General features: G+C 30.9%; 58 protein-coding genes and 1 pseudogene (1 of these 59 running past the window's edge). 45 read left to right on the top strand and 14 right to left on the bottom strand.

Annotated elements, in window-relative coordinates; translation table 11 throughout:
• The 3 genes from E0K96_RS02635 to carB all read left to right on the top strand — a co-directional run.
• Positions 1-314: the 3' portion of a P-II family nitrogen regulator gene (locus E0K96_RS02635; RefSeq protein WP_168080975.1), read on the top strand. The gene continues 37 nt to the left of window position 1, outside the view; the window shows 314 of its 351 coding nt (coding positions 38-351); the start codon falls outside the window, past its left edge; it ends in the stop codon at positions 312-314.
• A gap of 222 nt (positions 315-536) precedes the next feature.
• Positions 537-1,616 (top strand): carbamoyl phosphate synthase small subunit, encoded by a 1,080-nt coding sequence (locus E0K96_RS02630; protein WP_168080973.1) that lies wholly within the window; start codon positions 537-539, stop codon positions 1,614-1,616.
• Entirely contained in the window at positions 1,609-4,803 is a 3,195-nt protein-coding gene (gene carB, locus E0K96_RS02625; RefSeq protein WP_168080971.1) for a carbamoyl-phosphate synthase large subunit, read from the top strand. Before E0K96_RS02630 ends, carB begins: the two co-directional genes overlap by 8 nt.
• Before the next feature lie 80 nt (positions 4,804-4,883).
• Here the strand turns inward: carB and E0K96_RS02620 are convergent, their stop codons facing one another.
• The 3 genes from E0K96_RS02620 to bilS form a co-directional block, all read right to left on the bottom strand.
• Positions 4,884-6,119 (bottom strand): MFS transporter, encoded by a 1,236-nt coding sequence (locus tag E0K96_RS02620; RefSeq protein ID WP_168080969.1) that lies wholly within the window; start codon positions 6,117-6,119, stop codon positions 4,884-4,886.
• Positions 6,109-6,963, bottom strand: a complete 855-nt coding sequence (locus tag E0K96_RS02615) for a zinc dependent phospholipase C family protein (protein WP_087244749.1) — start codon at positions 6,961-6,963, stop codon at positions 6,109-6,111. The genes E0K96_RS02620 and E0K96_RS02615 overlap by 11 nt, the downstream gene beginning before the upstream one ends.
• Before the next feature lie 136 nt (positions 6,964-7,099).
• Positions 7,100-7,591 carry a flavodoxin family protein BilS gene (gene bilS, locus E0K96_RS02610; RefSeq protein WP_087304536.1) on the bottom strand — a complete coding sequence of 164 codons (492 nt, stop codon included), beginning with the start codon at positions 7,589-7,591 and terminating at the stop codon, positions 7,100-7,102.
• Positions 7,592-7,753: 162 nt separating this feature from the next.
• On the opposite strand from bilS, the gene E0K96_RS02605 reads away from it, so the two are divergent.
• The 13 genes from E0K96_RS02605 (at position 7,754) to E0K96_RS02545 (ending at position 18,140) form a co-directional block, all read left to right on the top strand.
• On the top strand, positions 7,754-8,650 hold the full coding sequence (locus E0K96_RS02605) for a D-alanyl-D-alanine carboxypeptidase family protein (RefSeq protein WP_168080967.1): 897 nt from the start codon (positions 7,754-7,756) through the stop codon (positions 8,648-8,650).
• Positions 8,651-8,660: 10 nt separating this feature from the next.
• Positions 8,661-9,170, top strand: coding sequence for a dCTP deaminase/dUTPase family protein (locus E0K96_RS02600; RefSeq protein WP_087297395.1), 510 nt, complete (start codon positions 8,661-8,663; stop codon positions 9,168-9,170).
• A complete protein-coding gene (locus E0K96_RS02595) occupies positions 9,171-10,301 on the top strand; it encodes a CapA family protein (RefSeq protein WP_168080965.1) in 1,131 nt (376 codons plus the stop codon). It abuts the gene before it with no gap.
• 113 nt (positions 10,302-10,414) lie between these two features.
• Entirely contained in the window at positions 10,415-11,002 is a 588-nt protein-coding gene (locus tag E0K96_RS02590; protein ID WP_168080963.1) for a hypothetical protein, read from the top strand.
• Between the two features lie 51 nt (positions 11,003-11,053).
• Positions 11,054-11,194, top strand: a complete 141-nt coding sequence (locus E0K96_RS02585) for a hypothetical protein (protein ID WP_168080961.1) — start codon at positions 11,054-11,056, stop codon at positions 11,192-11,194.
• A gap of 26 nt (positions 11,195-11,220) precedes the next feature.
• Positions 11,221-11,784 (top strand): sugar O-acetyltransferase, encoded by a 564-nt coding sequence (locus tag E0K96_RS02580; RefSeq protein ID WP_168080959.1) that lies wholly within the window; start codon positions 11,221-11,223, stop codon positions 11,782-11,784.
• Positions 11,785-11,820: 36 nt separating this feature from the next.
• On the top strand, positions 11,821-12,375 hold the full coding sequence (locus E0K96_RS02575; protein WP_240924411.1) for a Rossmann-fold NAD(P)-binding domain-containing protein: 555 nt from the start codon (positions 11,821-11,823) through the stop codon (positions 12,373-12,375).
• A gap of 255 nt (positions 12,376-12,630) precedes the next feature.
• Positions 12,631-14,184: an alpha-glucoside-specific PTS transporter subunit IIBC gene (locus tag E0K96_RS02570; protein ID WP_168080957.1), complete on the top strand. Its 1,554-nt coding sequence runs from the start codon at positions 12,631-12,633 to the stop codon at positions 14,182-14,184.
• 16 nt (positions 14,185-14,200) lie between these two features.
• The gene (locus E0K96_RS02565) at positions 14,201-14,695 is read left to right on the top strand and encodes a hypothetical protein (protein ID WP_168080955.1); all 495 of its coding nucleotides are present in this window, start codon (positions 14,201-14,203) and stop codon (positions 14,693-14,695) included.
• A 15-nt stretch (positions 14,696-14,710) separates the two neighbouring features.
• Complete coding sequence (locus E0K96_RS02560) at positions 14,711-16,042, top strand: 6-phospho-alpha-glucosidase (protein ID WP_168080953.1); 1,332 nt, start codon at positions 14,711-14,713, stop codon at positions 16,040-16,042.
• Position 16,043: 1 nt separating this feature from the next.
• The gene (locus tag E0K96_RS02555) at positions 16,044-16,523 is read left to right on the top strand and encodes a PTS sugar transporter subunit IIA (protein ID WP_168080951.1); all 480 of its coding nucleotides are present in this window, start codon (positions 16,044-16,046) and stop codon (positions 16,521-16,523) included.
• Between the two features lie 88 nt (positions 16,524-16,611).
• Entirely contained in the window at positions 16,612-17,370 is a 759-nt protein-coding gene (locus E0K96_RS02550) for a MurR/RpiR family transcriptional regulator (RefSeq protein ID WP_168080949.1), read from the top strand.
• Entirely contained in the window at positions 17,370-18,140 is a 771-nt protein-coding gene (locus E0K96_RS02545; protein ID WP_168080947.1) for a MurR/RpiR family transcriptional regulator, read from the top strand. Before E0K96_RS02550 ends, E0K96_RS02545 begins: the two co-directional genes overlap by 1 nt.
• A gap of 241 nt (positions 18,141-18,381) precedes the next feature.
• Here E0K96_RS02545 and E0K96_RS02540 read toward each other — a convergent pair whose 3' ends face one another.
• Entirely contained in the window at positions 18,382-18,660 is a 279-nt protein-coding gene (locus E0K96_RS02540) for a hypothetical protein (RefSeq protein ID WP_240924410.1), read from the bottom strand.
• A gap of 55 nt (positions 18,661-18,715) precedes the next feature.
• Here E0K96_RS02540 and argH point away from each other — a divergent pair, with 55 nt between their 5' ends.
• From argH to E0K96_RS02505, 7 genes are all read left to right on the top strand, one after another.
• Positions 18,716-20,098: an argininosuccinate lyase gene (gene argH / locus E0K96_RS02535; protein ID WP_206080547.1), complete on the top strand. Its 1,383-nt coding sequence runs from the start codon at positions 18,716-18,718 to the stop codon at positions 20,096-20,098.
• A 17-nt stretch (positions 20,099-20,115) separates the two neighbouring features.
• Positions 20,116-20,547: an HIT family protein gene (locus E0K96_RS02530; RefSeq protein ID WP_240924409.1), complete on the top strand. Its 432-nt coding sequence runs from the start codon at positions 20,116-20,118 to the stop codon at positions 20,545-20,547.
• Between the two features lie 210 nt (positions 20,548-20,757).
• Positions 20,758-21,201 (top strand): Hsp20/alpha crystallin family protein, encoded by a 444-nt coding sequence (locus tag E0K96_RS02525; protein WP_087246041.1) that lies wholly within the window; start codon positions 20,758-20,760, stop codon positions 21,199-21,201.
• A gap of 137 nt (positions 21,202-21,338) precedes the next feature.
• Positions 21,339-21,971: a CDP-alcohol phosphatidyltransferase family protein gene (locus tag E0K96_RS02520; protein ID WP_087246039.1), complete on the top strand. Its 633-nt coding sequence runs from the start codon at positions 21,339-21,341 to the stop codon at positions 21,969-21,971.
• Positions 21,968-22,828, top strand: a complete 861-nt coding sequence (locus E0K96_RS02515; RefSeq protein WP_168080943.1) for a phosphatidylserine decarboxylase — start codon at positions 21,968-21,970, stop codon at positions 22,826-22,828. Before E0K96_RS02520 ends, E0K96_RS02515 begins: the two co-directional genes overlap by 4 nt.
• 12 nt (positions 22,829-22,840) lie before the next feature.
• Positions 22,841-23,614, top strand: a complete 774-nt coding sequence (locus E0K96_RS02510) for a ParA family protein (protein WP_168080941.1) — start codon at positions 22,841-22,843, stop codon at positions 23,612-23,614.
• Positions 23,601-24,485 carry a ParB/RepB/Spo0J family partition protein gene (locus tag E0K96_RS02505; RefSeq protein WP_087246033.1) on the top strand — a complete coding sequence of 295 codons (885 nt, stop codon included), beginning with the start codon at positions 23,601-23,603 and terminating at the stop codon, positions 24,483-24,485. The genes E0K96_RS02510 and E0K96_RS02505 overlap by 14 nt, the downstream gene beginning before the upstream one ends.
• A gap of 685 nt (positions 24,486-25,170) precedes the next feature.
• Here E0K96_RS02505 and E0K96_RS02500 read toward each other — a convergent pair.
• Together E0K96_RS02500 and E0K96_RS02495 are read right to left on the bottom strand one after the other, a co-directional pair.
• Positions 25,171-26,457 carry an ABC transporter ATP-binding protein gene (locus tag E0K96_RS02500; protein WP_168080939.1) on the bottom strand — a complete coding sequence of 429 codons (1,287 nt, stop codon included), beginning with the start codon at positions 26,455-26,457 and terminating at the stop codon, positions 25,171-25,173.
• Positions 26,429-27,757, bottom strand: a complete 1,329-nt coding sequence (locus E0K96_RS02495; RefSeq protein WP_168080937.1) for an FtsX-like permease family protein — start codon at positions 27,755-27,757, stop codon at positions 26,429-26,431. The genes E0K96_RS02500 and E0K96_RS02495 overlap by 29 nt, the downstream gene beginning before the upstream one ends.
• Positions 27,758-28,014: 257 nt before the next feature.
• Between E0K96_RS02495 and E0K96_RS02490 the strand changes: the two genes are divergently transcribed.
• The 3 genes from E0K96_RS02490 to E0K96_RS02480 all read left to right on the top strand — a co-directional run bounded on the left by E0K96_RS02490 (position 28,015) and on the right by E0K96_RS02480 (position 33,120).
• Positions 28,015-28,848 carry a DegV family protein gene (locus tag E0K96_RS02490; RefSeq protein WP_168080935.1) on the top strand — a complete coding sequence of 278 codons (834 nt, stop codon included), beginning with the start codon at positions 28,015-28,017 and terminating at the stop codon, positions 28,846-28,848.
• Positions 28,849-28,914: 66 nt separating this feature from the next.
• Positions 28,915-31,572, top strand: coding sequence for a DEAD/DEAH box helicase family protein (locus E0K96_RS02485; RefSeq protein WP_370519859.1), 2,658 nt, complete (start codon positions 28,915-28,917; stop codon positions 31,570-31,572).
• Positions 31,573-31,680: 108 nt separating this feature from the next.
• Positions 31,681-33,120 carry a glycoside hydrolase family 1 protein gene (locus E0K96_RS02480; protein ID WP_129736240.1) on the top strand — a complete coding sequence of 480 codons (1,440 nt, stop codon included), beginning with the start codon at positions 31,681-31,683 and terminating at the stop codon, positions 33,118-33,120.
• Between the two features lie 9 nt (positions 33,121-33,129).
• Here the strand turns inward: E0K96_RS02480 and E0K96_RS02475 are convergent, their stop codons facing one another.
• Complete coding sequence (locus E0K96_RS02475) at positions 33,130-34,293, bottom strand: CapA family protein (protein ID WP_168080931.1); 1,164 nt, start codon at positions 34,291-34,293, stop codon at positions 33,130-33,132.
• A gap of 84 nt (positions 34,294-34,377) precedes the next feature.
• Between E0K96_RS02475 and E0K96_RS02470 the strand changes: the two genes are divergently transcribed.
• The 4 genes from E0K96_RS02470 (at position 34,378) to E0K96_RS02455 (ending at position 36,762) form a co-directional block, all read left to right on the top strand.
• Positions 34,378-34,797 (top strand): GNAT family N-acetyltransferase, encoded by a 420-nt coding sequence (locus E0K96_RS02470; protein WP_168080929.1) that lies wholly within the window; start codon positions 34,378-34,380, stop codon positions 34,795-34,797.
• Positions 34,798-34,892: 95 nt separating this feature from the next.
• The gene (locus tag E0K96_RS02465) at positions 34,893-35,264 is read left to right on the top strand and encodes a GntR family transcriptional regulator (protein WP_087358280.1); all 372 of its coding nucleotides are present in this window, start codon (positions 34,893-34,895) and stop codon (positions 35,262-35,264) included.
• 2 nt (positions 35,265-35,266) lie between these two features.
• Positions 35,267-36,112: an ABC transporter ATP-binding protein gene (locus tag E0K96_RS02460; RefSeq protein WP_168080927.1), complete on the top strand. Its 846-nt coding sequence runs from the start codon at positions 35,267-35,269 to the stop codon at positions 36,110-36,112.
• Positions 36,109-36,762: an ABC-2 transporter permease gene (locus E0K96_RS02455; RefSeq protein ID WP_168080925.1), complete on the top strand. Its 654-nt coding sequence runs from the start codon at positions 36,109-36,111 to the stop codon at positions 36,760-36,762. The genes E0K96_RS02460 and E0K96_RS02455 overlap by 4 nt, the downstream gene beginning before the upstream one ends.
• A gap of 171 nt (positions 36,763-36,933) precedes the next feature.
• Here the strand turns inward: E0K96_RS02455 and E0K96_RS02450 are convergent, their stop codons facing one another.
• The gene (locus tag E0K96_RS02450) at positions 36,934-37,584 is read right to left on the bottom strand and encodes an HAD family hydrolase (RefSeq protein WP_168080923.1); all 651 of its coding nucleotides are present in this window, start codon (positions 37,582-37,584) and stop codon (positions 36,934-36,936) included.
• A gap of 135 nt (positions 37,585-37,719) precedes the next feature.
• Between E0K96_RS02450 and prfA the strand changes: the two genes are divergently transcribed.
• From prfA to E0K96_RS02425, 5 genes are all read left to right on the top strand, one after another.
• On the top strand, positions 37,720-38,796 hold the full coding sequence (gene prfA, locus E0K96_RS02445; RefSeq protein WP_168080921.1) for a peptide chain release factor 1: 1,077 nt from the start codon (positions 37,720-37,722) through the stop codon (positions 38,794-38,796).
• Entirely contained in the window at positions 38,793-39,647 is an 855-nt protein-coding gene (gene prmC / locus E0K96_RS02440) for a peptide chain release factor N(5)-glutamine methyltransferase (protein ID WP_087243916.1), read from the top strand. The genes prfA and prmC overlap by 4 nt, the downstream gene beginning before the upstream one ends.
• Positions 39,648-39,651: 4 nt before the next feature.
• Complete coding sequence (locus E0K96_RS02435; RefSeq protein WP_168080919.1) at positions 39,652-40,152, top strand: GNAT family N-acetyltransferase; 501 nt, start codon at positions 39,652-39,654, stop codon at positions 40,150-40,152.
• A 152-nt stretch (positions 40,153-40,304) separates the two neighbouring features.
• Positions 40,305-40,970 (top strand): response regulator transcription factor, encoded by a 666-nt coding sequence (locus tag E0K96_RS02430; RefSeq protein ID WP_087243914.1) that lies wholly within the window; start codon positions 40,305-40,307, stop codon positions 40,968-40,970.
• Between the two features lie 3 nt (positions 40,971-40,973).
• The gene (locus tag E0K96_RS02425) at positions 40,974-42,869 is read left to right on the top strand and encodes a sensor histidine kinase (RefSeq protein ID WP_168080917.1); all 1,896 of its coding nucleotides are present in this window, start codon (positions 40,974-40,976) and stop codon (positions 42,867-42,869) included.
• Between the two features lie 21 nt (positions 42,870-42,890).
• On the opposite strand, the gene E0K96_RS02420 is transcribed toward E0K96_RS02425, so the two are convergent.
• Positions 42,891-43,352: a YbaK/EbsC family protein gene (locus E0K96_RS02420; RefSeq protein WP_168080915.1), complete on the bottom strand. Its 462-nt coding sequence runs from the start codon at positions 43,350-43,352 to the stop codon at positions 42,891-42,893.
• A gap of 162 nt (positions 43,353-43,514) precedes the next feature.
• Here E0K96_RS02420 and E0K96_RS02415 point away from each other — a divergent pair, with 162 nt between their 5' ends.
• The 8 genes from E0K96_RS02415 (at position 43,515) to E0K96_RS02385 (ending at position 52,250) form a co-directional block, all read left to right on the top strand.
• Positions 43,515-45,701, top strand: a complete 2,187-nt coding sequence (locus E0K96_RS02415; RefSeq protein WP_168080913.1) for a SpoIIE family protein phosphatase — start codon at positions 43,515-43,517, stop codon at positions 45,699-45,701.
• A gap of 70 nt (positions 45,702-45,771) precedes the next feature.
• Positions 45,772-47,007, top strand: coding sequence for a tRNA lysidine(34) synthetase TilS (gene tilS / locus E0K96_RS02410; protein WP_240924408.1), 1,236 nt, complete (start codon positions 45,772-45,774; stop codon positions 47,005-47,007).
• Positions 47,008-47,034: 27 nt separating this feature from the next.
• Complete coding sequence (hpt, locus tag E0K96_RS12150; protein ID WP_087297786.1) at positions 47,035-47,565, top strand: hypoxanthine phosphoribosyltransferase; 531 nt, start codon at positions 47,035-47,037, stop codon at positions 47,563-47,565.
• A 15-nt stretch (positions 47,566-47,580) separates the two neighbouring features.
• Positions 47,581-49,539: an ATP-dependent zinc metalloprotease FtsH gene (gene ftsH, locus E0K96_RS02405; protein WP_168080911.1), complete on the top strand. Its 1,959-nt coding sequence runs from the start codon at positions 47,581-47,583 to the stop codon at positions 49,537-49,539.
• A gap of 132 nt (positions 49,540-49,671) precedes the next feature.
• Positions 49,672-50,544 (top strand): Hsp33 family molecular chaperone HslO, encoded by an 873-nt coding sequence (gene hslO, locus E0K96_RS02400; RefSeq protein ID WP_168080909.1) that lies wholly within the window; start codon positions 49,672-49,674, stop codon positions 50,542-50,544.
• Between the two features lie 185 nt (positions 50,545-50,729).
• Positions 50,730-51,254, top strand: coding sequence for a flavodoxin domain-containing protein (locus tag E0K96_RS02395; protein WP_087243908.1), 525 nt, complete (start codon positions 50,730-50,732; stop codon positions 51,252-51,254).
• Positions 51,255-51,283: 29 nt separating this feature from the next.
• Complete coding sequence (locus tag E0K96_RS02390) at positions 51,284-51,682, top strand: SRPBCC family protein (protein WP_087936704.1); 399 nt, start codon at positions 51,284-51,286, stop codon at positions 51,680-51,682.
• Positions 51,683-51,710: 28 nt separating this feature from the next.
• Positions 51,711-52,250, top strand: a complete 540-nt coding sequence (locus E0K96_RS02385) for a DUF1697 domain-containing protein (RefSeq protein ID WP_168080907.1) — start codon at positions 51,711-51,713, stop codon at positions 52,248-52,250.
• 181 nt (positions 52,251-52,431) lie between these two features.
• Here E0K96_RS02385 and E0K96_RS02380 read toward each other — a convergent pair whose 3' ends face one another.
• Positions 52,432-52,878 (bottom strand): nucleotide triphosphate diphosphatase NUDT15, encoded by a 447-nt coding sequence (locus tag E0K96_RS02380; protein ID WP_087243905.1) that lies wholly within the window; start codon positions 52,876-52,878, stop codon positions 52,432-52,434.
• A gap of 217 nt (positions 52,879-53,095) precedes the next feature.
• Between E0K96_RS02380 and dusB the strand changes: the two genes are divergently transcribed.
• Together dusB and E0K96_RS02370 are read left to right on the top strand one after the other, a co-directional pair.
• Positions 53,096-54,094 carry a tRNA dihydrouridine synthase DusB gene (gene dusB, locus E0K96_RS02375; RefSeq protein WP_168080905.1) on the top strand — a complete coding sequence of 333 codons (999 nt, stop codon included), beginning with the start codon at positions 53,096-53,098 and terminating at the stop codon, positions 54,092-54,094.
• A 266-nt stretch (positions 54,095-54,360) separates the two neighbouring features.
• Positions 54,361-55,077, top strand: coding sequence for an Ig-like domain-containing protein (locus tag E0K96_RS02370; protein ID WP_168080903.1), 717 nt, complete (start codon positions 54,361-54,363; stop codon positions 55,075-55,077).
• A gap of 233 nt (positions 55,078-55,310) precedes the next feature.
• Here the strand turns inward: E0K96_RS02370 and E0K96_RS02365 are convergent, their stop codons facing one another.
• The 4 genes and pseudogenes from E0K96_RS02365 to E0K96_RS02350 all read right to left on the bottom strand — a co-directional run.
• Positions 55,311-55,631, bottom strand: a complete 321-nt coding sequence (locus E0K96_RS02365; RefSeq protein WP_168080901.1) for a hypothetical protein — start codon at positions 55,629-55,631, stop codon at positions 55,311-55,313.
• Positions 55,621-56,079: a hypothetical protein gene (locus E0K96_RS02360; protein WP_087305081.1), complete on the bottom strand. Its 459-nt coding sequence runs from the start codon at positions 56,077-56,079 to the stop codon at positions 55,621-55,623. Before E0K96_RS02360 ends, E0K96_RS02365 begins: the two co-directional genes overlap by 11 nt.
• Positions 56,080-56,275: 196 nt before the next feature.
• Entirely contained in the window at positions 56,276-56,860 is a 585-nt protein-coding gene (locus E0K96_RS02355; protein ID WP_087243901.1) for a histidine phosphatase family protein, read from the bottom strand.
• 483 nt (positions 56,861-57,343) lie between these two features.
• Positions 57,344-57,499, bottom strand: a pseudogene (locus tag E0K96_RS02350) (amino acid--tRNA ligase-related protein); the annotation flags it as partial.
• Positions 57,500-57,671: the final 172 nt, after the last annotated feature.

The raw sequence follows: 57,671 nt of genomic DNA, 5'->3' as shown, positions 1-57,671 counted from the left end.
ATGAAGAAGTGAAAGAAGCACTTGCTCGTATTCATGTGAATGGTATGACAGTTTCTCAGGTAATGGGATGTGGCACACAGCATGGCTATACAGAGTATGTTCGTGGACAGGAAGTTGAAGTCAATATGTTGCCAAAGATTAAATTTGAAATTGTTGTCAGCAGTGAAGAATGGGCTGAAAAAACAATTGAAGCCATTTGCCAGGCGGCTTATACTGGAGAAGTTGGAGATGGAAAAATCTTTACATATAGATTGAAAGATGCTATCAAGATTCGTACGCGAGAAAAGGATGAAAAAGCAATTAATGAGTTGTGATTAATAAATTAAAATTATGATAATAAAAAATTATAAAAAATATCTTGATAATTTATTAAAATTTGACTATACTATACAAGAACTAAGGAAAGGAATGAGAAATATGATGACGACACTAACGATGAAAACAATTCAATGTAAGACTTCTCTTTTCTCATTTTTTTATATTTCTTAAAAACATATCATGATTGATATGTTTTTTTATGATACAAGGAGGTAACGATGAAAGCATATTTGATATTAGAAGATGGTCATGTCTTTGAAGGTGAGCACTTTGGAGGACATAAAGAAGTTATAAGTGAATTTGTTTTTAATACATCTATGACGGGATATTTAGAAGTTTTAACAGATCCTTCTTATGCTGGACAAAGTGTAGTCATGACATATCCATTGATAGGAAACTATGGAGTTTGTTTAGATGATCAGGAGTCAAATCAACCTTATGTAGAAGGTTTTGTTGTCAATGAACTGGCAAGATTAGGTAGTCATTTTAGAAAAAATATGGATTTAGAAGATTATTTGAAGAAACATGATATTGTGGGAATTCAAGGTGTTGATACACGATATATTACAAAATTAATCAGAAATAAGGGTTGTATGAATGGTTTGATTACAACACATCATTATGATGATATCAGTGAAGTGTTAAAACGTATTCATGATTATAAAGTGACAGGGGTTGTGGAGAAAACAACATGTTCAAAGCCTTATGTTTTAGGACAAGGACAATATAAAGTGGCTTTATATGATTTTGGTGCGAAGAAAAATATTGCAAGAGAGTTGGTAAATAGAAATTGTGAAGTAACTGTTTTTCCAGCCAATACAACTGCTCAAATTATTCTTGATGGAAATTTTGATGGGATTATGCTTTCAAATGGCCCTGGGGATCCAGCAGAATGTCATGAAATCATTGAAAATGTGAAGATATTAAGTCAAAGTGGCATTCCTATTTTTGCAATCTGTTTAGGGCATCAGTTGATGGCTTTGGCGCACGGATTTGAAACAGAAAAGATGACTTATGGTCATCATGGCGCCAATCATCCAGTTAAAGACTTAAACACAAATCGTGTGTATATTTCTACACAAAATCATAATTATGTAGTGAAAGATGAATCTTTAGATCCACAGGTTGCAAAAATGTGGTTCCAAAATGTCAATGATGGAACATTGGAAGGTATTGAATATTTACAAAAACCTATTAAAACAGTGCAGTTTCATCCAGAAGCATGTGCTGGACCATTAGATACATCATATTTATTTGACGAATTTATCAAAATGATGGGAGGAAATCAAAATGCCTAGAAATCATGATATTCAAAAAGTCTTGGTTATTGGGTCTGGACCAATTATTATTGGACAAGCTGCTGAATTTGATTATGCAGGAACACAAGCTTGTCGTGCTTTAAAAGAAGAAGGAATAGAAGTTGTTTTAATTAATTCCAATCCAGCTACAATTATGACGGATAAAGATATTGCGGATAAGGTTTATATTGAGCCATTGACTGTTCCTGTTGTCAAACATTTAATTGAAGTGGAAAAGCCAGATAGTATTTTACCTACACTTGGTGGACAGAATGCTTTAAACATAGCGATGGCTTTGGCTGATGAAGGATTCTTAGAAAAACATCATGTCCGTACGATTGGAACTTCAACAGATACAATCAAACTGGCTGAAGATAGATTAGAGTTTAAAACATTAATGGAAAAGATTGGCGAACCATGTGCTGCTTCAATTGTCGTGAATCATGTAGATGAAGCCATTGAGTTTGCGAATAAAATTGGTTATCCAGTTGTTGTTAGACCAGCATATACATTGGGTGGAACTGGTGGCGGAATTGCTCATAATGAAGAAGAATTACATCATATTTGCTCTAATGGATTGCGTTTATCACGTGTGAGTCAGTGCCTCATTGAAAAAAGTATTGCTGGATGGAAAGAAATTGAATATGAAGTGATGCGTGATGGACATGGTAACTGTATTACAGTATGTAATATGGAAAACCTTGATCCAGTTGGTGTACATACGGGAGATAGTATTGTTGTGGCACCAAGTCAAACTTTATCTGATAAAGAATATCAGATGTTAAGAAGTTCAGCTTTAAATATTATTACAGCGCTTAATATTCAAGGTGGATGTAATGTGCAGTATGCTTTAAATCCAGATAGTTTTGAATATTGCGTTATTGAAGTTAATCCACGTGTTTCGCGTTCTTCAGCTTTAGCTTCAAAAGCAACAGGTTATCCAATCGCCAAACTGGCAGCGAAAATTGCTTTAGGTTATACATTGGATGAAATTAAAAATGCAGTTACTGGAAAAACATATGCTTCTTATGAACCGACGTTAGATTATATTGTTTGTAAGATTCCAAAATGGCCATTCGATAAATTTGTTGGGGCATCTAGAAAACTAGGAACGCAGATGAAAGCCACTGGAGAAGTCATGAGTATTGCTCATAACTTTGAAGGAGCTTTTATGAAAGCTTTACGTTCTTTAGAACAGAACATTTATGATTTACATATTCCTGAAGTCGATGGACTTTCATTAGATGAATTAAAAGTCAAATTAAAAGATGTTGATGATCATCGTATCTTTGTAGTAGCACAGGCTTTAAGACAAGGAATGAGTGAAGCAGAAATTCATGATATAACACGTATTGATTGCTGGTTTATTGATAAAATCAAACATCTTGTTGAAGTAGAAAATCAATTAAAAACACAGCCATTAACTGTTGAATTATTAAAACTTACTAAAAGATTAGAATTCCCAGATCACATTATTGCTAAGTACACAAATCATACAACTCAAGATATTCATCAAATGAGATTAGATCATCATATCGAAGCTGTTTATAAAACAGTAGATACATGTGCTGCTGAATTTGATGCAACAACACCTTATTATTATTCTGTATATGGAGAACATAATGAAGTTGATCCTCGTGATGATAAAAAGAAAATTATGGTTTTAGGTTCAGGACCAATCCGTATTGGACAAGGGATAGAGTTTGATTATTGTTCTGTTCATTGTGTCTGGGCTTTAAAAGAAGCAGGATATGATACAATCATCGTCAACAATAACCCAGAAACAGTATCGACAGACTTTGATATTGCTGATCGTTTATATTTTGAACCATTGACACCAGAAGATGTAGAAAGTATTGTGCGTTTAGAAAAACCAGATGGTGCCATTGTACAATTTGGTGGACAAACAGCCATCAAGCTTACAAAAGCTTTAATGGAAATGGGAGTTCCTATTTTAGGAACATCAGCTGATAACGTTGATGCAGCAGAAGACCGTGAAAGATTTGATGAAATCTTACAGCGTTGTGATATAGATCGTCCAAGAGGTTCAACAGTTTTCACAACAGAAGAAGCTTTAGAGGTTGCTAATCGTTTAGGATATCCAGTGCTTGTCAGACCATCTTATGTCTTAGGTGGAGCAGGTATGGAAATAGCGTTAAATGATGGTGACATCAAGAAATTTATGGAAATCATCAATCGTCAATATCAGGAACATCCTATCTTGATTGATAAATATTTATCTGGTAAAGAAGTTGAAGTCGATGCTATCTGTGATGAACATGGTGTATTGATTCCAGGTATCATGGAACACGTCGAACGTGCAGGAGTGCATAGTGGAGATAGTATCTCAGTATATCCACCACAAAAGATTAAACAGGAAATTAAAGATGTGATTGTGGATTATACACAAAGACTAGCAAAAGCGTTACATGTCATTGGATTGATTAACATTCAATTTATTGTTTATGAAGATCAGGTATATGTCATTGAAGTCAATCCACGTTCTTCACGTACTATTCCTTATATTTCTAAGGTTACTGATATCCCTGTGGTAGATGTCGCAACACATGTCATTATGGGAAAAACAATCAAGGAACAAGGATATGAATATGGATTGGCTAAAGAAAAAGAAACAGTGGCTATTAAGATGCCAGTCTTCTCATTTGAAAAGATTACTGGTGCAGAAATCAGCTTAGGCCCTGAAATGAAATCTACAGGAGAAGTTTTAGGTGTGTCTAAAGACTTTGATGAAGCCATTTATAAAGCATTTATTGCGACAGGTATTGATTTACCAAAGAAAAAGAATATTATCTGTACGATTAAAGATAGTGCCAAAGAAGAATTCTTACCAATTGCAAAACAATATCATAAGTTTGGTTATGATATTTATGCAACAATTGGAACATTTACGTATCTTATTGAACATGGAATTCCTGCTCATCTTGTCAATTACATTGCTGATAAGAAAAATACAATCTTTGATTTAATGTTAACTGATACAGTTGATTTAATCATTGATATACCAACAAGAAACAATAATTTAAAAGATGGATTTATGATTCGTCGCTTTGCGGTAGAAGCAGGTATTCCAATTTATACATCATTGGATACAGCCCAAGCATTAATCAATTGTCTTGAAAAAAGACATCAAGGAAATACATCACTTATTGATATTACAAAAATTTAATAAAAGAAAAATGGGTGTCATATTTTGGTGACATCCATTTTTATCTGTAATAAAAAAGACTCCATATAAAGAGTCTAAAATTATTGATGCAGTTTTTCTGTTTTTTTGAAGAATACAAAACCAATGAAGAACATGATAGCTAATGAACCTACACCTATATTCATCATACCTGTAACTTGAGAAATAAGGGAAACAAGAGTTGTTCCCATGAATGATGCCCCTTTACCACAAATATCATACAAACCAAAATATTCACCAGAACGATTGGCTGGAATGATTTTAGCATAGTAAGAACGTGATAACGATTGAATGGCTCCTTGAAAGATTCCAACACCAACAGCTAAAATCCAGAATTGATATTGTTGTTGAAGAGTGATTCCATATAATGCAATAAGGAAATAAGCAAAGATACATATTTTGATGAGTTTTGTATTTTCAATAGAAGAACTTAATTTTCCAAAGATTAAAGCAGCTGGGAAAGCAACAATTTGAGTCAATAATAAAGCAAGTAATAAACCTGTTGTATCTAAACCTAAAGCTGTTCCATAAGCTGTTGCCATATCAATGATGGTATAAACACCATCTATGTAGAAAAAGAAAGCAATCAAAAAGAATAAGACTTTAGGATTCTTTTTTAAATCTACAAAGATATTTTTTAAACGTAGAAAACTCGCTTTAACATAATGGTTTTCTTTTTCTAAATAATATGTTTGATGATATCCTAGAATTAAAGGAACTGACAATAATAACCACCATAAGGCAATCAAAAGAAAACAAATGCTCATGGCTGTTTCCATTGTTAATGAAAGTTTTTCATAGAATAATACAAGGGCTAAGCTGGCTATAAAAGGTATACAGCTCCCAATGTATCCCCAGGCATATCCTTTAGCAGAAACATTATCCATACGTTCTGGAGTTGTAATATCTATAAGCATAGAATCATAAAAAACAAGACTTAATGAATAAGCAGATTTTGCAATCACAAATAAACATAAAAACCATAACCACGATGAAGTAAATCCAAGTAAAATACAACCCAATGCGCCAATGAGTAAAGCAACCATGAACAGCTTCTTTTTCCATCCTTTAAAATCAGAAGCAGTTCCTAATATAGGACCAAGAATAGCTGTAATGATTGTAGCTATAGATGTTGCATACCCCCAAAAAGCTAAATAGTTTGTTTCAGAGATATGTGCACTGTCAGCTAAGAAATTAAAATAAATAGGCATGATTGTAGATACAAGTAATGTAAAAGCAGAGTTTCCAATATCATACATAATCCACTTCTTTTCTAAAGATGTTGTTTTAGATGTCATATTCTTTCTCCTTTTCATACGATAATACTGGAATATTTTCCCAACCTTCTTGAGCACTGTAATGTGCTAAAAAATCATGACTGAGTGGTTCGTTTTTTGTTAAGTATGTATAATAATTTTCACTGAGTTCAAGACAGTGTGGAATGGCTTTTTTCATTAATTTTTCTAAACGTAGATTACTATCTTTACATGCTTCGTGGTCTTTTTGATCCATCAACAATCCACGATAACCTTTATATTTACCTGAAATCAATAAAAAGACTTTCACTAATGTTCTGATGAATGGATTATGACTTGCTAGAAAACGATTATATGTTTTCATGGATTTTAATGTTGATAAAATCTGTTGAACACTAAATTGATTAAAAAAAGTTTGAATCACTTTGGCATTTTCCATAGTGGGATGTAAATGCTGAGTTAAATCTGTATATAACGGTTTTTGATGATTCTTGATCAATAAATATTTATCCATTTCACATTCAATTAAGGAATGTGAAACGTGTGAAGCTTGCATTTTCTTTTCAATATAACTATGACATTCATAGTCCAATGCAAAATGAGCAATAAAACCTAACATATAGGCTATTTTGGCTTCTTTATGACTTTTTTCTAAAATAACATGACGAGAATTTTCAAATAAGTCATAAGCTTTTTGTTTATGCATGGCACTTCCCCAACGATTTAAATCATTATGATGATAAATCTGATAATAGAAAAAAATATCAGGACCATGTAAACCTATTTCATAAAGTTCAATATTGTCTTGAATGATTTTTTGAAGATGGGGTGAATAAACTTTTTTCATTTCTTCCCCAAAACAATAATGTGTATATATGGCTGGCATATATTCCCCTCCTAACGTGTATATATTACCACAAAAATATTAAAAGAATGTAAAAAATACTTAAAAAAATTGTAATATTCATATGATTAAAGAGATAAAAAGATCATCATAAGTATGAATCCTATGATGATCTCGATTATTGAATGACTGAAAGTTGTTGGATAAATGATTGTAAATCCTCTAGGCTAGGATGTGATAATGCCTGATCAAAATTTTCAATCATAGGAATAAATTTTTCCGGCTGTTTTTGTGCCATTTGTTCATAACGTTGTCTGACACTCATAGGCATTTTTCCTTGACACATAAATTGTCCCACAATTTGATTATCATCAGGAATATGAGTTTGGACACGTTTTAAAATACCATCAAAATATTCTTGACTACCACCAAAACCAGCAGTTCCAAATAAAAAGATTTTTTGATGATGGAGTTGTTTTAAATAATCCTGAATTGATTCATCACATGTTCCTTTATCTGTCCAGAAACCAACAAAAATATAATCAGCCATCAATGGTGCCAAGTCAGCCTTTCCATAATAACAACATTCTCCTTTTATATGATTTTTAATAGTTTCAGCCAACATTTGTGTATTTCCTGTTGGACTTGAAAAAATAATAGCATATTGCATAGAAATATCCTCCTTTTTTATGACGATATTATATGAATTCGTGTGAATGTTGTCAAATGAAATAAATTAAGTAAATATTAAGGAATTTTTCGTAGAATTGGTTTATAATGGTAGCTAAGTAAGGGTATAGTTTTAATAAGTCGTTATGTTATGGAGGTAGTCATGAAAAAAATTGTCATAGGGATACTCTCTTTTATGTTTATGTTAACAGGATGTCAATCACAAGACAAGGAAGCTCCTGTTTTAACATTAACAAAATCAAGAGTTCAAATAGCATTAAATGATACATTTGATTATAGTCTTTATATTGAAAAGGCCAGCGATTCACAAGATGGTGATTTAATGGATCAGGTGAGCTACAGTGATATAGATACATCTTCAGTAGGGAAGAAAACTGTCCATTATTCTGTCGAAGATCAGGCTGGAAATAAAGCTCAAAAGGATTTGATTGTAGATGTTGTGGAATATGTGGGAGATTTGATTAATCCTATCACAGCACAGGCGGATATTGTTGAAAATCCTGATGATGTGACTGTTCTTGTCAATAAGTTACATGAAATACCTGAGGGATGGAAGCCTGATGATTTAGAAAAAGTGATTGATTGTAGCCAAAAGTTGCGTCATGAAGCGAATCAGGCATACACGCAATTTTATCAGGCAGCCAAAGAAAAAGGCATTGAAATTTATACTATCTCAGGCTATCGTGAACCAGAAACACAACAGCTTTACTGGGATAACTCAGTGAAAGTTTTTGGCGAGGAACATGCGATTCAATATAATGCCTATCCTCGTCGTAGTGAACATGAACTAGGCTTATGTGTAGATATATCCTATACTATGGATGGAGATCGTTTAAGTGAAAAAGTGGCTGATAGTCCACTGGGAAAATTCATTGAAAGTGATGCTTATAAATATGGCTTTATTTTGCGTTATCCTCAAGATAAAGTGCGTATTACAGGTTATGGGTATGAACCATGGCATATTCGTTATGTAGGTGTAGATTTAGCTACACAATTACATCAGGAAAACAAAACGTTAGAAGAATATTATGAAGGTTAAGGAGAAAAATATGACAACAGCAAAATTTTATAAAGTATCTTATCAACAATTTGAGGAAGCTTATTTAGATTATGATGCACATGCTTCCAAACAACAGATTCAATCTGTTTATGATTCTATTCAATTACCTAAACGTGCGACTAAAGGCTCAGCGGGATATGATTTTTATACACCTATTCATATATGCTTAAAGCCACAGGAAACAATCAAGATTCCAACTGGTATTCGTTGTGAAATGAATGAAAGATGGGTTTTAATGATTTATCCTAGAAGTGGACTAGGATTTAAGTATCGTCTACAATTAAACAATACAGTGGGAGTTATTGATAGTGATTATTTTTATTCAGATAATGAGGGGCATATCTTTATTAAGATGACAAATGATACAAATGAAAATAAAACTGTTGAAGTCTTACCTGGACAAGGAATTGCTCAAGGAATCTTTATGCAATATGGTCTTGTTGAAGATGATGATGCAAATGAGATTCGTAATGGTGGATTTGGGAGTACAACCAAATAAATGAAAAAGATTATCCAATTATTGATATCTGTTTTATTGATTTCTGGTTGTCAAAATACACCAAAAAAAGAAAAAGTTCAGGAACCAAAAAAAGATGATACAGTTTCGTTTGTCGCCGTTGGGGATAATTTAATGCATCAAAGATTATTGGATGAAGCAAAAACGGATGATGGTTATGATTTTTCATCCTACTATACAAACATAAAGCCATATATTGAACAGGCTGATTTGGCTTTTGTCAATCAGGAAACAATATTAGGTGGGGGCAAAGCATCTGGCTATCCTTATTTTAATACTCCTGATGCTATGGCAAAGAATTTACATGATGTTGGGTTTGATATTGTCAATGGTTCTACTAACCATGCTTTAGATCAAGGATATGAAGGAATCCAGCATTCTATCCAGGTTTTTAAAAATTATCAGGATATGCATTATATTGGGTTATATCAGTCTCAAGAAGAACGTGATCAGATCCAGGTTGTTGAAAAAGATGGTTTACGTATAGCTTTTTTGGCATATAATCAGATGTTAAATTATACAGAAGATTATCCATCTTATTGTATTAATGATTTTGATGAAGAAAAAATGAAAAACGATGTAGAAAATGCAAAGGAAATCAGTGATATTGTGATTGTATCTTGTCATTGGGGTATTGAAAATGATATGGAGCCACAACCATTTCAAAAGAAAAATGCGAAGTTTTTAGCTGATTTAGGTGTTGATATCGTTTTAGGAACACATACGCACACTTTACAGCCTGTAGAATGGATTGAAGGTCAAGATGGTCATAAAACACTTGTAGCATATAGTTTGGGTAATTTTATTAGTGGAATGTTAGAAGAAGATTCTCAATTAGGTGGAATGCTGACATGTGATTTTAAAAAAGATGGAAGTGAGTGGTCTATTCAAAATGTCACTTTAGTACCACTTATGAATCATTATGAAACAACGAATCAAAAGAATATCATTGATACAAGAGAGAAATTTACAGTATATAGATTAAAAGATTATACAGATGAACTTGCTAAAAAACATGCTTTACAAGGATACAATGGGATAACAATTTCAAAAGAACGCATGCAAGAAAAAGTAAAAGAAAGAGTAGGAAGTCATATTCAAATTGATATGTAGGGAACAGAAATGTTCTCTTTTTAAATACAATGATTATAGGAGATTTTGTAAGTGGTGATTTTGTTGAATAGCTTATCTTCTGTTGATGTAATATGGGATATAGGAGAAAAAATATGGCTAGAAAGAAAATACCTTCAATTGATGAATTAAGAGATTATCGAGAAAAGCAAGAGGCTTATCTTCAAGATTGTATTAAGAATCATAAAACATTTGTTATAACTGGTCCAAAATTTCAAGGAGAGAATATTTGGGTAGCTAAAAGTACCTTGCCTTTAATGGAAGCTACCAAAGAAGTTGGTGCATCTTTTGAGGAAATATGGCAATTATGTCGTAAATTAGCAACTCTAACACATGCTCCCATAACAAAAAAAGAATATGAAAGAATGATTCCTTTTTCTAAAAAACCACATACAGTCGATACAGTTTTGCAATTTTTAGAAACAAATATTCCTCAATATAACCAGAAAAGACACTGTTTAGATTTTGATATTGTTGCCTATTTTTATTGTTATGCATTGATTTCACTTTCAGATTATAGACAAGAAGATTGTCAAAAACAATTATGGTATGCTGTTGATGACTTTATGGAAAGAGATCGAAATATGGCTATGGTTTTATTAAGAAACATGAAAGTTTTAGAACCGATACGTCCGTTTTTAACACCAATGAAAGAAAAGTTGGAAAAAGCAACAGAAAGTTAAATATATTTATTGAAAAATAAAGATGAAATAAAAACATATATGTGAGAAGGAATGTCAATAGGAATGTGTATTGGAACATCACTAGGAGTCATTATAGGACTGTTTACTGATAACATTCCTATATGTATATGTTTTGGGATAAGTATAGGTTTATGTGTTGGTTTAGGAATAGGTTCTTTAATCAAAAAATAAGTGGTAGTTTAAAATTATAAAAAGGAATGATAAGATTGAAAACAGAAAAAGAAAAAATGATTTCTGGAGAAAAATATAATCCTGCTAATCCCAGACTTGTTCTTGAACGAGCACGAGCAAATAGAATATGTACTAAGTATAATAAAAGAAGTTTTAATGAGATCAATATGAAATCACGATTAATGAGAAAATTAATAAATACTAACGGAAAATTTTGGATTAAAGCTCCATTTTTTTGTGATTATGGATATAATATTTTCATTGAAAAAAATGTTATGCTTAATTATGGTTGTGTAATATTAGATGTTTGCCCTGTAAAAATAGGAGAGCATACTTTAATAGGACCAAATACCCATATTTATACAGCTTGTCATTCATTAGTTCCAGATGAAAGAATTTCAGATATTGAATTTGGCAAACCTGTAACTATTGGTAAAAATGTATGGATTGGAGGAAATTGTACTATTTTACCGGGAGTGACTATTGGGGATAATTCGGTTATTGGTGCTGGAAGTGTTGTAACAAAAGATATTCCAAACAATTCTATAGCAGTAGGCAATCCGGCAAAAGTGAAATCAAAAAATGAGTGATATAAATTAAAATACTATTAGTAGGTGATAGAAGAAATGAGTAAATTTGTATTTACCGGTGATATTAGAAATAATGTATGTTATGGGTTAATGTATGGTGCAGCGAAAATGGGAATGCATTTTGTTGCATTAGGACCTAAAGATTTACATATTGATGATGAAGTTCTTCATTATTGTCAAGAACAAGCAAAATTATCAAATGGTAAAATTGAAGTCTTAGATAATATTGAAGAAGCTGTTAAAGATGCTGATGTTATTTATACTGATATATGGGTGAGTATGGGTGAAGATGAGAGCTTGTATAAACCTAGAGTTGAAATGTTATCACCATATAAGGTGACTATAGATATGATGAAAAAAACAGGGAAATCATCCACACTCTTTATGCATTGTTTACCATCTTTTCATGACTTTGAAACAGAAGTTGCTTCTATGAAGCAAAAAGAAGGTATTGATATTAGAGAAGTTGAAGATGAAGTCTTTAGATCATCACAGTCAGTTGTTTTTGATGAAGCAGAGAACAGAATGCATACAATCAAGGCAGTTATTGTCTCTACTCTTGTAGGACATATAGATATTATAGATATTTAGGTAAAATAAAGAAAAGAGGCATGGCACTTAAAGATGAATAATTCAAATCTTTATTTGTCATAACCTCTTTTTTATTATCTAAACATTTACATATTTGAGTTTTTTATAACCTTTATTTTATGCGTGAAAATTCACACTTAAAGTGACAAATCATAAAAAATGTACTCTATCCCTAAGTGAGCTGGAACTATTGTAAAGCTTTATGAAAGAGGTTACTATGTATATGCAAGATATATCGAGGGAGGAAAAAAAGATATGATGCAAAAAATTCAAAGATTCGGAGGAGCGATGTTTACGCCAGTATTACTATTCGCGTTTGCTGGGATAGTTATTGGTATTGGAACATTGTTTACTACGGAAGCGATTATGGGGAGTCTAGCAGCTCCTGAGGGTTTATGGTATCAATGCTGGAATGTCATCTTACAAGGTGGATGGACAGTATTTAACCAATTACCATTATTGTTTGTTGTAAGTTTACCTATTGGATTAGCAAAAAAACAACAAGCAAGATGTTGTATGGAAGCCTTAGTACTTTATCTCACTTTCCAATATTTTCTAAGCACAATATTAAGTCAATGGGGATCTACATTTGGTGTGGACTTTAGCTTAGAAGCTGGCGGAACAAGTGGTTTAGCAATGATAGCAAGTATTAAGACATTGGATATGGGGATGATAGGTGCTTTAGCTATTTCTGGTATAGTGATTGCATTGCATAACCGTTTCTTTGATACTGAATTACCTGAATGGCTAGGAACATTTAGTGGTTCATCATTTGTTGTTATTGTTGGATTCTTTGTATTAATTCCTGTTGCATTTTTAGCAGCATGGTTATGGCCTATGGTTCAATCAGGAATGAGAAGTTTCCAAGTATTTATTTCTTATGCAGGATCTATTGGTGTATGGGTATTTATATTTATGGAACGTATTTTAATTCCATTTGGATTACACCATCTATTATATTTCCCATTCTTCTATGATTCAGCTATTGTTAATGGTGGTATTTATTCTACATGGGCAAATCAACTTCCTGCTTTAGCAGCAAGTAGTGAGTCATTAAAAACACTAGCTCCTTATGCATGGCCAACTTTAACTGGTTTATCTAAGATATTTGGATGTACTGGTATAGCTCTTGCATTCTATTCAACTGCGAAAAAGTCAAAGAAAAAACAAATTGCTGGTTTGTTGATTCCTATTACTTTAACTGCAATTTTCTGTGGTGTTACAGAACCAATAGAATTTACATTCTTATTTATTGCCCCTGCTCTATTTGTCGTTCATGCTGTATTAGCTGCAACACTTTCTACAGTTGCTAATGCACTAGGTGTAGTTGGTGTATTATCAGGTGGTTTGATTGAGATGTCAGCTCTTAACTTTATTCCGTTAATGTCATCTCATTGGCAAACATATTTAACTTTATTATTAGTAGGACTTGTCTTTGTAGGAATATACTTTGTTGTCTTTAGATTCTTAATCTTGAAGTTTGACTTCAAAACTCCTGGTAGAGAAGATGATGAAGAAGATATTAAATTCCATACAAAAGCAGACTTTAAAGAAAAACAAGCAGAATCTAAACAAGGAAGTTTAGAAGAAAAAATCTTAGAAGCTTTAGGTGGAAAAGACAATATTATTGATGTTACAAATTGTGCAACACGTTTGCGTGTTAATGTTAAAGATGAAACATTAGTAAAAAGTGATTCATATTTTAAATCTATCGGTACACATGGTATTAAAGCAACAAAAAACAATATTCAAGTTATTGTTGGTTTAAAAGTTGCAAGTGTAAGAGAAGATTTTGAAAAATTATTGTAAAAGAAAGGTGAAGATCATGGCTCGAAAAAGCAAAAACAATAAGGAATATCAAAAACTAAACAAATATTTTATGATTGCAAAAGTGTTTTTATTAGCAACTCCTTTAATTTGTTATTTCTATATTTTATTACAATCATCAATGTTAGGTTCAAGTTTTCAAGAAATACTTGTTCAAAATCCACAAGTAACAATTATATTTTTAATCGCAATGATAAATCCTTATATTGCTTATATAGTTAAACTTATTCAAAAACATTTAGAACAGAAAGATTATCAATTTAGTTGTCTTAATATGGCTATATTATTAGTAGCACAAATTCTAACATTCAATGTGTTTTATTTCTTTATGTTATTGTATGTGTTTATTCGAGCTATTCGCTATTATGATATTCAACTTTTAAATAGTTTAAGAAAAATAACAATCAAACAAACATTGTTTAATGGTGGAGGAAGTTTGTTTGTCTTGTTAATAAGTGGTATCAGCTTATTTTCAACAATAAAATTAATGTAGAGGAGAAAAGAAAAAATGGAAAAGAAGTATTCAGTAACAGTTGCTGGTGGAGGAAGCACATTTACACCAGGTATCGCATTATTATTATTAGATCATCAAGATCGTTTCCCAATTAGAAAAATCACATTCTATGATAATTTTGCTGAACGTCAAGAAACAATTGCAAAAGCATGTGAAATCTATTTAAGAGAAAATGCACCAGAAATCGAATTTAATTATACAACAGATCCTGAAACAGCATTTACAGATGTAGATTTTGTTATGTGTCATATTAGAGTTGGATTATATGCAATGCGTGAAAAAGATGAAAAAATCCCATTGAAATATGGAGTTGTAGGACAAGAAACATGTGGTCCTGGAGGTATTGCATATGGAATGAGAAGTATTGGTGGAGTTATTGAAATCTTAGATTATATGGAAAAATATTCACCAAATGCATGGATGCTAAACTATTCAAATCCAGCTGCAATTGTTGCAGAAGCAACAAGAAGATTAAGACCAAATTCTAAAATTTTAAATATCTGTGACATGCCAATTGACTTAGAAGAAAAAATGGCTAGCATGGTTGGATTAAGTTCACGTAAAGAAATGTCAGTAGGATATTATGGATTAAACCACTTTGGATGGTGGCATAAAATTGAAGATAAAGATGGAAATGATTTAATGCCAGCTATTAAAGAACATATGAAAGCTAATGGATTTGCAGATGCATTATCTAAAACAAATCAACATGTTGAACAAAGTTGGATAGAAACATTTGCAAAAGCAAAAGATGTATATGCTTTAGATCCAGATACAATTCCTAATACTTATTTAAAATATTATTTATTCCCAGATTATGTAGTAGAACACTCTAATCCAGAATATACAAGAGCTAATGAAGTTATGGATCATAGAGAAAAAATTGTATTTGGTGCATGTAGAGATATTATTGAAAAAGGAACTGCTAAAGATTGTGGATTTGAAGCTGATGCACATGCTGAATATATTGTGGATCTTGCTTGTGCAATTGCTAAAAACACAAAAGAAAAAATGTTATTAATTGTGCCAAATGAAGGTGCTATTGAAAACTTTGATAGAACAGCTATGGTAGAAATTCCATGTATAGTAGGATCAAATGGATATGAAAGAATTGTACAAGGTGCAATTCCACAATTCCAAAAAGGTTTAATGGAACAACAAGTTTCTGTAGAAAAATTAACAGTAGAAGCATGGATCGAAGGAAGCTATCAAAAATTATGGCAAGCAATTACTTTATCAAAAACTGTACCAAGTGCAAAAGTAGCTAAACTTATCTTAGATGATCTTATTGAAGCAAATAAAGGTTATTGGCCAGAATTAAAATAATATGGGATTCTTTAGTAGAAAGAAAACAAAAGCAATCTATGCTTTTGCAAACGGGAAAACAGTAGATATTAAAAATGTACCAGATGAAGTTTTTGCAACAAAAATGATGGGAGATGGAATAGCAATTATTCCTCAAGAAGGGAAAATATATGCTCCAATATCAGGCAATGTAAAAATGATTATGGAAAATAGCCAACATGCTGTTGGTCTTGTAAGTGAAGATGATATAGAAATATTGATACATGTTGGTTTAGATACAGTCAATCTTAATGGTGAAGGATTTGAAACACATGTTAAAGTTGGTGATCATGTAGAAAAAGGAACTCTTCTTATCAGTTATGATAAAGAGTCTTTAAATAATAAAGATATAAATGATATTACAATGCTTGTGTTAACAGATCCAGGGCATTATCAATATACAAAGTTTTATACAGACATGGCAGTAAAAATTAAAGAATCTCCTATTATAGAGTATAAATAGAGGTACGGATTTATTCCTACCTCTTTTTGCATCTACAATTCATTTCAAGAGTATGTTATGATATATGAAGGAGATAGGGGGGGATAGAATGCAATTAGAAGAACTAATTAATAAGAACTATAGTCAACTCAATGAAAATGATTTATATATTTGGAAATATATATCTACCCATCGGAAAGAATGTGAAAATATATCAATAAATCAACTTGCTGATTATTGTCATGTATCAAGAACAACAATTCTACGTTTTTCTAAAAGATTAGGTTTAAAAGGATTTACGGAATTAAAGGTTTTATTAAAAATAGATAATAATATAAGTAAATATTGTCTAGATGGCGTTGATACACTTTATAAAACATATAGTCAATATCTAGAAGATATTAAAAATAAAGATATGATCCATGTTATTGAGTCAATGATATCTGCAAAAAATATATATGCTTGTGGAACTGGGAGTGTACAAAATCATGTTGTATCTGAAATGAAAAGATCATTTTTGGAAGTAGGGAGGATGATTTATAGTATTCGTTCTTTAGCAGATGAAATAAATGCCTTTGAAGAGGTTATTGATAAAGACGATTTCGTTATTTTGGTTTCTCATTCTGGAGAAAATGAAAAAATAATTTCTTTTGCAAAAAAATTAAAAGCAAAAGGAGTTCAAACTATGGCAATTACTTCAAAGAAAAATAATACTTTATTACAAATTGTAGATTATCCATTTTATGTTGTAGTACCTACAATAGCTAATCCCCTTGGACCAAGACATGAAGGATTAGTAAGTTATTTTTTATTAATTGATTTCTTATTAGTGAAATATCTAGATTATTATGAAAGGATTAAAATATAATGACATTAACAGAACTAGTCAATGAACATTATAATGAATTAAACGAAAATGATCTTTATATATGGCAATATATATGTCATCATAAAATAGAATGTCAAAATATGTCTATACATGAATTAGCACGTTCATGTAATGTTTCTCATACAAGTATTACACGTTTTACTAGAAAAATTGGTTTAGATGGATATAGCGAGTTAAAAGTCTATTTAAAATGGAGTACACAACAAAAATCAACATTTAATCATCAAATTCTTTCTAACATACCTATGGAATTGAAAAGAACTATAGATCATATATACGATTTGGATTTAGATCGAATACTATTAATGATAGATACTGCAAGACATATTTATATATGTAGTTCTGGAGAGGTTCAAAGACATGTTGCACAGGAATTAAAAAGAGAATTTACATATTGTAAAAAAATATTTTATGTTATTGAGGGAGATACAGAAATAGATAACATTTTAGCTAATGTGACCAGTGAAGATCTTTTTATTTTAATTTCTTTATCTGGGAATAATGAAAAGATTGCATTAATTGCGAAAGTTCTTGCAAAAATGAAAGTACAATGTATAGGTATTGCATCAGGGCATCACAATTTGCTTGCTCAGCATGCGAGTGAATATATTTCATTTGAATCTACTGGGTTTGAAACAGGTTTTCTACCACGCACTTATCATGCGACAAGTCATTTCTTTATTATAGTGGATATGTTATTTTTGAAGTACTTGCAATTTTGTTCTTTAAAAGATGAATATAAAGTGTGAATTTACAATAATCTATTTGATTAATAAGATCTGATGATAAAATCACAATTCAACCAATTATCAGGTTGTAAAAACAAAGAATTCTAGAAAACTATTAATTTCTAATGTTAAATTAACATAAGAAGAATTTTAAGGGCTTGATTACGCATTAAATCTATAGATATAGATGATATGAATAATTTGAAAATCAATCTTTTGATCAGAACTAAAAATAGACATAGTCACAGGACTATGTCTATTTTTAAAGTCTATATAAAAATGATTTGAGTGTATATTCATTGTTTTTTAAATACCAACAATAAAATACAGCATGTGCATCTGGATCTGTAATAGGAATAATTTTACGATTCGTTGGTACACCTTCTAAGTTCATCATAATGTCTGAAGTAAATGAAGGTAAAGAAGAAAGTTCTATAAGATCATAGAATACTGTTCTATCCTGTTGAACAAGAAATTTTGTATTAGGCATTGTCTTTTTATGCATATCATTCCAAAATCCTATATTTGACATTAATAACATTCTTCCTCCATCCATCTCCTTTAATGTTAGAGATTTTCTTGAAGGGGAATAAATTATGGTTTTATGGGCTGGTAGATTTCAAAAAGAATTAAATGCAAATGTCAATGCATTTAATTCTTCCCTATCATTTGATGCGAGATTATATAAACATGATATTATGGGAAGTCTTGCACATGCGAATATGTTATATCATCAAGGGATTATAGATGAAATCAGTTATCAAGAAATCAAACAAGGATTAAATGATATCTTAAATGATATCAATACACATCGATTGGTATTTGATGAAACTGCTGAAGATATTCATATGTTTATAGAAAGTGAACTAACAAAAAGATATCCTAACAATGGTAAAAAGCTCCACACTGCAAGATCTAGAAATGATCAAGTTGCATTAGATTTAAGATTGTATGCAAGAGATGAAATACAAGATATTAAAAATATGTTGAAAGATTTGATACACACATTATGTTACCAATCTTCAAATCATCTCTATACATATATGTGTGGTTATACCCATTTACAACGTGCTCAACCGATTACCTTTGCTCATCATCTTATAGCATATGCACAAATGTTTTATCGTGATATAACAAGATTAGGAGATTGTTATAAACGTATGAATGTTTCACCATTAGGTTCAGGTGCATTGGCAACAACAACATATCCTATTGATAGATATTTTGTTGCACAACAATTAAACATGGATGATATCACTTATAATTCATTAGATGGAGTTAGTGATCGAGATTATGCTATTGAATTATGTCATGCTCTAGCAATCATTATGATGCATTTATCAAGATTGAGTGAAGAAGTGATTTTATGGAGTTCATGGGAATATAAGTATATTGAATTAGATGATGCTTATGCAACAGGATCAAGCATTATGCCACAAAAGAAAAATCCGGATATTGCAGAACTTGTAAGAGGAAAAAGTGCAAGAGTAATCAGTGATGTATCAACTCTACTGACTATGATGAAAGGATTACCTCTTGCCTATAATAAAGACATGCAAGAAGATAAAGAAGCTTTATTTGATGCTATTGATACTGTAAAACTTTGTTTGCCTGTTTTTAACGATATGTTAAAAACAATGAAAGTCAATGTAGAACAAATGAGAACCTTTGCAGCAAAAGGCTTCATTAATGCAACAGATTGTGCAGATTATTTAACAAAGAAAGGTTTAGCATTTAGGGATGCTTATTATATTACTGGAAAATTAGTATCTTATTGTATAGAAAGCAACTATGTTTTAGAAACATTACCATTAGAAATCTATCAATCATTTCATGAACTGTTTCAAGAAGATATATACCACGCTGTGTCATTAGAAACATGTGTGAATAATAGAAATGTTGTAGGTGGTCCAGCTCCAGAAACAGTGAAAAAGAGTATTGAAATGATGAAAAATCAATTGGGGGAAAAATGTGTTTAATTTGTGACAGAATAAAAATGATAAAGAATGGTACAAATCCATATTTTGTAAAAGAACTTGAAACTGGTTATGTGGTTATTGGAGATAATCAGCATTTTAAGGGATATACTTTATTTTTATATAAAGATCATAAAACAGAATTATTTCATTTAGAAACAATCAAAAAAATGAAGTTTTTAGAAGAAATGTATATTGTAGCTGAAGCAGTTTCTAAAGCTTTTAATGCAGAAAAAATGAACTATGAATTATTGGGAAATGGAGATACACATCTTCACTGGCATTTATTTCCAAGAGTCAATGGTGATTTAGGAAAATATGGTAATAATGGTAAGGGACCTGTCTGGTGGTATCCAATGCAAAAAATGTATGATGATTCTAACTGTCCTACAAATGAAGAATTAAGGATAATGAAATCAAGATTATTAATGGAGTTAGATAAACTCTTGTAAATACAGATTTTTAATAAATTCATATGATTATATGTTGACATAATGTGTGAAAAAATGTTTTTAGCACTCTATACTTGACTCTGCTAAAATGGAGGACTATAATATAAATAGAAATAAGGAAAGAGAATGAAAAAGGCAATCCTTACTTCTCATATCAAACATTGTTCATTCTCTAACAATGCTTAGAATTATTCATAAGAGGTGATATATATGTTAATGCCTAGTATTTTTGGAGAAAGTTTATTTGATGACTGGTTTGATGATTTTGACAAGGAATTCTTTGGAAAGAAAAATCCATTGTATGGAAAACATTCAAGAAATGTGATGAAGACAGATGTACGAGAAACAGAAGGAACATATGAATTAGATGTGGATCTTCCAGGCTTCAAGAAAGAAGATGTGGAATTGTCATTTGACAATGGCTATTTGACAATTTCAGCTAAAAAGAGCTTAAATAAAGATGAGAAGAATAAAGAAGGACAATATATCCGACAGGAAAGATATGCAGGAAGCATGAGTCGAAGCTTCTATGTGGGAGAAAGTGTACCACAAAGCGATATCAAGGCTAAATTTGAAGATGGAGTCTTGAGAATATCAATACCAAAACAGGATATGAAAGTCATCGAAAACAACAATACAATTACGATTGAATAAATAGTCAGGGTTCGAGAAATCGAACTCTTTTTTTGTAGACAATTCATGAAATTTCTTCTATTATAGAAAAGTCCTATAAAAAAATGTAGAAGTATGCTATAATACAACCGTTAAAATAAAATGTGTGGGAGAAAGATATGATTGGTTTTTATAATTATACTGTCATATTAACTTATTTAAGTTTGATAAGTGCTTTGTTTGGAACGCATTTGGCATTTAAAGGGAATTTTAGTGGAGCACTTATTTGCTTATTATTAAGTGGTGCTTTTGATTCTTTTGATGGAATGGTAGCACGTACTAAAAAAGACAGAACAGAGGAAGAGAAAAAGTTTGGGATACAAATTGATTCATTAGCTGATATGTTTAGCTTTGGTATTTTTCCAGCTATTATTGGATATACCATGATGGATTCTATTGTGTGTGGTGTAACTTGGTTATGGTTTTTTATTTTTGCGTTATATGCTTTATGTGCTATTAGTAGACTGGGATATTTTAATGTGGTTGAAGAAATGCGACAAAAAGAAACCACAGAAAAAAGAAAATACTATCAGGGTTTACCTGTTACAAGTGCAGCATTAATCTTTCCAGCTATCTATTTATTAAGACATGTTTTGACAGCTGAGTTGACGTATAGTATATATGCATTGGTTATGTTTGTTGTCGCATGGGCATTTATTATTAATTTTCAAGTAAGAAAACCTGGTTTAAAAGGCATTTTAGTTATGCTTGTTATGGGTATTTTGATTTGTACAGGATTGTTGATGTTATGAGAATATTTGATCGAAGTGGACAAGAACTCATTGTCAATCAAAGCCAAAATCAATTATTAAAATTTTTATACAGTCATTTTTTAGGAAGATGTGCACTAAAAGTGTTAACCCTTCCTTTTATTACCCACATTGGTGGCTGTTATATGAATAGTCGATTTTCAAAACGTAAGATACAGCCGTTTATTCAACAAAATCAAATTGACATGAGTCAATATGAAAAACAGGAATATAGCTGTTATAATGATTTTTTTACTAGAAAAATAAAAAAAGAAGCAAGACCTATTTGTATGGAACATGATCTTTTGATTGCACCTGCAGATTCTAAATTAACCTATTATCCAATTCATCAAGATACATATTTAACAATAAAGGATACTGTCTATTCTTTATCTGATTTATTGAAGAATCAATCGTTAGCTCAGGAATACGATGGTGGAACATGTCTGATTTTTAGGTTGACGGTAGACGACTATCATCGTTATTGTTATATTGATGATGGAACAAAAGAACAGGATATTTATATACCTGGTATTTTTCATACTGTGAATCCTGTTGCGAATGATTATTACCCCATTTATAAACAGAATTCACGTTCATATTCGTTGTTACATACACAACACTTTGGAGATGTTATTTATATGGAAGTAGGCGCAATGATGGTAGGAAAAATTGTGAATCATTCCAAGACATCATTTCAACGCGGAGAAGAAAAAGGATATTTTGAATTTGGTGGATCAACAATAGTTGTTTTGTTTAAAAAAGATATGGTTGTTATAGATGAAGATATTATCAAAAACTCTCAAAATAATGATGAAACACGTGTGCTTATGGGAGAGAAAATAGGAATAAAAAGATAAGGAGGAAAGAAAATGTCAAAGGTTATAGCTGTTACAAATCAAAAGGGTGGTGTTGGTAAAACAACAACAAGTGTTAATTTAAGTGCAGCTCTTGCATATATGGGTAAAAAAGTTTTATTAATTGATATTGATCCTCAGGCAAATGCGTCACAGGGATTAGGTGTTGATCGTGCATCTTTAGAATACACAATTTATGATGCTATCGCACAGCAAATGCCTATTCAAGATATTAGTATTCCTTCTGGTGTAGATAACCTTGACATTGTTCCAGCAAATATTGATTTGGCTGGTGTTGAAATTGAACTTTCACAAGTCAAATCTGGAAGAGAACAAAGACTGAAAAAGGCATTAGGTGAATATAAAAATAAATATGATTATGTGATTATTGATTGTCCACCGGCACTTGGTTTATTGAATACAAATGCTTTAACTGCTTCGGATTCTGTATTGATTCCTGTACAGTGTGAATATTATGCCTTAGAAGGACTTACACAGTTGTTGAATACAATTTTATTAACACAAAAAGTTTTTAATGAAAACTTAACTATAGAAGGTGTTTTACTTACAATGTTGGATGCACGTACCAATTTAGGAGTGGAAGTTTCACAGGAAGTTAGAAAATACTTTAGAGAAAAAGTATATGATGTTGTGATTCCTAGAAATATTAAATTGTCTGAAGCACCATCTGAAGGATTAAATATTTTTGATTATGATGCTCATTCTGAGGGCGCAAAAGCATATGCCAAATTGGCTAAGGAAGTGGTGAAACGAAATGGCCGCAAGTAAAAAGAAAAAAAGTGGTTTAGGTAAAGGTTTAAATGAATTATTTCAAGGTGAAGATATTCAAACAATGATTGATGCAATTGAGAAAAAACCATCTCAATTTGCACAAGTTCAGATTCCCATTGATCAGATTCGTCCTAATCCTTATCAACCTAGAAAACATTTTGATGAAGAAAAATTGAATGAATTAGCACAATCTATCAAAGAACATGGGATTTTTCAGCCAATTATCTTAAAAGAAGCGATTCAAGGTTATGAAATTGTTGCTGGAGAAAGACGTTATCGTGCAGCTTCGATTGTTGGTTTAACAGAAGTTCCAGCTATTATCGTAGAATTTACAGATCAGCAAATGATGGAAATTGCATTGCTGGAAAATATTCAACGTGAAGATTTAAATGCAATTGAAGAAGCTCAAGCTTATCAGAATATGATGAAAAAGCTCAAATTAACGCAAGAAGAATTAGCAAAACGTATTGGTAAGTCTAGAGCTCATGTAGCGAATACTGTTAGACTTTTAAAGATGCCTCAAAAATTACAAGACTATGTTTTAGAAGGCACACTCACAATGGGACATATCAAACCTTTAATTACAATTGATGAAAAGAAAGCTTTAGAAGTTGCGAAAAAAGCTATTGAACAACAATTATCTGTCAGAGAAGTTGAAGATATTGTCAAAGGAATCAAGCTTCAAGAAGCAAGAAAGTCTAAGCCTAAAGAAGTGAAACCTCAAGAATATGTTTATGTAGAAGGATTATTACGTAAAAAATATCGTACAAAAATTAAAGTTGATGATCATACAATTACTTTGAAATATACAGATACTAAAGATTTAAATAGAATCTTAGAATTAATGGGAGTTATTGAAGAATCATAAGACTTAATATACTGAACATGAAATAACAATATAAAGACAAGTGGAGGTAAAAATGAAAAAATATATTTTTTTATAAAGATTTGTTTCTTTATTGTTGTTATATCAGTGTCCATATATTTAAAAGAAAACGATTTTTTAAATATAGCTCCAATAGGTGCGTTCGATCAAACGGATACTATTATTATATTCAATGAATTGTCAAATGTTCTGATAGGAAGTAGTTTGCTATTACTTGCTATATTCTTTGTTTATTATAGAATGAGTATACACTTATCGTATATTACATCATTAGATAAAATAGTCTTATTTTACTATATTATATATTTTATCATTATATTAATTACTAAATTCTCATTTTATGAATTTACTGCTGATATGGCCCAATTAACATTTATGTTATCTTCTATCACATTTTTACAATCTCACTTTTTAAAAATATTACCTATTGGAATAATCATTTATATTCCAATAATATATTTATTTTTTATTCAAAAAAAGATTGTAAGAGATGAAAGAATCATGATGATAAGATGACTGACTTCAATGACATTATGTCAGAATGATTATTAATCAGTTGATAATGATATGATGACTTAAAATATACAGATACTCAAGATGAAAATAGAATCTGAGAATTCATTTGAATGATTGAAGAACATAAAAACCTGTTCATATGAGCAGGTTTTTATTTCTTTTTCAATAGATCTTTGTGAGTTCTTTTATAATATTTTTGACGAGAATAATCATCAGGATATTGATGATAAGCTTCTTCGATGTGTCGAGGATCAATAACTTTAACATGATTTTGATGGAAGTAATCAATAATATGAATGAAATCATCTTTATTTTTTACTTTAAGTTTATATGTTCCTTGAGGGCTGACACAATCTAATAGAATATGAAAGACATATTCACTATATATACCAAAAATAACAAACTGTGCAGTTAAATCCATTCTGATTTCTTGAATATCCTTGAAATCAAATTCAATATCATCATGATGAACATTCTGATAAGATATATGGGTACCATGAATATAAAGTGGTGTACTATTTTTTAAGATATTTTCATCACTTTTGAATCCATCCAATACCATATAAACAGTTTGTCTGGATATAAATGCTTTATCTTGATTATCAACTTTGATTTTTTCAGTTGTAGGAGCAGGATTAGTAGATTGTAAAGGGCTTGTCTGATCAAATTCATAAAGCAATGTATCTTGATGAACGACTTGATTGATTTGGTCTAAAAACTCCCTTTGCGTTGCCTGATTTCTTTGAACAACAGCTTTAATACCACCATCATATAAATACATCATTGTTTTTCCATAACTGGCAATCATAGGATCGTGTGTCACTAAAACAATTGTTGTATCACGTTGATTGAGATGCGATAGAATTGTTAAAAGCTTATGAGAATTCTTAGAATCCAAATTACCTGTAGGTTCATCACAAAATAGAATTTCTGGTTCATTGACTAAAGCACGTGCAATAGCGGTTCTCTGGCATTCACCACCTGAACATTCATGTGGGAATTTATCAAGAATATCTTCGATTTCTAAATCTTTCGCAAGAGTTTTGATTCTGTTTTCAATATCTTGACTCTTTTGATTACCTAGAATAATAGGAGCAGCAATATTATCATAAATAGATAGATAAGGAATTAAGTTATGATTTTGAAAAACAAAACCTAATTTTTGATATCTAAATTCACATAAGTCATTTTTATGCATTTGAGAAATATACTGATTAAAGATTTGTATATCACCACGACTAGGTTGATCTAATGTTGATAAACAATTTAATAATGTACTCTTCCCAGAACCAGAAGGTCCCATAATACAGATAAAATCACCTTTTTGAAGTTGGAAATTGACATTATTTAAGGCATAGATATTTTTTCCTCGTTTTAAGAATATATCCTGATCATATATTTTTGATATATTATTCGCCTCTATTAAGATATTTGACATTGTTGATGACCTCCTTTATACAGTGTCTTTCTTTCAAGATAATATAAATCATAAGCAAAGTATATAAACCCAAATATAAACATTCTAAACTATACATCACTTGGCTTGTGAGAAATTGATGAGTGATAATATAATCCCCTAAAGAATAGATGTAAACAAATGGTATAAAGATAACTAATATAAGAAATAAAAGATTTTTAAATATAGAAATTTGAAACAGTTTACTTGGACTATAACCTAAAGCATATTGCGTCGCATAAATATGCATTATGGATTTGATATATAGTGAATACTTGATAATAAAACATAGTAACAGCATGATTAGCATCATAATAAAACACGGGATAATGAAGGGGGTTATATAACTCATGTCACCACTCATTAATACAAGGATAAACATTGTAGGTAAGACAATGGAATGAATATTGGCAATAGAAACAAGCTGATTGGTTAAATCAATAAAACTTGAAATACTGTTGAATAAGAGTGGGTGATGAAGAAGTGTCGAGTGAAATAGATCGAATAAAAGTGGAATGAAAGTATTAATAATGGAAGCAATAGATATTAGAAATAATGCAAAATAAATGAATTTATTTTCAAATAACGAATCAGTCGCTAATGCATATAATGAGTAGAAAAAGATATAGAGAGTGAATAGGGATGAAATGATCTGACCGGTTGGAACCTTACGTTTTTGATCATGACGACTCATAGAAATCATATAAGGTGTCACTTTTTGCATATTCTTATGATTTATTGTTTCTATAATATGAGTATCAATCTCCGTAAACTGTTGAGCACTTATTGCTAAAATAAAGATCACAGTAAAGATTAAAAAGAAAGTATACAAGAAAAATGTATTTAAGAAATGATATTGGAAAATATAATTCATATGAATATGGATCAGATAAATATTGATACCTTTCATAATCAAGATACCTAAAATGAATCCTAGAAAAAAAGCAATCAAAGACATGATACCATATTGAATTATCAGATAAAGAAATAAATCTTTGGGCTTTCTTCCAAAAAGTAATAACATTGAAAATTCATGTTTTTTATTTTGAATAAAATATTTCGCAACAAAAACACTCAATACAACTGCTATCATTAAGGTTAAAAATGGAATAAAGGCAATTGCCCTGAATGTCATCCAGTCAATTTTTAAATCTAAACGCGAAAGATGATCATACATGGCAATAAAACAAAATTCAAAAGAAGCTATCAATGTTAAGATACTTAATAAAAGTAAATAGTCTTTCTTTTGATGAATAACAATTTTTTTAATGAATGTAAGCATATGTTTTCCCTTCTTTCATCCTTATTAAACACTATAGAGTAACTACAAGGTCAAGAATTTTTATAAAAAAGTTCTCTTTCTACTTATATAATACACCTATACATAAATAATTAAAATAATTTATGCAATAATGAAATAAAAAAATAAATTGATTTTTTCTCTATCAAATATGGTTTTAAAAACTACATTTATATTGACATTCCTATACATATTTGTTAATTTATAATTAAGAGATTATGGATACGAGGAGATTGGATATGAAGATTATTACGGATACGGGAGCTTTACTATCACCAAAGGAAGGAGAAAAAATAGGGGTTGATGTTCTTCCTTTAAATGTTATAGCTGATAAAAAGAGTTATAAAGAATATGTTGATGTGACAAGTCAGGAATTTTTAGATATTGTCAAAGAAGGACATGTACCTAGTTCATCACAGCCTTCTATTGGTGAAACAATGGAATTATTTGAAAAATATCCAGAGGAAGACATTTTGGTTATTAATATGGCTGATGGATTATCAGGAACATATCAAAGTACAGTGAGTGCAAAAGAAAGTGTAGAGCATAGTGAAAATATTCATGTTATTAATTCTATGACTTTATGTGGACCACAAAGATACTTAGTAGAAAAAGCTGTTGCTTTAAGAGAACAGGGATTGGATATTCATCATATTATGAAAGAATTACATAAAAGCATTGCATGTGAAAAATCATTTTTAATTCCTCAAGACTTTGGCTTTTTAAAACGTGGAGGACGCTTAACACCACTTGCAGCAACACTTGGTGGTATGTTGAAGATTACACCTATTATGACAACTACAAAAGATGCTAAAAGATTAGAAAAATATGCTATGAAAAAGACTTTTAAAAGTGCTGTTAAAGAAATTATGAAAGCTTTCCAAGAATTAGGTGTGAATGAAGACTTTAAAATTTATGTGACACATGCAGGGGTTTTGAAACAGGCTCAAGATGTTGTCAAACAGTTACAGACTGTTTTTGAAAATACAGTTATTGAAATGTATGATCTTTCTCCTGCTTTTATAGCCCAAGGTGGACCAGGTTGTGTTGCTGTTCAAGCGATTAGAAAATAAAGGAATAAGGCTGTTAATGATGTCATTAACGGTCTTTTATTATATAATGAAAAAGAGGTGATGATGGTGAACTGTCAAGATATATTAGAGTTTCAGGGTGTTTGGAGAGATTATCAACAAAGAGTATTGAATCAATTAGATATTTATAAAAAAGATCATAAAATTCATATTGTCGCTGCGCCTGGTTCAGGAAAAACGACTTTAGGCATTGAAATTATTAGACGCGTTAATAAACCAGCATTAATTCTTGTTCCAACAATTACCATTCGACAACAATGGGTGACAAGAATCAATGAAGCTTTTTTAAAAGCAGGATTGAAGAGTGAAGAATATATATCACAGGATTTAAAACATCTTCGATTGATTAATGTTTCAACGTATCAGTCTATTCATAGTGCCATGCGAAAGGTTAAAGATCAAGAAGATGAAGAAAATGTAGATTATCAGGATTTTTCTTTAATTGAAGCTATAAAAGAAGCAGGAATAGAAACATTATGTTTAGATGAATGTCATCATTTAAGAACTGAATGGTGGAAAGCGTTGGAGGATTTTAAAAAGCAAATCACTACTGTTTTTACAATTTCCTTAACTGCAACACCACCATATGATTCTTCCATAGCCATGTGGACAAGATATTTAGATATGTGTGGAGACATTGACATAGAAATTACAGTACCTGAATTAGTCAAAGAAGGGAGTCTGTGTCCACATCAGGATTATGTTTATTTTAATTATCCAACAGCTAAAGAAGAAGCCAAGATGAAAGAATTTCAAGATGATGTACAAAATGTTTTTTCATTTTTCATGCATCATCAAAAATTCCAACAGGCTATTTTATCACATCCATATGTAAGATCTATTCAAGATTTAGATAAAGCATTAGAAAATCCAGCGTATTTATCTTCTCTATTGATTTACTTGGAAAGTCAACAACTCTCTTATCCAGGAGAATATTTAAAAATATTGGGAACTAAGAAGCTGGAGAAGATGTCTATAAAATGGATGGAAATTTTATTGCAGGGATTTTTCTTTGATGACAGGGATTCTTATACTATCAATGAGGAAGATTTTGAAGAGCTTTACAAATATGTCAAATCACGTGGATTGATTGAGAAAAAGAAAGTCATTATGCAAGTTGATATTGCTTTTGAAAAGATGCTGATTTCTTCGGTTGGAAAATGTGAAAGTATTCGAGATATTGTATGCCATGAATACAAACATATGAATAAAGAGTTAAAATTATTAATTTTAACGGATTATATCAAAGGTGAATATGAAAAAGCTATTGGTGATGATACAATGAGTGTGCATGCTTTAGGGGTTCTTCCTTTCTTTGAAATGTTAAGAAGAGAAAGTATTCAACATCATCAACCATTTCATTTGGCAGTCTTATGTGGATCTATGATTATCATTCCTGCTTTTTTAAAAAATCAATTAAGACAACTTGTCTCACAACAAATAGAAATGACATTTCAGCCATTTAAGGCCATTGATGATTATGTTAAAGTGAATGTGAAAGGAAATCATCATGAAATCATAGAAGCAGTGAGTGATTTATTTGAACAGGAAGATATTCAGGTTTTAATTGGGACAAAGTCATTACTTGGTGAAGGTTGGGATTCACCTTGCGTAAATACTTTAATTCTCGCAAGTTTTGTTGGTTCATTTATGTTAAGTAATCAAATGCGTGGAAGAGCCATTCGTACCTATCATAAAAATCCAGATAAAGTGAGTCATATCTGGCATCTTGTCTGTGTTCCTCCCCAAAAAGGAATTATCAATCATAGACAGGAGATTAATCAGACTGAAAGTGATTTTGAAAACTTGAGAAGAAGGATGGAACATTTCTTAGGCCTTCATTATGAAAAAGACTTTATTGAAAACGGTATTGAAAGATTGACTGCAATTCAGTATCCATTAGATCGCTCACATATTAAAAAAACCAATCAAAAAATGTTGGAATTATCCTCTCAAAGAGAACAGTTAAAAGAAAGATGGGACCGTTCTTTAGCTATATATGATAAAATTGAAGTTGTTGAAGAAGTGGACATGGAAGATCAAAATATGACAAGTGTCTTATTGTATGATGCGATTAGACATGTGTTATTAACTATACTGAGTTTTGTACTTACAGGTATTTTGATATGTGTACTAGCAAGGTTTTTACACATTCAAAGCAAGTCTATGATTTATGTTTTATTTTCTTGTGTTTTTATTGGTGTTGTGAGTGTATTATGGAAATTAAAAAAAGTATTTACATGGATGAATCCTTTGAATCGTTTACAGTCTTTTGGTGATGGCATTTATCAGGCTATGTTAAATATGCATTTGTTTGAAATGGTGAATTGCCGTGTACAAACAGAATCACAAGCGGTTTTATACTCTATTTATTTAAGTGGAGGAACTGCTCATGATAAGGCTTTATTTGCAAAATGTGTGAATGAATTTTTTGATGAAATTGATAATCAACGTTATATCCTTTACAACAAACATCAAAGAAATAAGATGGATAGATACTTTGTCGTTCCTGATATTTTTTCTAAACGTAAAGAAGATGCGATGATTTTTGCGCAGTGTATGCAGCCTTATATAGGAAAATATCAATTGATTTATACAAGAAATGAAGCGGGAAGAAAGATTTTGCTTCAAGGAAGAAAAGATGCTTTAGCTAATAGACAAAATAGACTCTTAACAAGAAAGAAAGTCAAAGGGGCTTTGGAATAGATTTATTTTGATGTCAATGCCTATATAAAATTTATTTCAGTGTTTGAAAATAAGAAGAAATCATCTGATTTTTTGATTATAATAAGTAAAAAAGGAGGAATGAAAGATATGAGTTTCCCAAGTGGGTTTTATTGGGGTGGAGCAACTGCTGCTAATCAATTAGAAGGTGGATGGCAAGAAGGTGGAAAAGGTATTTCTTGTCCAGATATCTGTACAGGTGGTACAGCAACAACAAGTAAAAGAATTACACCAGTTTTAGAAGAAGGAACTTTTTATCCTAGTCATGATGCAATTGATCATTATCATAGATATAAAGAAGATATTGCATTATTTGCTGAAATGGGATTTAAAATGTATCGTTTTTCAATTGCATGGACAAGAATCTTTCCAAATGGTGATGAAGAACAACCAAATGAAGAAGGATTAAAATTTTATGAAAGCTTAATTGATGAATGCTTAAAATATGGAATTGAACCTATGGTTACTATTTCTCACTATGAAGTTCCATTCAATCTGACAAAGAAATGGAATTCATGGGTAGACCGTAGAATGATTGATTGTTATTTAAGATTCTGTAAAGCTATTTTTACACGTTATAAAGGTAAAGTGAAATATTGGTTGACATTCAATGAAATCAATAGTGCAACAACACCAATGGGTGGATTCTTATCACAAGGAATTTTAAATGAAATCAAAGCTATGGACTTTATGGATCAGGTTGATAATCCAAACAATCGTTTCCAAGGATTACATCACCAATTTTTAGCAAGTGCCTTAGCTGTGAAAATGGCACATGAAATTGATCCAAATAATCAAGTTGGATGTATGCAAATTATGGCAACAAGTTATGCTTTAACTTGTCATCCTGAAGATGAAATCGTGAACCAACAAAAAGGGCATTTAATGAACTGGTTCTGTAGTGATGTTCAATGTCGTGGAAAATATCCTAACTATATCAAGAGATATTTCAAAGACAACAACATTACTGTACATATGGAACCTGGTGATGATGATATTTTAGCGGCAGGACCTGTTGATTTTTATACATGTTCATATTATATGTCAAATTGCCAAACTGCTGACGAATCAAAAGGAACTGGTAAAGGTAATATTTTAGGTGGGGTTCCAAACCCATACTTAAAAGCAAGTGACTGGGGATGGCAAATTGATCCAATTGGACTTCGTTATTCATTAAATGAAATCTGGGATCGTTATCAAAAACCAATCTTTGTTGTAGAAAATGGATTAGGTGCATATGATAAGATTGATGAAGATGGAAAAGTTCGTGATGATTATCGTGTAGACTATTTAAGAAGTCATATCCAACAAATGCATGAAGCTATTTTAGATGGTGTAGACTTAAGAGGATATACACCTTGGGGATGCATTGATTTGGTTTCTGCTTCTACTGGTGAAATGGCTAAACGATATGGATTTATCTTTGTTGAAAGATATGATGATGGAACAGGAGATTTCTCTCGTCGTAAGAAAGAATCTTTCTATTGGTATAAAAAAGTTATTGAAACAAATGGTGAAGATTTAGATTAAAAAGACTGCTTAGGCAGTCTTTTGCAATACGTGATCTGATAAGGATTGAGGAATGAGTTGTTGATAAGTTTCTTCAATCCATTTTTTTGTCAAACCATTTTGATAATGATAATGTGTTGTTTCATATTGAGATGTATATTGATCATAAGGAATAAGTTTAAAGTTTTGTAAACGTTCATCATAGTAATTGATAACAGGGATATAGTCAATGTTTTGAATAGAAATTTGATTATTTTCTTCTACAATGTCAAGTGAAACCATCATTGAAACATTATATGCATTTTTAAATTCCTGGTGAGTACGATCGACAATAGGGTCTGCACTTACAAAATTTCCTAGAGAATACATACATAAAGTGCGATTATTATTGATCCATTCCATAGGCTGTGAACAATGAGAATGATTACCAATAATAATATCAACACCTAAATCACTAAGCAATTGAGATACTTCTTCTTGTTGAGTTGAAATATCATATGTAAATTCATTTCCCCAATGCATCATTGCAATCAAGACATCACAGTTTTCTCTAGTTTGAGTCACTTCTTTCGTTAATAAATCTTTATATGCCTGTGTCATTTTTCGGTCACTAGGACGATTAAATAAAGCAACTTTGGCTTGATTTTCATCACTGACAATTTGATTTGTTGCATATGTATAAGATACAAAACCAAACTTTATTCCATGAATAGTCATATATTTTCCTTGATCTCTATCATCTTGATTATAGTAAGTGCCCACAGCTAAAATATCTTTTTCTTTTAAGAAATCAAGGGTATTATCAATGCCTTGATTTCCTCGATCATTAGCGTGGTTATTAGCAGTTGAAACGACTTCTAAATCAAGCGATGCTACCTGTTTACCAATTTCACGAGAAGCATTAAAAGAATAGCCTGTCCCAGAAATGTTCAGTTCTTTACCACCAATAGGTGTTTCCAGATTAGCAATAGATAAATCATCATTTTGTAGATAAGGTCTTACCAAATCATAATAGCCTTTATCTTGGCTATCATCTTCGATCCAGTCATAATAAGGCTTTTCATATAATAAATCACCAATAAAATGACAGCTTACTGTGTTTTTTGTTTCTTCTTTTTGAGGTTGTATTTGTGGTTGCGGTTGACATCCAACAAGCAAAAGGACCAAACAAACAAATAATTTTATTTTTTTCATGAAATCACCATAATGATTGTATAATATTGTCGAAAGCTGTTCAATACCTATAATATAATAAAATATAGAGAAAAGAGGGTTTATATGATTGAAAAAGCAAGATTAGAAGATTGTGATGAGATTTATGACTTAATGTGTATATTAGAAAATCAAAAATTGGATTATGATCATTTTAAACAAACTTATCACCAGGGAATCAATAGTAATGATGTGATATATCTGGTTTATCGACAAGACAAAATATTAGGGTTTTTAAGCTTTCAGATTCATCGTTATTTACATCATAATCAAGATACAGGAGAAATTGTTGAACTGGTTGTTTTACCAGAAAGTCAAGGTCAGAGAATTGGCGGACAGTTATTACAGGCTATCGAAGCTAAGGCCAATGAATTGCGTTTAGAACAGATTGAATTATCAACATCGACTTATAGAAAACAAGCTCATCACTTTTATGAACAAAATGATTATGAGATGTTGCATTATAACTATACAAAGAATTTATAGAACTATAAGAGAGTTCTTTTTTTGTATATAACAGTATATAACAGTTGACAACAGTTTCATACTGTTATATACTGTTTATGAACAGGAGGGAGAAAATGAAAATTATTATTAATCATTCTTTAATGACACCTATATATGAACAAGTTGTTGATCAAATTAAAACAATGATAAGAAAAGGAAAACTTAAAGAAAATGATCAGTTACCATCTGTTCGTACTCTCTCAAAAGAGTTGAAAATAAGTGCACTGACTGTCAAGAAAGCGTACGATAACTTGGAAGAAGAAGGGTTTGTAGTGACAGTTCATGGAAAAGGAACATATGTGAGTGCGAATAATCGTGAATTGTTATTAGAAGAACAAAAAAAGGAAATCGAAGCCGATTTGGAAATGGCCATTCAAAAAGGTAGAAGATGTGGAATCAGTGATGAAGAATTAAAGAGTTTATTTGAGATGATTCTGGAGGGTTAATTATGTTAAAGGTAAAACATTTAAAAAAGAATTATGCTTCATTTTCATTAGACTGTTCTTTAGAAGTCAAACCAGGTTATGTCACTGGCTTGATAGGACAAAATGGAGCTGGAAAGAGTACAACATTTAAAGCTATCTTAGGGTTAATTCAATGTGATGGAGGATCAATTGAAATATTTGGTCAATCTACTTTGAATGAAGAGGATAAACAGTTATTAGGTGTTGTTTTATCGGATTCAGGTTTTAGTGGATATTTAACAATATCAGATATTATTCCTATATTAGAGAATTTATATAAACGATTTGATAAATCATTCTTCTTACGTATGGTGAATCAGTTTGAATTGCCTAAAAATAAGAAAATCAAAGAATTTTCTACAGGGATGAAAGCAAAATTGAAAATTATCGTTGCGATGAGTCATCAGGCTCAACTGTTGATTTTGGATGAACCAACAGCGGGGCTAGATGTGATTGCGAGAGATGAATTGCTTGATATGATGAGAGATTATATGGAAGAAGATGATCAAAGAGCTATTTTAATCAGTTCTCATATTTCCAGTGATTTAGAAACAATCTGTGATGATGTCTATATGATTCATGATGGTCAAGTAATTATGCATGAAGATACGGATGTCTTATTAAGTGAGTATGCTTTATTAAAGGTAGATGATCAACAATTTGAACAGTTGGATAAGGCATATATCTTAAAATACAAAAAGGAAAGTTATGGTTATAGCTGTTTGACTCATCAAAAACAATATTATAGAGAAAATTATCCTAATATTGTATTAGAAAATAGTCATATTGATGATGTGATGACAATGATGATTAGAGGTGAAAAATCATGAAAGGTTTATTGATTAAAGATTTTAAATTGATGTTAATGCAAAAGAATTTCTTTATCATTATTATTGTTGTGGCATGTTTGATATCAATCAGTTCGCAAGATCCAACTTTTATGATTGGTTTTATAACATTGATTTTATCATTATTTACCGTCAGTACGATTTCTTATGATGAATTTGATAATGGTTATCCATTCTTATTAACACTTCCTTTTTCTAGAAAAACTTATGTTTTAGAAAAGTATGTTTATGGATTGATTTTAGGAACAGGAGCCTGGATAGTATCAGTGATAATATGTGGTTTGATGCTTATTGTTCAGGGGAAGCCTGTGACTTCAGATATGTTGATTGGAGCTTTCGTGATTTTACCGATGTTTCTTGTCATAGAATCATTGATGATACCTGTTCATCTGCGTTTTGGTGGAGAAAAAGGAAGATATGCTCTCATTGCTTGTGTAGGTGTCCTTGTTGTGATTGGATTTGTGGTGATGAAAATAGTGGAAATCTTTCATATTGATGTTCTTCCATTGATTTTAGCTATTGATGCTTTAGGTCCAGTAATGTTTATGATGATTCTTTTGATGATTGGATTTTTGGTTATGTTGGTTTCTTTAAAAGTCAGTCTATCTATTATGAATAAAAAAGAATTCTAGGAGAATCATCAATGGATTTTACAATACTCATGGTTGTGTTGCTTTTAGGGGTTGGGATACCGACGAGAAATAAGGCTATTCGAGCTTATCGTCAAAGAAAGAATCGAAAGAATAGAAAAAATGATCAATGAAAAAAGATTATCAGTTTTTGAGGCTGATAATCTTTTATGTTTATAAATTGTCAATATAATCAATAACTTGATGAAGTGAATCAAGAATACAAGTTGTTTTGTTAGCATAATTTTCATCAGGGTATTTCATATCTGGAATACAAATCACAGATATATGAGCGTTATGGGCTGCTTGTATACCTGCTTCACTATCTTCTAAGACAAGTGCTTCACTTGGCTGAACATTTAACTTTTGACAAGCGTTCAAGAAAACATCGGGAGCAGGTTTTCCATGTTCGACCTCATCACCACAGATCACATCATCAAAATAATTGAGAATGCCATTATCAGTTAATAAAGCATTGACTCTTTCACGACGACTTGAAGTAGCAATCATTGTTTTATAATGATGTTCCTTTAAATAAGTCAACAATTTCACAAGACCATCTTTTAATGGAACACCTTCTCTTGCAAATTGTTCATCCATTAATTGATGCACCTTTTTCGCAACTTCTTCAATAGGAAAATCTTCATCATATTGATCAAACATAGCACGTCTTGTGGCTTCCATAGTACGCCCTAATAAAGTTGTATAAAACGCTTTTGTCATTTCTAAGTTCATCGTTTTTAAAACATCTTTATAACATTGATAAGTGACATTTTCTGTATCAATCATTAATCCATCCATATCAAAAATAACCGCTTTTAACATTTTTTATTCCTCCACTTTATATTGAGTATAAAAAAATGATCTATCTGTGTCAATGAAAAAACAAAGATTATGACAAGATTATTTTGCTTATTTTGAATGTTTATATTATAATGGTAACGGTTTGGAGGTTAGCGTATGAATAATATGATGGAAAGATTGGAAACAATCGCAAGAAGATATGAAGAATTAAATGAAATATTAATGGATCCAAGTATCGCAAATGATGTTCAAAAGATGACAGAAGCATCTAAAGAACAGGCAACTTTGGAAAATGCTTATCAATTATATCAGGAATATAAAAGAATTCTTGATGGTATTGAAGAAGCAAAAGAGTTAATGAAGGAAAATGATCCTGAAATCAAAGAAATGGCTGAATTGGAATTAAGTGAATTGGAAGAAAAGAAACCTCAAATTGAAGAAAAATTACATTTAGAATTAATTCCTAAAGATCCAAATGATAATAAAAATGTTATTGTAGAAATTCGTGGAGCTGCTGGTGGAGATGAAGGAAATATCTTTGCAGGTGATTTATATAGAATGTATGTCAAATATGCAGAATCGCAGGGATGGAAGATTGAAATCTTAGAAGCTCAGGATAGTGAAGCTGGTGGATATTCATTAATTTCCTTTATGATTAAAGGGGAAGGTGTTTATTCTAAATTGAAATTTGAATCTGGGTCACACCGTGTACAACGTGTACCTAAAACAGAAACACAAGGACGTGTGCATACTTCTACCGCAACAGTGCTTGTGATGCCTGAAGCAGAAGAAGTTGATTTTGAATTAAATCCATCTGATTTAAGAATTGACACATATCGTGCATCAGGTGCAGGAGGACAGCATATCAATAAAACAGATTCAGCAGTTCGTATTACGCATATTCCTACTGGTGTTGTGACAACTTCTCAGGATGGACGTAGTCAGCATGACAACAGAGATAAAGCAATGCGTGCCATGCGTACAAAATTATATGAAATGAAATTACGTGAACAGGAAGAAGCAATTGGCAGTGAACGTCGTAGTAAGATTGGAACTGGAGATCGTAGCGAAAAGATCAGAACATATAACTATCCACAAAATCGTGTCACTGATCACCGTATTGGATTAACGATTCAACAGTTAGACCGTATTATGGAAGGGAAACTGGATGATATTATTGAAGCTTTGATGAATGAAGATCAAAGATTGAAACTTCTAGGAGAAGAACAATGATTTTAAGAGAACTGATTCGTCAAAGTGAAGCCATGCTTGATGAAAAAGATAAAGACTGTAATGTTGCGAAAGTTCTGTTTTATCATTTGGCGCATAAAGAGCCTCATCAATTGTATTTGATGATGGATGAAGAAGTTGATGAAGAATTATTAAAACAGTTTCAGGATGGTATGCAAAGATATATGAATGGGGAACCTATTCAATATATTAATGGAAAAGAAAACTTTTTCTCTAGAGATTTTATAGTCAATGAAAATGTGTTGATACCACGTTATGAAACAGAAGAACTGGTAGAAAATATTCTTTATAAAATTGATGATTATTTTGATGATTATTCATCTATTGATTTATGTGATGTAGGAACGGGTTCAGGAGCGATTGCGATTACTTTGGCATTAGAAGAACCAAAATTAAATGTTGTCGCAACAGATATCAGTGAAGAAGCATTAGAGGTCGCTAAAGCGAATGCCAGTGAATTAGATGCTCAAGTGACTTTTTATCAAGGGGATATGTTAGAACCATTGATAGACCGTCAACAGAAGTTTGATATATTTGTATCCAATCCACCTTATATTCCACAAGATCAGGAAATTGAAAGTGTTGTGAAAGATAATGAACCCCATGTGGCTTTATTTGGTGGAAATGATGGTTTGTATTTTTATCGAAAGATTTTTAAAGATGTTCGTCATGTTTTAAAAGACCGTGCTTTACTTGCTTTTGAAATGGGATTTGATCAAAGAGAACTCATGTCACAGGCAGTAGAACAGTATTTTCCAGGTATTCCTTATGAAATTATCAAGGATATCAATGGAAAAGATCGCATGTTGTTTATTTATTATCATTTGAGTTAACATTATGGAAAAGATTTTAGAAACATCAAGATTATACTTAAGACGTTTAGAAGTCACAGATGCTATGCGTATGAGTGAGTATCGTCAAAAAAAGGAAGTCGCTTATTATCAATCATGGAAAAAGTATTCAGTAAAAGATGCTTCCAAACGTATTCAGCAATGTTTAAAGTTAACAGATTTGAATCTACCAAAAACAAATTATCATTTAGCTATTATTTTAAAAGAAAATGATCGTATGATTGGTGATTTATTTGTAGATGTGGCTAATGAAAAGGTTTTTGTTTTGGGATATACAATAGATAGTGTTTATTGGTCTCAAGGTTATGGAAGTGAAATTGTGGAAGCCTTTTGTATGTTTATGAAAGAACAGTATCATTTTCAAAGAGTGATTTGTTATGTTTATAAGGATAATCAGCGTTCAAAACATTTGTTAAAAAAACTCGATTTTCAAAAGTTTGAAGAATCTTTCTTCTATCATGATGAAGGGTATGTCAAATATTTATAGCTCTATGTCAACAGCGATATGGATGCCTAGTTAAATGAGTAACATATATTGCTTCAAATGATTGAATGAGGACTAAATATCCTCATTTTTTTTATTTTTCATATTTTTTCCATAAATTTATATTATAATAAAGAAAAATAGGAGGTGTTTATATGAAAGTCTTATTGGTTGAAGATGAAAAACTAATACGTCAGTTCATTGTAGAGTATTTTCAAAAACAGGGAGAAGAAGTTATTGAAGCCAGTGATGGATATGAAGGTTTATCATTATTAGATGATAGCTTTGATCTTGTTTTATTAGATATTATGATGCCTGGTATTGATGGGTATGAAGTTTGTAAACAGATTCGTCAAAAGAATGATATTCCTATTTTATTTATTAGTGCTTTAAGTGATGATGATAATAAATTAAAAGGTTATGATCTTGGTGCTGATGATTTTATATCTAAGCCATTTACACCTTCATTATTATATGCAAAATGTAATGCTTTATTAAAACGCTTTAAAAAAGATGAGCAGGGGATGATTATAGAAGAAGGAATCATCCGTATTAATGATGATACGCATGAAGTTTATATTGATGGTGAAAAAGTATCTTTATCACATAAAGAATATCAGATGTTGATGTATTTTATTGATAATAAACGTAAAATTTTATCTAGAGATCAGCTTTTAGATCGTATCTGGGGTTATGATTATTATGGTGATCAGCGTATTGTTGATACTTATGTGAAAAAATTAAGAAAAAAATTAAAAGCAGCTTCAGTCTATATTCAAACGGTAGTCAAAATTGGCTATATGTTTGATTCTAAGGGGTAATCTATGAGGAAATTAAACTTTAGTTTAGTTATCAAAATAGCCTGTATTATTTTATTAGCTTTTTTAGCAGTATTAGGTAATGAAATTCGTTTAGGGATTGAGCGCTATATTAAAAACACATTAGAAACTGATGCTGAAATAACGATTCGTAACTTAGATAAGTTTGCCAAAAATTATGTTGAAAGAATTGCAGTGAATCCAGTTGATTTATCTTCCCAACAATTTTTAAGATTATATCATCATGCGCTTTCTGGGGATTTAACGAAAGTCAAATGTCTGGTTGATGCTGATGGAAAGATTTTAGATATGTCTAGAGATGGGGTTGAAGGACCATCACTATCTTTGATAGTTGAAAAAGATGATACGAATTATTCTGTTGGTATTGATTTTTCTTCATTGAGTCAAAAAGATTTGGAAAAATTGGAGAAGGTCATTATACAACATCAAAATTCACAATTAGATATATCTATTGATGTTCATATAGGACGATATAATGAATTTAATGGTGAAATGAGAGATTTGGATTTTAAAGAAATAAAAGTCAACAATCAGACAGTTATTGAGCATCAGGTTGAAGGTGAAATAACACATATAGAAGGTGTTGCCAGTTCTTATATGAGTGCCAAAATGGAGCTGTTGTTTCCATATTCAGCAGATGGTTTATCATATTCTTCTAATTTAACACAAAAAGCAATGTTAACTGATTATCATGATGCTTTTAATGGATTAAAACAGCAAATTCAAAAAAAATTTGAACAATTTAAGGATTCAGGAAAAGAATTTAATTCATCAATTTATGATTATACACAATACTATTTGATTAATCCTTATGAATATAATGGTAAATATTATTCTACCATTATGATGCGATTAGAAGATTGGATCACACCTAATCAAACGCAAGAAGAAGTCACTGTAGATGCAGCAACAGTAGGTTATATTTTTATAACGCAGGAATATGAAAATCTACGTATGAAAAGTTTACAACAATTTATGTATGATAATTCATCAACATATATTTTAGCTATTGTTTTGATTATTATTATGTGCTTTATAGTAGCTTATATGATTGTCCGTCCAATCAAACAATTGGAGTTAGCTGCCTGGCGCATTTCTCGTAAGCAGTTTGAATATCCTATTGATACCTCACGACATGATGAACTTGGTGATTTGGCTCGAAGTGTTGATAAGATGAGTAAAGAATTAGAAAAAACAATCAATGATTTGCATCAGGAAATTGAGCGTGTTCAACAACTAGAGGTTGTCAGAAAAGAGTTCGTTTCTAATTTTACGCATGAAATTAAAACACCACTAGGTATTATCAATGGTTTTAGTGAAATGGTTGAACTGGAACAGGATGAAAAGAAACGTAATGAATACATACAAATCATTCAAAATGAAACAAGACGCATTAATGAACTTGTTTTAGCTATGTTAGACTTATCAAAACTAGAATCTCAAAATATGACATTAGATCTTGAAGAAGTAGATTTATTAGATATCGTTGACGAAGCTTTAGAATCAATGGCTTGTCTGTTTGAAGCACAGAAAGTTCATTTGAAAACTGATTTAGATTCTAGTATTATACAAGCCGATCCTTTTAAGATAGGAATGGTTATTACAAATTATATAAGTAATGCTTTGCGTTATACAGAAGCAGGCGAAGAAGTCATTATTCATTTGGATGAACATTGTTTCTCAGTAGAAAATACAGGGGCTCATATCCCAGAAGAAGACATACAAAAAATCTGGCTCTCTTTTCATAAAGTTGATAAAGCCAGAAATGAAGGTGGAACTGGTTTGGGGTTAGCTATCTGTAAAGCTATATTGGAATTGCATCATTTTGAATATGGTGTTGAAAATACACCTCAGGGTGTTCTCTTCTATTTTAAATATTAGTTCCCTTTATGGGAACTTTTCTTATTTACAAACATCTATCCAGTCTTGAGGATGGCAACACTCTTCTAATTCATGACAAGATAAGCGAATCGCACTATGATCATTGCCAGCTGCAGGGTAGACGTATTCTAACTTTTGTAAAGAGATATCAAGATAAATTTGCACATTGTCTTTGACTGCAAAAGGACATACACCACCAGGACTATGTCCAATATAGGATTCAACAAGTTCATTAGGAATCATTTTTGCTTTTTTATGGAAGTATTGTTTATATTTTTTATTGTCAATTTTGGCATCACCAGCCATAACAATCAGCAAAGGTTGTTCATCTATTAAAGAAGATAAAGTTTTAGCAATCTGTTGAGGTTGACATCCTAATGCTTTTGCGGCTAATTCAACAGTTGCGCTAGAATCCTTTAAATCAATAATACGATCTGCTAAATGAAGTTGATGAAAATATGTTTGAACACGTTTATATGACATAGTTATGACCTCCTTTGATTTCTCTCAGTTTTAGTATAATCTTTTGAATAGGATAAGTAAAATCTATAGAATGATGACTGTTTAAAAAAATAATGGTTGTCTTTTAAATATGACAAATAATGCAAAAGGGAACCTCTATAATAATGGCAAGAGGTGGGAAAAATGGAACTGATTCTTAGTCCTAGTCGTATGAAAAAGATTAGGTACCAATTTATTTTTTATATAACATTAATTTCTTTTTTAATTTCTATTGTACATATTTATTCAACATCATTATTATTTGCATTGCCTTTTTTTTATGTGTGCTTTATGTGTGGGTATCAGTCTATTATAGGTTATGCTATAGGGCTTGGTATAGGGGTTATATTTTTAGATGTTCCTTATGATGTTTTTGTGATAAGTGCTATATCTTTTGTTATTTTAGAATTCTGTTTACTGTTTCAATCCATGAAATCAAGATATGTGCCCTATCTTTTAACATTGATTGGAGGCATCTATTATGCTTATATTCAAATAGATTTACTTTCAACTTTATTACTCACTATTTTAACATATATCAATACAATGATTTTTACATCTTTGACACCGATATTTATGCATGGCGAAGCTGAGCTTTTGACTCATGAAAGAATGAAAGCTTTAACAGTTGTAATTCTTATATGTACAATGGGGTTATTGCCATATTCTCAAATGTCAACAATGATATTAATTCGTATTTTTATTTTAATTATGATTTATCATGAATGTTTAGATGATTTACTGCCAGGATTATTTTATAGCGCCATGTTGATGCTGTTGATGGATCTAGGATATAAAGATGATATTTTATCTTTTTTATTACCCCTTTTCTTTTTCTATATGATTCCCTGTCATAAAAAATCAACTATCGTCTCTTTGTATTTTGTATCTCATCTTATTTTGCCATTCTTTTTAGATTTTCAATATACATATCATGGATTTATTGTCGTTGCCAGTGGCTTGATTTTTTTCATCTTACCGATGCGTTTACATAAACCTGTCTTGTCTTCAAGTTATCAGGAAATGACTTTTAAACAACAATTATCAAAACAGGTTGATTCTTTCTGTCATTTATTTGAACAGATGACGGCTTTGTTTACGAAAGCGCCTGCACCTAATCGTTCTTTAGAATATGTGGGTTATATTTATGAAGATATGTGTCAGAATTGTTCAAGTCAAACCACTTGCTTTCATAAAAAATATGGACCACACCGTTTAGTCAAATTAATGAATAAAGGATTAAAAGAAAGTTATAGTGAAGCTGATGAAGATTTTATTCATCAATATTGTTTAAATCCAGAAAAATATCTAGCTTTAGTACAGCAGTATCGTAAAGATTATCGGAAAATCAGACGAGTTCAGGAAGAATATAAAGTGATGAAAAATGATCTCTATCATCAATTTTCATTATTAAATCATGTTTTTCATCAGTTTTCTCATCAACTGGAAATTGGACATATTGAAGAAAAGCATATTTATGAACATATGGAAGGTTATCATTTTCAATTGGCACATCTTAAAAAATACTATGAATCACAATCAGTCTATTATTTAGAAATAGGGTTATATGATATGACTAGAGAAGAAATTGAAAATGAATTTATACCGATTCTTGAAGCTTATCTTAATGAAACATTGGATATAGAAGTCATCAAAACACCCATGCATCAGTTAGGTTATACATATCTTGTTTTAAAACATCATACCCGTTATTTTGTTCAATATGGAGTCTCACAATGTGCTAAAGAAAGTATTGCCTGTGGGGATAGTTATACAATTTTTTCTATGAATGAAAATGACTATTTTGCGATAAGTGATGGTATGGGACAGGGACAAAAAGCAAGTGATGATTCAAGCTTGACATTAGATGTCATGAAACAGTTAATTACAAATGGCATATCTTTAAATGATACCATTCAATCAGTGAATGCTTTATTAAAGATTAAAAATCGTAATGATATGTTTACTACGGTTGATATGATAGAAATCAATCTGGTCAATGGATTGACAACATTTATGAAATATGGAGCTTGTCCAACCTATATTTTACGTGATCATGAAATCATAGAAGTAGAATCTAAAACATTACCGATGGGTATTGTTTCACCACTTGAAACAATGATTCAAAAACAAACTTTGAAAGAAAATGATATGATTTTTATGGTAAGTGATGGTTTTTCAGGACATTTTAGAGAATTTTTAAAGGATAATGAATATTTGATTGGTGATGATCATCCTAAAGATATTGCTCATTTATTTATGACATTGGCAAATGATGAACAAAGGAATGATGATATGACCATCATGGTTTTAAAAATATGTAAGCAATAATCCCAAAATATTGGGATTTTTGTTTTGGAATTATCATTTCTTTGATATAATGTCCTCATGGAGTGATAGCATGAATTTAGAGTTATTAGATCGTTCAAAATATTACGTGATTGGTGTGTCTGGTGGATGCGATTCAATGTATCTTTTAGATACTTTAAGAAAGGAAGGGTATCATTTACTGGTGGCTCATGTGAATTATAATTATCGTCATGATAGTTATATGGATTATGAGTTAGTTAGTGATTATTGTGCAATGTATGGAATTCCTTTCTATTATAAAGAGTTTCATCCTCAAGATTATCATCAGGGTAATTTTCAAAATCAGGCAAGAACGTTAAGATATAATTTTTATAAAGAAATCTATGATCTTTATCATGTTGATGGTGTGATTTTAGGTCATCATTTAGATGATCATCTGGAAACTATTTATATGCAGTTATCCCATCATAATACGGTTCACTATTTAGGAATTAAACAGGAAACACATGTTCAAAATATGCGTATTATTAGACCTTTAATGTGTCTATATAAAGAAGAAATCATCAAAAGATGTCAAGATGGGCATATTCCTTATCATGATGATTATACAAATTTTGAAACAGATTTTGAAAGAGATAAAGTTCGTAATACTGTTTTGAATCATTATACATTACAACAAAAAGAAGAACTTTTAAAAAAGGCTGAAGCACATAATCAAAGAATCAAAGAATTAGAGTTTAAAGTTCAAACCTATTACCAACAATATAAAACAGATGGCATTATTTACTATTATTATATTCCTAAAGAGTTAAGAGAAATCTTCCTTTATTTAATTTTACGTGATGTGATGCCAACACAGTTAATTTCTTATTCTCTTATTCAGGAAATCAAGCATCAGATTGATAGTGTAAAACCAAATATTCAAATGAATTTACCAGTTAATTATCTGTTCATAAAAGAATACGATAATATCTACATCATTGATAAAGATAAAACCAAAGGCTATTATTTTGAATTTAGAGAATATATGCCTTTTGGTTGTGAGTATTTCCATTTATTAGATAGTGGTCATATCAATGAAGGGGTCTTTCTTGCCCCTGAAGATTATCCAATTACTATCCGTACAATGAAAGAAGGCGATAGCATTATGACATCTTCTGGAACAAAAAAACTCTCACGTCTATTTATAAATGCAAAAATTCCTGCTTTGAAAAGAAAAACATGGCCTGTTGTCGTGAATAAAGATGGAACTATTGTTTTAGTTCCACATATTGCAAAAAACATTGATTATTTGACTACAAAACCAAATGTATTTGTGATAAAATAAAAAGGCTTATTATAAGGAGTGAGAAGTATGCATAAAGATGTTAAAGAGATTTTATATACTCAAGAAGAAATTGTTGAGAAGTGTAAAGAATTAGCAAAACAAATTACAAATGATTATAATGATAAAGAAGTGATTCTGGTTGGTTTATTAAAAGGATCTGTTCCTTTTTTAGCGGAATTATCTAAATATATAGAATTAGATGTGACATTTGATTATATGGATGTCAGCAGTTATGAAGGTGTTGAATCACGAACAATTACAATCAAGAAAGATTTGGATCAGGATGTCAAAGGTAAAGATATCTTACTTGTAGAAGATATTTTAGATACCGGTAAAACATTAACAACAGTCAAAGCAATGCTTGAAGAACGTGGTGCAAATTCTGTTGAAATTGTCACAATGTTAGATAAAAAAGAAGGACGTACTTATCCAATTGAAGCCAAGTATGTAGGATTTGAAATTCCTAATGCATTTGTGATTGGATTTGGATTGGATTTTAATGAGAAATATCGTCAATTACCTTATGTAGGTATTTTAAAAGAAGAATGTTATCAGTAGTGAAAAGGAGATTATATGAACAATAAGAATAAGAGTTTAATAAAAGCCATATTGCCTTGGGTTCTTGTCATTATTTTATTAAGTTCATTAGTTCCATTATTAAATATGGGGCGTACAAATGAAGTGAACTATACTGAGTTTACGGAAATTGTCAATAAAGAAAATGTAACTGAAGTATCAGTGATGCCTGGTATTTATGTGACAAGTGTAGAAGGACAATATACAAAGACTGAAAAAGGTCAAGAAGTCAATTATACATTTAAAACAAATGTTCCACAAACTGATCAGGAATTAGATTCTTTAATTCAGTTAATGGAAGACAAAGGTATTACAGTTGAAGTTTTAGATGCAAAAAGTGAAAATATGTTGGTAGATACTTTATTAGGTTTACTTCCATATATTTTATTGATTGGTGTGATGTTTTTTGTAATGAGAAGTATTGGTGGTGGCGGGGGTGCCAATGCCAAAGCTTTCGATTTTGGAAACTCACGTGCGAAATTAGAGAAAGACAGCAAAACAAGATTTACAGATGTTGCTGGAGCAGATGAAGAAAAAGAAGAATTAAAAGAATTAGTAGATTTCTTGAAAAATCCAAAGAAATTTGCCAACATGGGGGCTAAAATTCCTAGAGGTGTATTACTTGTAGGGCCTCCAGGTACAGGTAAAACATTACTTGCAAGAGCAGTAGCTGGTGAAGCCAATGTACCTTTCTATTCTATTTCAGGTTCTGAATTCGTAGAAATGTTCGTTGGTGTTGGTGCTGGACGTGTGCGTGATATGTTTAAAAAAGCAAAACAAAATGCACCATGTATCATCTTCATTGATGAAATTGATGCTGTGGGGCGTCAAAGAGGAACTGGTGTCGGTGGTGGACATGATGAACGTGAACAGACATTGAACCAGTTGTTAGTTGAAATGGATGGATTTAGTGGTAATGAAGGTATTATCATTTTAGCAGCAACAAACCGTGCTGATGTCTTAGACCCTGCATTACTTCGTCCAGGACGTTTTGATAGACAAATTCAAGTTGCAAACCCAGATAAAAAAGCGAGAGCTGAAATCTTACGTGTTCATGCACGTAATAAGAAATTTACAGATGATGTGAATTTTGATAACATTGCACAACGTACTCCTGGTTTCTCAGGTGCAGAGTTAGCTAACGTATTAAATGAAGCGGCTTTATTAGCGGTTCGTTTAGGACATAAACGTATTACTTTAGATGATGTTGATGAAGCGATTGACCGTGTTATTGGTGGACCAGCGAAAAAATCACGTAAGTATACAGAAAAAGAAAGAAAATTGGTTGCTTATCATGAAGCAGGACATGCAATTATTGGTTTAACTTTAGAGGATGCCAATAAAGTTCAAAAAGTCACAATTATTCCTAGAGGCCAAGCTGGTGGATATAACTTAATGACACCAAAAGAAGAAACATATTTCCAAACAAAATCACAGTTAATGGCAAGCATTACTGGATTCATGGGTGGACGTGTAGCTGAAGAAATCTTCTTTGGTGATGTCTCTTCTGGTGCGCATAATGATATTGAACAGGCGACTCGTATTGCCAGATTAATGGTTACTGAATTAGGTATGTCTGATTTAGGACCGATTAAATATGATTCTGGTCATGATGCAGTATTCTTAGGTAGAGATTATTCATCTACAAGCAATACACATTCTGGTCAAATTGCTTATGAAATTGATCAGCAAGTTCGTAAGATTATTGATACTTGTTATGAACAATGTCGTCAGATTATCAATGAACAAAAAGATAAGTTAATTATTATTGCGAATGCTTTATTAGAGCATGAAACATTAAATAATGAACAAATTGAATCATTATATAACACTGGACATATGTTAGAAATGGATAATGGTGTGGATGACAATGATCATCATGATCAAAACCCACCAGTAGAAGAAAAGAAAAACACAGTGAATTTAGATGATGATTTATTAGATGAAATGAAATAAGCACGTATGTGCTTATTTTTGTAAGAGGAGATTACAATGAAAAGAAGTACAATGAGTAAATTATTGGTTCTTATTATTATTGCGTCTATGGTTATTCCGTTAATTGGTTACTTTGCGCTAGGAGGTTAAAAGATGAAAGATTATTTAGTGAGAGGTTTAGTACAATCAAAAAACTGTCGTGTATTTGCATGTACAACACAGCATTTATTAGAAACAGCAAGACAAAAGCATGACTTATGGCCAACAGCTTCAGCAGCTTTAGGACGTTTGATGTCAGCCACTTTGATGCTTGGAGCGATGAATAAAAATCATGAGAAAATGACTGTCACAATGAACGGTGGTGGCTCTATTGGCACATTAATGGCATGTACACATAGCGATGGGAAAATTAAAGCTTTTGTTGGAAATCCACATGTTCATTATACTTATGAAGATACAGGTAAACTCGGTGTTGGTTTAGCTGTAGGAAATCAGGGAACTTTACAAGTGATTAAGGATATGGGATTAAAAGAACCATTTGTTGGGACTGTACCTATCCAAACTGGTGAAATTGGTGAAGATTTTTCTTATTATTTTATGGTATCAGAACAGGTGCCATCTGTCGTCTCATTAGGTGTTCTTGTTGATACAACAAATGAAATCTTATCTAGTGGTGGATTTATTATCCAACTTTTACCTGAAGCCAGTGATGAAGATATTTCTTATATTGAAGATAAAATGAAAAATTTCCCGGCAGTTTCTGCTTTATTAAATGAAGGTCATACACCTGAAGAAATATTAAAAATGATTTTTGAAGATGTTGAAATATTAGATACGCAAGATTTATCTTTTGAATGTGACTGTTCAAAAGATAAAATGAGAAATGCATTAATGACAGTAGGAAAAGATGAAATTCAAGCGATGATTGATGAAGATCATGGTTGTGAAATGACATGTCAGTTCTGTAATTCAAAGTATACTTTTAGTGAAGATGAATTAAAATCATTATTAGAGGATATCCAGTAGGATATTCTTTTTTTATGTTGTGAAATCATAGAATGTCTTACGACTATTTGATGATACAAAAAATTTTGGAGATAATAGTTTGTTAGAAGCTGAAAAGAAATGATTGTGTGATATATTCCTGATATAATTGTATTGTAAAATATAATTTATCATGAAAATGCGTTATGAGAAAGTGAGATGAAAATATGGAAAATGGTATTATCATTTATCAATCAAAGTATGGATCAACAAAAAAATATGTCAATTGGTTAATTGAAGAAACTCAATTTGATTATATAGAAACACCACATGCAAAGATAAAAGATATAGAAAAATATAATACAATTGTATTATGTGGTGGTATCTATGCTTCTGGTATAGCAGGTTTATCATTTCTTAGGAAAAACTATCATTTATTAAAAAATAAAAAAATAGCTATACTATGTGTTGGTGCATCACCATTTGACAAGAAAGCATTTAATGAAGTAAAAGCACATAATCTTAAAGAAGATTTAAAAAATGTACCAACATTTTATGCGAGAGGTGCTTGGGATGAAGAAAAAATGTCATTGAAAGATAGAACTTTATGCAAAATGTTACAAAAAGCTATAGCAAAGAAAGATCCTAGCACTTATGAACCTTGGATGAAAGCACTCATGAGTGCAGTAGGAGAAAAATGTGATTGGACTGATAAGGAATATCTAAGACCATTATTGGAATATATTCAATAAAAATTATAATTTGAGAGGAAGTGCAAAAAATGACAATTTCAAATATAAAAGACAGCATTGATAGTAATATTCATAAAGTTTGGGAAACTGTTTTAGCAGTTGATAAATATACTCAATGGCGAAGTGATTTAAGTAAAACGGAAGTAATAAATGAAGAACAATTTATTGAATATACCAAAAACGGCTATTCCACCACTTTTACTATCACTGTTGTAGAACCACATAAGCGCTGGGAATTTGATATGGAAAATAGCAATATGAAAGGACATTGGATTGGCATTTTCACTTCCATAGACGATAAAACGGAGATTGATTTTACAGAACAGGTAACAGCAAAGAAATTCTATATGAAGCCATTTGTAAAATCATATTTAAAAAAACAGCAAACACAGTTTGTTATGGATTTGAAAAGAATATTAGAGAAATAAATCCTAATTTATAGAGGCGATGAAGAATATGAAAAGATATGTTGCCTTATTGAGAGGAATCAATGTAAGTGGAAAAAATAAAGTCTTTATGCCAGCATTAAAAGAAGGTTTTGAACAACTTGCATTTGAAGATGTTAAGACTTATCTTAATAGTGGAAATGTTATTTTTTCTAGTCACGAAGATGATATAAAGAAGTTGACAAATCAAATTGAACTCGTGATTCACAATCAGTTTCATTTAGACATTTCTGTTTTTGTTATATCAAAACAAGATCTTCTAGATATTTTACACAATTCACCTCAATGGTGGGGCAATAATAACAAAGATATTTATGATAATCTTATTTTTATTATACCACCAGCAAAATTCTTGGACGTCTATAATGAAATTGGGGAACCAAAAAAAGAATTAGAAAAGATAGAGAATTATAAAGAAGTGATATTTTGGTCTTTTAGTCGTAAAGATTATCAAAAAACAAATTGGTGGTCCAAGACAGCAAGTGCAAATATCAGTGCAAAACTAACGATAAGAACAGCAAATACAGTCAGAAAAATAGCCAATATGTAATCACTTTTCAAATAATGATATAAAATGAAAAGTCATATAGATAAAGATAAATTTTTATAAAAAAAGAAGGCACAAGGGGAAGGTGCCTTCTCTTTTTGGGGTTTACCAATATTAGGAATATAACTTTGATAACTTACATCTATTTTATATTGGGGAGGAAAAATAGAGGGGAAAGTGTAAGTTATCTGTTTATATGGTTGACAGATCTTTTATTTTTATTCAAATAAAATTCAATAAATTTGAGTGAGGGTAAATAAATATTTTTAGGTAACTCATTTAATGAAAACCAGCGCCATTCATCTTGTTTATCAGGTTCCATAACTTGGAGCTTACCATCATATTTTTTGGCCATAACATGAATCGTTACAAAATGTTTATCTTTTTGGAAATCATCAACAACATTAACAATATGTAAATCATCAATATGAAGATTTGTTTCTTCTTTGACTTCTCTTTTTGCACATTCATATATTGTTTCATCAAATTCCTGTTTGCCACCTGGTAGACACCAGCAATCAGGTTGATAGATACCACCTGTATCTTCATAATGAGCATTTCTATGTCCCATGAGTATTTGATTATCGTGAATAATCATAACACCTACACCCACTTTTATGTGTTTTTCCATCATGATCACCTCAATCATCATTATAACAAAAAAATACGATTCTTTTGATGAGAATCGCATTTGTTTATTACTAACAATGTATTTTGAATGGGAGAGGGAAAATATTACATTGCCAATGGAAAATTTATTCTTTATCGCCTCCTATGTTTTATACTATATCAAGTATTTGTCTTTGTATTTTCAAGAAAGTATGTTATATTGTGTTATGGTGAAAAAAATGAAAATTGGAAATATAGAAATTAAAAATAGAATTATTATGGCGCCTATGGCTGGTATCACAAATGTTGCGTTTAGAAAGATTATTAAAGAATTTGGAGCTGGGTTAGTCGTTAGTGAAATGGTTAGTGATAAAGCCTTGTGTTATGGTAATCAAAAAACGATCGAAATGTTGACGATTGATGAAGATGAACATCCGGTCAGTATACAGATATTTGGTGGGGATGTAGATTCCATGGTCAAAGCAGCCAAGTTTGTAGACGAACATTCAAACTGTGATATTATTGATATTAATATGGGATGTCCTGTTCAGAAAGTTTTAAAAGCTCATGCAGGAAGTTATTTGTTGCAGTATCCAGATTTGGTTTATGATATTGTTAAAAATGTGGTGGAAGCTGTCAGCAAGCCAGTGACTGTTAAGATACGTATTGGTTATGACTTTGATTCTATTAACTGTGTTGAAATTGCAAAATTGATTGAAAAAGCAGGAGCGAGTGCTATTGCTGTACATGGAAGAACACGTTCACAAATGTACGAAGGTCATGCCAACTGGGACTATATCAGACAGGTGAAAGAAGCTGTCTCTATTCCCGTTATTGGTAATGGAGATGTCAAAACGGCTCAAGATGCAAAACGTATGTTGGAAGAAACAGGTTGTGATGCTGTGATGGTTGGAAGAGCAGCACTTGGGAATCCATGGGTAATTCAACAGATGGTTGCTTATGTTGAAAATGGAGTTTTATTAGAAGAACCAACAATGGATGAAAAACTCAATCAATGCTTATCACATGCTAAAAGATTAATGAGTGTTGAGGGCGAAAAAAATGCTATGAGACAGATGCGAGGACACGCTCCATGGTATATCAAAGGTTTAAAGTCAGCCAGTGCTATTAAAAATCTTCTTTCTAAGGTTGATACATATAAAGAATTAGAAGAGATTATAGAAAAATATCGCATTTATTTACATACAGGTGATAAAGCAGTTTTTGAGGAAAGATAGGGGAAAAGATTATAGGGAAATAAAAAAAGAAAATTGTTTTACCAATTTTAGGTATATTTGTTATTGTATGCATTATAGGTATTATTTTATGGAATAGGCAAGATTTTCATTTAATCAAAGATACATTAACTTTAGAATATGGAGAAACTTTACCAAATCAATTTGATGATTTTATTGAAACTAATGGTGATATTGAATATAGTAGTCAAGATATAGATGATTTTAAAGATATCTTAGATGTTGGAGATTATACAATTGATTTTCAATTGGGAAATAAAAAAGAAACTTTATATATTTCAGTAGAAGATACAACGGCTCCTCAATTACAATTACAAGAAGAGGCAACAGCTTTACAAAATCATACTATTGATTATGAGAAATGTTTATCTATACAAGATTTATCAAAATGTGACATCACGATTAATGATGATGACGTCAATGACAACACACCTGGAAAATACATAGCTAAAGCTATTGTCAAAGATCAGTATCAAAACGAATCAACAATAGATATACCTGTCACAATTGAAGAAGTGACTTTAAAAGCTTCAAAGACTTCAATGACTTTGAAATCAAATGAAACACAAACATTAAAAGTGACAACGAACAGTCATCATGCTATTACATATTCATCAAGTAATCCAGATGTTGTGACTGTAGATGAAGCAGGACATATATCTGTATTAAAAGCAGGTTCTGCAACTATAAGTGCCACTGTAGATGGACATACACAAACATGTCATATTACCGTCCCATCTACACAAAAGAAATCAACGACATCTTCTCATCATACAACACATCATTCTTCAACAAATAGAACAACACAATCATCAAATACGAATATTGGAGAAACAGTTTATATTACAAAAACCGGTAGTAAATATCATCGTGCTGGTTGTCGTTATTTAAGAAAAAGTCAAATTGAAATTTCTTTAAGTGAAGCCAAAAATGAAGGATATACAGCATGTAGTGTGTGTTTCTAAAATATAAAAAATGATTAAAATATATAAATAAGAGATTTTGGATATGTTGAGTTTAACCATCATTAGAAAATCTCTTTTTTTATCAAATGAAATACTATCATTCGTATATTCCAATAATAAAATTCTTTTTATGAACATTTCTAATGTCAATATATTGAAGAATATTATAAAAAGTGTTAGTTAAGTATATAGATGTATTGTTTATCAAAACGAAACAAGGTAAGCAAAATTGTTTACCTTGTTGAATACTTTCTTCTTATAAAAATTTCATAAATCGCCATGACAATTAATGTTCCAGGTACAGCAGTGAAAATAGCTATATGAAGAACAATTGTTTGATTGAAAATAAAGCCTTCTAAGATAAAAATTAATCCATAAATAAATAAGAGCAAAGCAGTTGCATGATTATGTTTAGCAACATCTGTTATATTTTTAGCAAGTATAGGGCGAATGTTATGATAAATTGTAAGAGGCTTCTGAGATAAATAATGATAAATTCCAGTGGCTATAACTACGAATCCAATAATAATGACTAAATAATTTTCAGTGGTCATATGATACCTCTCCTTCATCATTTTCCTTTTCATTGTTCATATTTATATATTGTTCAATCGTTTGATCTGAATAACTTAACAGATGACCAAATTCATAAGCGATTTCTGTTCTTAACTGAGAATATTGTTGATTTATAATAGATTGCCTTTTGTGTTCTTTTAATGCAATATATTCTTCTATATATTTCTTTTCTTTATAAAAGATAATATTATATGTTTTTCTATTGAGTGAATAAGGAAATAAATCAGTAATTAAAGGATTATCATCCAAATAATAATAAGTTTGATATTGATTTGTGATAGTTTCCACAAAAGGAATATAGCTATCTCTTTCTTCTTTGGTAGTACAAGGATGAGCTAAAGCTATATTTTTTATACCAGCTTTGACCATTTCATTAAAACAATCAATAACACCACATTGATAGGAATAGGGATCAATTTGTTTCATGGTTGTTCAAGTCCTCTCTTTTTGAATATCATTGTTATAATAATTATATCATATACACCAACAAGTTAAAATAATGATGATATAGACAAGAAACGTTTTTATAATGATGCTTAAAGAATAGTTTGATAAATATGATAGATTTCATGAATAATAAAACAGGACTATTTTGTCCTGCTTTAATAATAGAGTACGATTACTAACTGAATTCTGGTCTTAAGATATCAATATACTTAAATTTTCCATCGTTATATTCAAAGTGTAAAATACAGCAATTAGTGAAACCGCCATTATCCCTTACTATATTTGGATCAGTTACTGAACTTAAGAAGGAATAACAGGCACCACCATGAGATACAGCTAAAACATTTTGATGATCGTCATTTTCCATGATTTCAAGTAAACATTTTGACATTCTTTCTACAACATCATGCGTATATTCTCCACCATAATGAGGGAATAAGTCATCATAATTGAATTCACTCCAACGCTTTGGGTTTAAATCTTCACTTTCTCCTTCAAAATCACCAAAATTTCTTTCTTTAAGTTGTTTTAATCTTTTATAGGGTGTATCCTGTCCGATAATAATTTCTAATGTATCACAACATCTTTCAGATGTAGAACTATAGTAATGATCAAATGAAATATCTTTTAAACATTTCTTTGCTGCTTTGGCCTGCAAGATGCCAGTTTTGGTTAAAGGGGAGTCACACCAACCCTGTATTTTTCTTCTTTTATTAAATAGCGTTTCTCCATGTCTCATCAAATATAAATGTTTAGTCATCAATATCACCTCATATTAATTATATCAAATTTATTATATATAACCAAATACTTCTTTTATGCCATTCCCTATGCTTATAGAGCATATTTATTAATCATTTTCTTTATTGTTACCAATCTAACAACATTGGGTGATATAATAATGTTTAATTCAATTATTTCTGTTATGGTAAAAGTCATTGTATATTAGATATGCGAATGGTTAGACAGTCACTTTTAACGATAACTAGCCTAGTGTTAAGTTCGCTCTAAAAACTAAAAAGGTAAGGAGTCACAATCCTTACCTATTTGCATTTGGTACAATGCTATCTGATTTACAAGCAGATTATAACATGTAACCTACCTAATCTCAAGTATGATTACTTTTAATAATTTTTTACAGAATATTGTTATGCATTTACTTGATTAAGATTACTTATAGTATATCAGATGAAAAAGTATTTGTTTTTTTGATTTTCAAATTTAAATTATCTTGATTTTATCACTATTTATTTCTTGGTTTCATCTGTGGGAACAAGATAACTTCTTGGATAGATTCTTGACCAGTTAATAACATAACAAGTCTATCAATACCCATTCCCATACCACCTGTTGGAGGTAATCCGTATTCCAAAGCTTCTACATAATCTAAATCCATTTCAATCCGTATATAATTTGTATATATGTTTTTACGTGTTTTTATGTATTCATAGATACAAGAGAATACTTAAAGTTTATAGGATTTATACATATTTACTTTATTTTGTATGCCAATATGTATGCCATTTTAAATGCATTTAGTTATATTAAGAAAGAGGAAATAATTTTATATT

The organism is Massilimicrobiota sp. SW1139 (genome assembly GCF_012027715.1).
In the GTDB taxonomy this organism is placed as follows: domain Bacteria; phylum Bacillota_I; class Bacilli_A; order Erysipelotrichales; family Coprobacillaceae; genus Allocoprobacillus; species Allocoprobacillus merdigallinarum.
The sequence above is the reverse complement of the archived record's forward strand: the minus strand, read 5'-3'. Positions and strand labels throughout refer to the sequence as shown.

Bases quoted from the DNA above. Each gene is read 5' to 3' on its own strand.
- E0K96_RS02630 (WP_168080973.1), top strand. From the start codon at position 537: ATGAAAGCATATTTGATATTAGAAGATGGTCATGTCTTTGAAGGTGAG.
- carB (WP_168080971.1), top strand. From the start codon at position 1,609: ATGCCTAGAAATCATGATATTCAAAAAGTCTTGGTTATTGGGTCTGGA.
- E0K96_RS02620 (WP_168080969.1), bottom strand. From the start codon at position 6,119: ATGACATCTAAAACAACATCTTTAGAAAAGAAGTGGATTATGTATGAT.
- E0K96_RS02615 (WP_087244749.1), bottom strand. From the start codon at position 6,963: ATGCCAGCCATATATACACATTATTGTTTTGGGGAAGAAATGAAAAAA.
- bilS (WP_087304536.1), bottom strand. From the start codon at position 7,591: ATGCAATATGCTATTATTTTTTCAAGTCCAACAGGAAATACACAAATG.
- E0K96_RS02605 (WP_168080967.1), top strand. From the start codon at position 7,754: ATGAAAAAAATTGTCATAGGGATACTCTCTTTTATGTTTATGTTAACA.
- E0K96_RS02600 (WP_087297395.1), top strand. From the start codon at position 8,661: ATGACAACAGCAAAATTTTATAAAGTATCTTATCAACAATTTGAGGAA.
- E0K96_RS02595 (WP_168080965.1), top strand. From the start codon at position 9,171: ATGAAAAAGATTATCCAATTATTGATATCTGTTTTATTGATTTCTGGT.
- E0K96_RS02590 (WP_168080963.1), top strand. From the start codon at position 10,415: ATGGCTAGAAAGAAAATACCTTCAATTGATGAATTAAGAGATTATCGA.
- E0K96_RS02585 (WP_168080961.1), top strand. From the start codon at position 11,054: ATGTCAATAGGAATGTGTATTGGAACATCACTAGGAGTCATTATAGGA.
- E0K96_RS02580 (WP_168080959.1), top strand. From the start codon at position 11,221: ATGATAAGATTGAAAACAGAAAAAGAAAAAATGATTTCTGGAGAAAAA.
- E0K96_RS02575 (WP_240924411.1), top strand. From the start codon at position 11,821: ATGAGTAAATTTGTATTTACCGGTGATATTAGAAATAATGTATGTTAT.
- E0K96_RS02570 (WP_168080957.1), top strand. From the start codon at position 12,631: ATGATGCAAAAAATTCAAAGATTCGGAGGAGCGATGTTTACGCCAGTA.
- E0K96_RS02565 (WP_168080955.1), top strand. From the start codon at position 14,201: ATGGCTCGAAAAAGCAAAAACAATAAGGAATATCAAAAACTAAACAAA.
- E0K96_RS02560 (WP_168080953.1), top strand. From the start codon at position 14,711: ATGGAAAAGAAGTATTCAGTAACAGTTGCTGGTGGAGGAAGCACATTT.
- E0K96_RS02555 (WP_168080951.1), top strand. From the start codon at position 16,044: ATGGGATTCTTTAGTAGAAAGAAAACAAAAGCAATCTATGCTTTTGCA.
- E0K96_RS02550 (WP_168080949.1), top strand. From the start codon at position 16,612: ATGCAATTAGAAGAACTAATTAATAAGAACTATAGTCAACTCAATGAA.
- E0K96_RS02545 (WP_168080947.1), top strand. From the start codon at position 17,370: ATGACATTAACAGAACTAGTCAATGAACATTATAATGAATTAAACGAA.
- E0K96_RS02540 (WP_240924410.1), bottom strand. From the start codon at position 18,660: ATGTTATTAATGTCAAATATAGGATTTTGGAATGATATGCATAAAAAG.
- argH (WP_206080547.1), top strand. From the start codon at position 18,716: ATGGTTTTATGGGCTGGTAGATTTCAAAAAGAATTAAATGCAAATGTC.
- E0K96_RS02530 (WP_240924409.1), top strand. From the start codon at position 20,116: ATGATAAAGAATGGTACAAATCCATATTTTGTAAAAGAACTTGAAACT.
- E0K96_RS02525 (WP_087246041.1), top strand. From the start codon at position 20,758: ATGTTAATGCCTAGTATTTTTGGAGAAAGTTTATTTGATGACTGGTTT.
- E0K96_RS02520 (WP_087246039.1), top strand. From the start codon at position 21,339: ATGATTGGTTTTTATAATTATACTGTCATATTAACTTATTTAAGTTTG.
- E0K96_RS02515 (WP_168080943.1), top strand. From the start codon at position 21,968: ATGAGAATATTTGATCGAAGTGGACAAGAACTCATTGTCAATCAAAGC.
- E0K96_RS02510 (WP_168080941.1), top strand. From the start codon at position 22,841: ATGTCAAAGGTTATAGCTGTTACAAATCAAAAGGGTGGTGTTGGTAAA.
- E0K96_RS02505 (WP_087246033.1), top strand. From the start codon at position 23,601: ATGGCCGCAAGTAAAAAGAAAAAAAGTGGTTTAGGTAAAGGTTTAAAT.
- E0K96_RS02500 (WP_168080939.1), bottom strand. From the start codon at position 26,457: ATGTCAAATATCTTAATAGAGGCGAATAATATATCAAAAATATATGAT.
- E0K96_RS02495 (WP_168080937.1), bottom strand. From the start codon at position 27,757: ATGCTTACATTCATTAAAAAAATTGTTATTCATCAAAAGAAAGACTAT.
- E0K96_RS02490 (WP_168080935.1), top strand. From the start codon at position 28,015: ATGAAGATTATTACGGATACGGGAGCTTTACTATCACCAAAGGAAGGA.
- E0K96_RS02480 (WP_129736240.1), top strand. From the start codon at position 31,681: ATGAGTTTCCCAAGTGGGTTTTATTGGGGTGGAGCAACTGCTGCTAAT.
- E0K96_RS02475 (WP_168080931.1), bottom strand. From the start codon at position 34,293: ATGAAAAAAATAAAATTATTTGTTTGTTTGGTCCTTTTGCTTGTTGGA.
- E0K96_RS02470 (WP_168080929.1), top strand. From the start codon at position 34,378: ATGATTGAAAAAGCAAGATTAGAAGATTGTGATGAGATTTATGACTTA.
- E0K96_RS02465 (WP_087358280.1), top strand. From the start codon at position 34,893: ATGAAAATTATTATTAATCATTCTTTAATGACACCTATATATGAACAA.
- E0K96_RS02460 (WP_168080927.1), top strand. From the start codon at position 35,267: ATGTTAAAGGTAAAACATTTAAAAAAGAATTATGCTTCATTTTCATTA.
- E0K96_RS02455 (WP_168080925.1), top strand. From the start codon at position 36,109: ATGAAAGGTTTATTGATTAAAGATTTTAAATTGATGTTAATGCAAAAG.
- E0K96_RS02450 (WP_168080923.1), bottom strand. From the start codon at position 37,584: ATGTTAAAAGCGGTTATTTTTGATATGGATGGATTAATGATTGATACA.
- prfA (WP_168080921.1), top strand. From the start codon at position 37,720: ATGAATAATATGATGGAAAGATTGGAAACAATCGCAAGAAGATATGAA.
- prmC (WP_087243916.1), top strand. From the start codon at position 38,793: ATGATTTTAAGAGAACTGATTCGTCAAAGTGAAGCCATGCTTGATGAA.
- E0K96_RS02435 (WP_168080919.1), top strand. From the start codon at position 39,652: ATGGAAAAGATTTTAGAAACATCAAGATTATACTTAAGACGTTTAGAA.
- E0K96_RS02430 (WP_087243914.1), top strand. From the start codon at position 40,305: ATGAAAGTCTTATTGGTTGAAGATGAAAAACTAATACGTCAGTTCATT.
- E0K96_RS02425 (WP_168080917.1), top strand. From the start codon at position 40,974: ATGAGGAAATTAAACTTTAGTTTAGTTATCAAAATAGCCTGTATTATT.
- E0K96_RS02420 (WP_168080915.1), bottom strand. From the start codon at position 43,352: ATGTCATATAAACGTGTTCAAACATATTTTCATCAACTTCATTTAGCA.
- E0K96_RS02415 (WP_168080913.1), top strand. From the start codon at position 43,515: ATGGAACTGATTCTTAGTCCTAGTCGTATGAAAAAGATTAGGTACCAA.
- tilS (WP_240924408.1), top strand. From the start codon at position 45,772: ATGAATTTAGAGTTATTAGATCGTTCAAAATATTACGTGATTGGTGTG.
- hpt (WP_087297786.1), top strand. From the start codon at position 47,035: ATGCATAAAGATGTTAAAGAGATTTTATATACTCAAGAAGAAATTGTT.
- ftsH (WP_168080911.1), top strand. From the start codon at position 47,581: ATGAACAATAAGAATAAGAGTTTAATAAAAGCCATATTGCCTTGGGTT.
- hslO (WP_168080909.1), top strand. From the start codon at position 49,672: ATGAAAGATTATTTAGTGAGAGGTTTAGTACAATCAAAAAACTGTCGT.
- E0K96_RS02395 (WP_087243908.1), top strand. From the start codon at position 50,730: ATGGAAAATGGTATTATCATTTATCAATCAAAGTATGGATCAACAAAA.
- E0K96_RS02390 (WP_087936704.1), top strand. From the start codon at position 51,284: ATGACAATTTCAAATATAAAAGACAGCATTGATAGTAATATTCATAAA.
- E0K96_RS02385 (WP_168080907.1), top strand. From the start codon at position 51,711: ATGAAAAGATATGTTGCCTTATTGAGAGGAATCAATGTAAGTGGAAAA.
- E0K96_RS02380 (WP_087243905.1), bottom strand. From the start codon at position 52,878: ATGGAAAAACACATAAAAGTGGGTGTAGGTGTTATGATTATTCACGAT.
- dusB (WP_168080905.1), top strand. From the start codon at position 53,096: ATGAAAATTGGAAATATAGAAATTAAAAATAGAATTATTATGGCGCCT.
- E0K96_RS02365 (WP_168080901.1), bottom strand. From the start codon at position 55,631: ATGACCACTGAAAATTATTTAGTCATTATTATTGGATTCGTAGTTATA.
- E0K96_RS02360 (WP_087305081.1), bottom strand. From the start codon at position 56,079: ATGAAACAAATTGATCCCTATTCCTATCAATGTGGTGTTATTGATTGT.
- E0K96_RS02355 (WP_087243901.1), bottom strand. From the start codon at position 56,860: ATGACTAAACATTTATATTTGATGAGACATGGAGAAACGCTATTTAAT.